General features: G+C 39.5%; 50 protein-coding genes and 1 tRNA gene (1 of these 51 running past the window's edge). 34 read left to right on the top strand and 17 right to left on the bottom strand.

What is annotated here, in order from left to right:
• The 4 genes from LLF28_08750 to LLF28_08735 all read right to left on the bottom strand — a co-directional run.
• A partial coding sequence (locus LLF28_08750; GenBank protein ID MCE5195517.1) for an acetyl-CoA decarbonylase/synthase complex subunit gamma occupies positions 1-1,034 on the bottom strand: 1,034 nt, incomplete at its 3' end.
• A 1-nt stretch (position 1,035) separates the two neighbouring features.
• Complete coding sequence (locus tag LLF28_08745; GenBank protein ID MCE5195516.1) at positions 1,036-1,980, bottom strand: acetyl-CoA decarbonylase/synthase complex subunit delta; 945 nt, start codon at positions 1,978-1,980, stop codon at positions 1,036-1,038.
• A 33-nt stretch (positions 1,981-2,013) separates the two neighbouring features.
• Positions 2,014-2,871 carry a dihydropteroate synthase gene (locus LLF28_08740; GenBank protein MCE5195515.1) on the bottom strand — a complete coding sequence of 286 codons (858 nt, stop codon included), beginning with the start codon at positions 2,869-2,871 and terminating at the stop codon, positions 2,014-2,016.
• A 160-nt stretch (positions 2,872-3,031) separates the two neighbouring features.
• Positions 3,032-4,132 carry a DUF4388 domain-containing protein gene (locus tag LLF28_08735; GenBank protein ID MCE5195514.1) on the bottom strand — a complete coding sequence of 367 codons (1,101 nt, stop codon included), beginning with the start codon at positions 4,130-4,132 and terminating at the stop codon, positions 3,032-3,034.
• An 80-nt stretch (positions 4,133-4,212) separates the two neighbouring features.
• On the opposite strand from LLF28_08735, the gene thiD reads away from it, so the two are divergent.
• The 6 genes from thiD (at position 4,213) to LLF28_08705 (ending at position 8,860) form a co-directional block, all read left to right on the top strand.
• Positions 4,213-4,977, top strand: coding sequence for a bifunctional hydroxymethylpyrimidine kinase/phosphomethylpyrimidine kinase (gene thiD / locus LLF28_08730; GenBank protein MCE5195513.1), 765 nt, complete (start codon positions 4,213-4,215; stop codon positions 4,975-4,977).
• Positions 4,978-5,018: 41 nt separating this feature from the next.
• Entirely contained in the window at positions 5,019-5,816 is a 798-nt protein-coding gene (gene mtgA, locus LLF28_08725) for a monofunctional biosynthetic peptidoglycan transglycosylase (GenBank protein ID MCE5195512.1), read from the top strand.
• Between the two features lie 331 nt (positions 5,817-6,147).
• A complete protein-coding gene (locus tag LLF28_08720; protein MCE5195511.1) occupies positions 6,148-6,432 on the top strand; it encodes a GYD domain-containing protein in 285 nt (94 codons plus the stop codon).
• Positions 6,433-6,520: 88 nt separating this feature from the next.
• A complete protein-coding gene (locus LLF28_08715) occupies positions 6,521-7,273 on the top strand; it encodes a zinc dependent phospholipase C family protein (GenBank protein MCE5195510.1) in 753 nt (250 codons plus the stop codon).
• Between the two features lie 60 nt (positions 7,274-7,333).
• Entirely contained in the window at positions 7,334-8,590 is a 1,257-nt protein-coding gene (locus LLF28_08710) for a molybdopterin molybdotransferase MoeA (protein ID MCE5195509.1), read from the top strand.
• Between the two features lie 195 nt (positions 8,591-8,785).
• Positions 8,786-8,860 (top strand) — tRNA-Val (locus LLF28_08705).
• Positions 8,861-8,879: 19 nt separating this feature from the next.
• On the opposite strand, the gene LLF28_08700 is transcribed toward LLF28_08705, so the two are convergent.
• Entirely contained in the window at positions 8,880-10,022 is a 1,143-nt protein-coding gene (locus tag LLF28_08700) for a metallophosphoesterase (protein ID MCE5195508.1), read from the bottom strand.
• A 213-nt stretch (positions 10,023-10,235) separates the two neighbouring features.
• Here LLF28_08700 and thrS point away from each other — a divergent pair, with 213 nt between their 5' ends.
• The 6 genes from thrS to LLF28_08670 all read left to right on the top strand — a co-directional run bounded on the left by thrS (position 10,236) and on the right by LLF28_08670 (position 14,597).
• Positions 10,236-11,939, top strand: a complete 1,704-nt coding sequence (gene thrS, locus LLF28_08695; protein ID MCE5195507.1) for a threonine--tRNA ligase — start codon at positions 10,236-10,238, stop codon at positions 11,937-11,939.
• A gap of 29 nt (positions 11,940-11,968) precedes the next feature.
• Complete coding sequence (gene infC, locus LLF28_08690; protein MCE5195506.1) at positions 11,969-12,463, top strand: translation initiation factor IF-3; 495 nt, start codon at positions 11,969-11,971, stop codon at positions 12,461-12,463.
• A 39-nt stretch (positions 12,464-12,502) separates the two neighbouring features.
• Positions 12,503-12,697 (top strand): 50S ribosomal protein L35, encoded by a 195-nt coding sequence (gene rpmI, locus LLF28_08685; GenBank protein MCE5195505.1) that lies wholly within the window; start codon positions 12,503-12,505, stop codon positions 12,695-12,697.
• 92 nt (positions 12,698-12,789) lie between these two features.
• Positions 12,790-13,149 (top strand): 50S ribosomal protein L20, encoded by a 360-nt coding sequence (rplT, locus tag LLF28_08680; protein ID MCE5195504.1) that lies wholly within the window; start codon positions 12,790-12,792, stop codon positions 13,147-13,149.
• Positions 13,150-13,163: 14 nt separating this feature from the next.
• A complete protein-coding gene (pheS, locus tag LLF28_08675; protein ID MCE5195503.1) occupies positions 13,164-14,177 on the top strand; it encodes a phenylalanine--tRNA ligase subunit alpha in 1,014 nt (337 codons plus the stop codon).
• Positions 14,178-14,234: 57 nt separating this feature from the next.
• Positions 14,235-14,597, top strand: coding sequence for a hypothetical protein (locus tag LLF28_08670; protein ID MCE5195502.1), 363 nt, complete (start codon positions 14,235-14,237; stop codon positions 14,595-14,597).
• A gap of 61 nt (positions 14,598-14,658) precedes the next feature.
• On the opposite strand, the gene LLF28_08665 is transcribed toward LLF28_08670, so the two are convergent.
• Together LLF28_08665 and LLF28_08660 are read right to left on the bottom strand one after the other, a co-directional pair.
• Positions 14,659-15,156 carry a YajQ family cyclic di-GMP-binding protein gene (locus LLF28_08665; protein MCE5195501.1) on the bottom strand — a complete coding sequence of 166 codons (498 nt, stop codon included), beginning with the start codon at positions 15,154-15,156 and terminating at the stop codon, positions 14,659-14,661.
• Positions 15,157-15,252: 96 nt separating this feature from the next.
• Positions 15,253-15,654: a DUF2914 domain-containing protein gene (locus tag LLF28_08660; protein MCE5195500.1), complete on the bottom strand. Its 402-nt coding sequence runs from the start codon at positions 15,652-15,654 to the stop codon at positions 15,253-15,255.
• 150 nt (positions 15,655-15,804) lie between these two features.
• Between LLF28_08660 and pheT the strand changes: the two genes are divergently transcribed.
• The 7 genes from pheT to LLF28_08625 all read left to right on the top strand — a co-directional run bounded on the left by pheT (position 15,805) and on the right by LLF28_08625 (position 26,916).
• Positions 15,805-17,862: a phenylalanine--tRNA ligase subunit beta gene (pheT, locus tag LLF28_08655; GenBank protein ID MCE5195499.1), complete on the top strand. Its 2,058-nt coding sequence runs from the start codon at positions 15,805-15,807 to the stop codon at positions 17,860-17,862.
• Between the two features lie 10 nt (positions 17,863-17,872).
• Positions 17,873-18,529, top strand: coding sequence for a gamma-glutamyl-gamma-aminobutyrate hydrolase family protein (locus tag LLF28_08650; protein ID MCE5195498.1), 657 nt, complete (start codon positions 17,873-17,875; stop codon positions 18,527-18,529).
• A gap of 40 nt (positions 18,530-18,569) precedes the next feature.
• A complete protein-coding gene (locus tag LLF28_08645) occupies positions 18,570-19,610 on the top strand; it encodes an AI-2E family transporter (protein MCE5195497.1) in 1,041 nt (346 codons plus the stop codon).
• A 182-nt stretch (positions 19,611-19,792) separates the two neighbouring features.
• Positions 19,793-22,402 carry a PAS domain S-box protein gene (locus LLF28_08640; protein ID MCE5195496.1) on the top strand — a complete coding sequence of 870 codons (2,610 nt, stop codon included), beginning with the start codon at positions 19,793-19,795 and terminating at the stop codon, positions 22,400-22,402.
• Positions 22,399-22,776 (top strand): response regulator, encoded by a 378-nt coding sequence (locus LLF28_08635; GenBank protein MCE5195495.1) that lies wholly within the window; start codon positions 22,399-22,401, stop codon positions 22,774-22,776. Before LLF28_08640 ends, LLF28_08635 begins: the two co-directional genes overlap by 4 nt.
• A 15-nt stretch (positions 22,777-22,791) precedes the next feature.
• Entirely contained in the window at positions 22,792-24,843 is a 2,052-nt protein-coding gene (locus LLF28_08630) for a response regulator (GenBank protein ID MCE5195494.1), read from the top strand.
• 138 nt (positions 24,844-24,981) lie between these two features.
• Positions 24,982-26,916: a molybdopterin biosynthesis protein gene (locus LLF28_08625; GenBank protein MCE5195493.1), complete on the top strand. Its 1,935-nt coding sequence runs from the start codon at positions 24,982-24,984 to the stop codon at positions 26,914-26,916.
• On the opposite strand, the gene LLF28_08620 is transcribed toward LLF28_08625, so the two are convergent.
• From LLF28_08620 to LLF28_08610, 3 genes are all read right to left on the bottom strand, one after another.
• Complete coding sequence (locus LLF28_08620) at positions 26,907-27,806, bottom strand: NlpC/P60 family protein (GenBank protein MCE5195492.1); 900 nt, start codon at positions 27,804-27,806, stop codon at positions 26,907-26,909. The genes LLF28_08625 and LLF28_08620 overlap by 10 nt on opposite strands.
• Positions 27,803-28,333 (bottom strand): SMC-Scp complex subunit ScpB, encoded by a 531-nt coding sequence (scpB, locus tag LLF28_08615; protein ID MCE5195491.1) that lies wholly within the window; start codon positions 28,331-28,333, stop codon positions 27,803-27,805. Before scpB ends, LLF28_08620 begins: the two co-directional genes overlap by 4 nt.
• Before the next feature lie 68 nt (positions 28,334-28,401).
• Entirely contained in the window at positions 28,402-29,244 is an 843-nt protein-coding gene (locus LLF28_08610; protein ID MCE5195490.1) for a DMT family transporter, read from the bottom strand.
• A gap of 155 nt (positions 29,245-29,399) precedes the next feature.
• Between LLF28_08610 and lipA the strand changes: the two genes are divergently transcribed.
• From lipA to fdhF, 6 genes are all read left to right on the top strand, one after another.
• Positions 29,400-30,260, top strand: a complete 861-nt coding sequence (gene lipA / locus LLF28_08605) for a lipoyl synthase (protein ID MCE5195489.1) — start codon at positions 29,400-29,402, stop codon at positions 30,258-30,260.
• Between the two features lie 20 nt (positions 30,261-30,280).
• Positions 30,281-31,453, top strand: coding sequence for an aminotransferase class I/II-fold pyridoxal phosphate-dependent enzyme (locus LLF28_08600; GenBank protein ID MCE5195488.1), 1,173 nt, complete (start codon positions 30,281-30,283; stop codon positions 31,451-31,453).
• Positions 31,450-32,745, top strand: a complete 1,296-nt coding sequence (locus tag LLF28_08595; protein MCE5195487.1) for a homoserine dehydrogenase — start codon at positions 31,450-31,452, stop codon at positions 32,743-32,745. The genes LLF28_08600 and LLF28_08595 overlap by 4 nt, the downstream gene beginning before the upstream one ends.
• Before the next feature lie 183 nt (positions 32,746-32,928).
• Complete coding sequence (locus LLF28_08590) at positions 32,929-33,129, top strand: cold-shock protein (protein MCE5195486.1); 201 nt, start codon at positions 32,929-32,931, stop codon at positions 33,127-33,129.
• A gap of 55 nt (positions 33,130-33,184) precedes the next feature.
• Positions 33,185-33,559, top strand: a complete 375-nt coding sequence (locus tag LLF28_08585) for a hypothetical protein (protein MCE5195485.1) — start codon at positions 33,185-33,187, stop codon at positions 33,557-33,559.
• A gap of 264 nt (positions 33,560-33,823) precedes the next feature.
• Positions 33,824-36,535, top strand: a complete 2,712-nt coding sequence (gene fdhF / locus LLF28_08580; GenBank protein MCE5195484.1) for a formate dehydrogenase subunit alpha — start codon at positions 33,824-33,826, stop codon at positions 36,533-36,535.
• Positions 36,536-36,555: 20 nt separating this feature from the next.
• Here fdhF and LLF28_08575 read toward each other — a convergent pair whose 3' ends face one another.
• The 4 genes from LLF28_08575 to LLF28_08560 all read right to left on the bottom strand — a co-directional run bounded on the left by LLF28_08575 (position 36,556) and on the right by LLF28_08560 (position 42,101).
• Positions 36,556-36,930 carry a hypothetical protein gene (locus LLF28_08575; protein ID MCE5195483.1) on the bottom strand — a complete coding sequence of 125 codons (375 nt, stop codon included), beginning with the start codon at positions 36,928-36,930 and terminating at the stop codon, positions 36,556-36,558.
• A 71-nt stretch (positions 36,931-37,001) separates the two neighbouring features.
• The gene (locus LLF28_08570; protein ID MCE5195482.1) at positions 37,002-39,356 is read right to left on the bottom strand and encodes an FAD-dependent oxidoreductase; all 2,355 of its coding nucleotides are present in this window, start codon (positions 39,354-39,356) and stop codon (positions 37,002-37,004) included.
• Positions 39,346-41,013: a 4Fe-4S binding protein gene (locus LLF28_08565; GenBank protein MCE5195481.1), complete on the bottom strand. Its 1,668-nt coding sequence runs from the start codon at positions 41,011-41,013 to the stop codon at positions 39,346-39,348. The genes LLF28_08570 and LLF28_08565 overlap by 11 nt, the downstream gene beginning before the upstream one ends.
• Entirely contained in the window at positions 40,992-42,101 is a 1,110-nt protein-coding gene (locus LLF28_08560; protein ID MCE5195480.1) for a hypothetical protein, read from the bottom strand. Before LLF28_08560 ends, LLF28_08565 begins: the two co-directional genes overlap by 22 nt.
• Positions 42,102-42,384: 283 nt before the next feature.
• Between LLF28_08560 and LLF28_08555 the strand changes: the two genes are divergently transcribed.
• The 5 genes from LLF28_08555 (at position 42,385) to LLF28_08535 (ending at position 48,286) form a co-directional block, all read left to right on the top strand.
• On the top strand, positions 42,385-43,650 hold the full coding sequence (locus LLF28_08555) for a helix-turn-helix domain-containing protein (protein MCE5195479.1): 1,266 nt from the start codon (positions 42,385-42,387) through the stop codon (positions 43,648-43,650).
• A gap of 195 nt (positions 43,651-43,845) precedes the next feature.
• Positions 43,846-45,441 (top strand): FMN-binding glutamate synthase family protein, encoded by a 1,596-nt coding sequence (locus LLF28_08550; GenBank protein ID MCE5195478.1) that lies wholly within the window; start codon positions 43,846-43,848, stop codon positions 45,439-45,441.
• A gap of 199 nt (positions 45,442-45,640) precedes the next feature.
• The gene (locus LLF28_08545) at positions 45,641-46,633 is read left to right on the top strand and encodes an NrpR regulatory domain-containing protein (protein ID MCE5195477.1); all 993 of its coding nucleotides are present in this window, start codon (positions 45,641-45,643) and stop codon (positions 46,631-46,633) included.
• On the top strand, positions 46,620-46,961 hold the full coding sequence (locus LLF28_08540; protein ID MCE5195476.1) for a P-II family nitrogen regulator: 342 nt from the start codon (positions 46,620-46,622) through the stop codon (positions 46,959-46,961). Before LLF28_08545 ends, LLF28_08540 begins: the two co-directional genes overlap by 14 nt.
• On the top strand, positions 46,961-48,286 hold the full coding sequence (locus LLF28_08535) for a glutamine synthetase family protein (GenBank protein MCE5195475.1): 1,326 nt from the start codon (positions 46,961-46,963) through the stop codon (positions 48,284-48,286). Before LLF28_08540 ends, LLF28_08535 begins: the two co-directional genes overlap by 1 nt.
• Before the next feature lie 43 nt (positions 48,287-48,329).
• On the opposite strand, the gene LLF28_08530 is transcribed toward LLF28_08535, so the two are convergent.
• The 3 genes from LLF28_08530 to LLF28_08520 are packed head-to-tail and all read right to left on the bottom strand — an operon-like array spanning position 48,330 to position 49,578.
• Entirely contained in the window at positions 48,330-48,497 is a 168-nt protein-coding gene (locus LLF28_08530; GenBank protein ID MCE5195474.1) for a hypothetical protein, read from the bottom strand.
• 21 nt (positions 48,498-48,518) lie between these two features.
• Positions 48,519-49,187 (bottom strand): 4Fe-4S binding protein, encoded by a 669-nt coding sequence (locus tag LLF28_08525; protein ID MCE5195473.1) that lies wholly within the window; start codon positions 49,185-49,187, stop codon positions 48,519-48,521.
• The gene (locus LLF28_08520; protein ID MCE5195472.1) at positions 49,171-49,578 is read right to left on the bottom strand and encodes a metalloregulator ArsR/SmtB family transcription factor; all 408 of its coding nucleotides are present in this window, start codon (positions 49,576-49,578) and stop codon (positions 49,171-49,173) included. Before LLF28_08520 ends, LLF28_08525 begins: the two co-directional genes overlap by 17 nt.
• 150 nt (positions 49,579-49,728) lie before the next feature.
• Here LLF28_08520 and LLF28_08515 point away from each other — a divergent pair, with 150 nt between their 5' ends.
• The 4 genes in view from LLF28_08515 to LLF28_08500 are tightly spaced (at most 28 nt apart) and all read left to right on the top strand, a layout consistent with a single transcriptional unit that may run on beyond the window.
• Positions 49,729-50,151: a hypothetical protein gene (locus LLF28_08515; protein MCE5195471.1), complete on the top strand. Its 423-nt coding sequence runs from the start codon at positions 49,729-49,731 to the stop codon at positions 50,149-50,151.
• A 9-nt stretch (positions 50,152-50,160) separates the two neighbouring features.
• The gene (locus LLF28_08510) at positions 50,161-50,445 is read left to right on the top strand and encodes a hypothetical protein (protein MCE5195470.1); all 285 of its coding nucleotides are present in this window, start codon (positions 50,161-50,163) and stop codon (positions 50,443-50,445) included.
• Between the two features lie 28 nt (positions 50,446-50,473).
• On the top strand, positions 50,474-51,277 hold the full coding sequence (moeB, locus tag LLF28_08505) for a molybdopterin-synthase adenylyltransferase MoeB (GenBank protein MCE5195469.1): 804 nt from the start codon (positions 50,474-50,476) through the stop codon (positions 51,275-51,277).
• A gap of 4 nt (positions 51,278-51,281) precedes the next feature.
• Positions 51,282-51,538, top strand: partial view of a heavy metal translocating P-type ATPase gene (locus LLF28_08500; protein ID MCE5195468.1) — the start only. It continues 2,206 nt past the right edge of the window; the window shows 257 of its 2,463 coding nt (coding positions 1-257); the start codon lies at positions 51,282-51,284; its stop codon lies off the right edge, out of view.

Raw genomic sequence — 51,538 nt, 5'->3', positions numbered from 1 at the left:
GAGAAATTTGTCGTGATCGCCAGAGGCGAATCTGTCGTAGGCTCTCCGATCTTATATATCTTTTGTTCAACCTGCATCGGCACCTGAGGATCTGTATATACGTTCTGTCTTAAAGTGAACAAGGCGATGTTTTTCCATTTCTCGATGCTGCTCAAAACGATGATAGACGCATATTTTGTTATGCCTATCGACGCAATGAGTGTTTCGTAGAGGCTGTCTTCTCTCTGGACAAAGTTAACAACAGGATAACCGAGCGGCTTGAAATTCTTTTTTATTGCTGCACGTCTTATTACGGTGTTATTCTCGATTATATCTTTTACTTTTTTTGCGCCTGAGTCTATAACCATATCTTCTACGCCTAGTGATTTTATCTTCTCAGTAAGCGTTGAGAGTTCATCAAGTCCAGTTTCAACAACACCGAGTATAGCTTTTTCTGTTTTTGCGATATTTGCCATGGCCTCGGCATTTGACGCATTCGCTCCATAGATTATTGGTTTTTTGCCTGCAAAATGTTTTACTGCTGCTTCAGCGGAAGCAGGATCGGTAGTTGACAGCATCACTGGTATCTCGCCGGCATTTTCTGCAATGATTTTTGCCGCTGTTTCAAATTTTATTTTTTCTGACGATTCATTTGTTAATGCTATTGCGTCTATTCTGAGTTTTTGTCCGACCCTGTCAATCTCCGATGTTTTTATTTCTTCGATCTTCTTTTTGATATCAGCTTCAGAAAGAGTGTCTTTTATCTCAACAGCTAGTGCGCATGGATTAACGAATTTTTTCTCATGTCTGAACAAAACAGTTTCTTCACCCATTTTTACAGCCTTATCACCTGTACCAAAGGTTATAGGTCTTACAGGGGGAGCTGATGCGTCTCCCAGCATTCTCTTCGATTCTTCCGAGACATCAGGACAAAGGTCAATAGTGACCTGACGCTGCGCGAGTTTCATAGCAAATGCAAGACATGTCGGATGTCCGCATTTTTTACAGTTGGTCTTTGGCAGTAATTTGAATATTTCAACGCCTGTTAGAGCCATATTATCCTCCGAACTCAGCAATGAGTTTTTCTACTGCTTCTATTGCTTTTGGATGCCTCATTATAAGAAGTTCAGCTCCTGCCACAAGCAGTCCTGCTGCAGTTACTGCTTCCCATGTTATTCCCCTTTTTTCAGCATCGCCCCACTGCGGGACGTCTGATTCGCTTGCCTGTGTCTCTTTGACCTTCCATACGTACATACCAACATCAGCAAGCATTGGAGGCTGCATTGTCATATCATTCTGTGTTAAAGCTGCAAGCCTTATTCTTTCCATAACCGAATAGGTGTATTCAAGTCCGTATCCCAGAGCAGAACACATCGGGTCTGTTATGATCTTCTCTTTGTCAAAACCCATCTGTGTTATGAGAATGTTAAGCTGTTTTGAGAGATTGATGTCAAGCTCTGACATTGCGACAAGTTTGTGATTGTTAGCCATTGCTGCGGCAGCTATTGTTTTGTAGTTTGCTTCCTGCGCTTTGCCGATTATGCAATTTTTATCTTTTGAAGCCTCGGCTGCAGCAATCAAAACCGATGAATCTTTTTCGCTGTGATTGCTCCCAAGGATTATGAGTGGAACATTGACTGCCGAGAGCACATCTTTTACTGTTTTTGCAGCTTCTTCAGCGCTTCTGTTTTCTCTGTCTGGATGTGTTCCTACAAGTCTTAGCGCGATGGCCTTTGCCTTGAGATCGTCTTGGCAGAACTTTGCCCATTTTACGGGATCGTCAGAACAACCGTTGTATGGTTTTTGAACGTTCTCCGGCCAGTCTGTTGGAGGAACATCTTGTATCTCATATGCGATCAGAGGATGATTTGGAGTCGTTCCTTCAAATGAATGAAATGGAAGCACATTTTCACCGCCAAAATTCACGGCATTAGGACCTGTGCCTATATTTACCTGATATACTTTTCCTGAATAGCTTTCTTTTGGAGCAACAAAAGCCATTTTACCTCCTCGTGAAAGTATTTTTATTTTTTTTTACATCTCTAAATATGAATGTGCGTAAAGGGTTCTTCCCATTATCACATCCACTGTTTTTTTTATCTCTGCCATCTTGTCAGCATCGTCGATTTTCTTTCCTGACATAACGTCGTCGATGATTTTTTTCTCCTTCACCGCTTCCTTCATCTCAACCGCATCAGCAATGGCTGCAGTCAAGCCAGCATTCGCCAGCATTATAAAATAGTGTTTATTTAAAATTGGTCTTATGTGTTTAGGACAGCCGTTAGAAATATTGCTCAGGCCTACTACGGTTTTCATCGGTGGATCGTTCATCTCTCTGAACATTTTCACAGCCTCGATAACCTTGCGTGCGTGATCCTGCGAAGTTGCTATCTGAAGCACAAGAGGATCAAGATATAAATCTTCAAGCGGCAATCCATATTCCATAGCCCTTGCCATAATCTCAGCTGCAATAGCAGCCCTCTCTTCAGCGTCGGCAGGAAGTCCGCCTTTCCCAACGGTCAGGCCTATTACCTGAGCATTATATCTGGCGCCGAGCTCTAATATAGGGAATCTCTCAGGATCGTTTGATGTTGAATTTATCAGAGGTCTTCCCCATTTATTGTTATGGATTTTAAGCCCGGCTTCGATAGCCTTTGCGTTTGTTGTGTCAAGACATACTGGAAGGGGTACTACCTCCTGAATAGTTGTCACCATCCACTGCATTAGATCTTCACCATTATCTTCTGCTGGACCTATGTTTGCGTCAATCATTCCTGAGCCGGCTTTCCATTGAGACACAGCAATCTCCTGTATCGGAGCCTTGTCTTTCTTCAGCATTGCTTCCCGGACTCTTTTTGCTATTATGCTGAGCTTCTCACCTATTATCAGCATCCTGTAAAACCTCCTAAGTTTTTAATTTGGGCTTTGCTAAAACGCCAGCAAATATGGAGGGAACTTATAAAAAATGTTAACACAAAGGAGAACAGCCAGTAAAGATTTTTGAGTCTTTTTTGCGATTTTAAATTTTTATGCAGCTATAAAAAACTTTATGTTATAGAGATTCTCTTGCTCTTTCATTATGAGGATTGATCCTGAGAGCAAACTCAAAAGTTTTTTTTGCTTTGTCGCACAGACCTTTTTTCTCATATAAAATCCCAAGCTCTGTATAGAAATCATCATTGAATGGTTCGATCTCGACTGCTTTGAGCAGCGCCCTTTCAGCTTCTTCGAACTTGGATGAATTAAGAAAAGAGAGTCCAAGATAGAAATGATACATTGCTTTCTGGGGATTTAAATCTACTGCCATATGAAAAATATCGGTTGACTGGTCAAATTTTCTGTTCATGAAAAGTTCGATCCCTTTTTTGTAAAGTATCTCAGGACTGTTTGTAGGCCTCGTAACATCATTCAGAAACTCTCTGCTTGTATCATGGCGATCTTCTTCGAAAGCTGCACCTATTGTCTTTAGAGTGTATAAAAATTTAAGTATCTCTAGATCGTTTCCTCTCAAGTATTTAAGAATGTCCAGAATACTTCGTTTGCCGTCCAGCAATGCTAAAACTTTTTCTTCATCAGATGTGATCTTTAATTTTTTTATTGTTTTGTCAGAGTCAGCAGAAGGATGCAGAACTGTGCTCAACGGAAGAGCATTTCTTATCTGTGGGAAGCTGTCTATGTTCTTTATGCCTTTATATATTAAAGGGGAGACTTCAGATTCGAGAATTATAGACTCATCGATGCTGAAAGGAGCTTCTTCAAAAAACAGATAGCCTCCTCCCCATCTGAATATCCCTAATATTATTTCCTCAATATGTTTTTTTACTGCGCTTGTTACTTCTTCTTTTGACAGATAGCCTTTTTCTATCAGTATTGTCCCATGCTGTTTGCCGGTTTTTTTCAATATCTGTATAGATTCATAATACTGGCTTACTGTGATCTTGCCTTTTGTAAGAAGGCTTATTCCCAGACAATCTTCTTCAATATTTGATGAAGCAAAAATGATCTTTCCGTTTTTGATATAAATATTCTTTTCAGCGGGCCAATTCTTAAGATGCAGAGTTCCTGTTTTTTTAGAATTACAGATGCCCAGAAACACTTCAGGGAATCCATATTCCTTTATGTTTTTATATCTGCTGTCTAATACATGTTCCATGGGATAAATGATATCACATATCATAGCTTGCGAAAAGACAATAACTTGTCATGAGGCTTCGGCCGATTGTATAATTCAGAATGAAAGCAGCTCTGACAATAGCAGGTTCTGATCCAACAGGCGGTGCAGGACTTCAGGCAGACATTAGAGTATTTAAGTCATTAGGTATTCATGGGCTTTCAATTCCAACAGCGCTTACAGCACAAAATACAATGAAAGTGAAATCTCTGTCATCCATCGATAAAGATTTTTTTGCAGGACAGATGGACGTGCTTCTGGAAGATATAAAACCTGATGCATTAAAAACAGGCATGCTTTTCAACAAATGGATCGTTGAGGCAGTTACTGAAAGAATAAAAAAATATTCGCTTAGCAATCTTGTGATAGATCCTGTTGCAGTGTCTTCTTCAGGAATGAGTCTTGCTGATGATAATTTAATTAGTACTGTCAAGGATATTCTGATTCCTATTGCTGCTGTGATCACTCCGAATATGTACGAGGCATCACTGCTGACAGGCATTGGCATAAAAAACGAAAATGACATGAAAAAGTCTGCAAGGATACTGAAAAACATGGGGACAAAAGCTGTTATAATAACAGGCGGACATTTAAAAGATTCAGCGGTTGATTTATTTTATGACGGTGAAGAATTTAAAAGATTTGAGTCTGAAAAAATAAGAGGAGAATTTCATGGCACTGGCTGCGCTTTTTCTGCAGCAATAACCGTTTATCTTGCAAAGGGATATGAGATTATTGAAGCAGTAAAGATGGCAAAGGATTATATTGACAATGCAATCAAAAATGCATATTTTCTAGGAAACGGCATGGGGATTTTAAACCTTTAACAAAAACTAATCAGTGCCTGCCTGATAGACCAAGAATCAAAATGAGAAAGATAAATTTTAAAAAAATAGCTGCTGCAATTTTTATTTTATTTATTATTCCTGTTGTATATTTTCTTGTACATCCCAATATCTCCAAGCTCAGAAAAGAGAATCCAAAGAAAACGTCATTTATGGAGTACAGAGAAGAAGAATGGGAGAAAAAAGGAAAACATTATAATATTCAGCAGGAATGGATCCCGCTTTCTCAAATATCACCATATCTTATAAAAGCTGTTTTAATCGCAGAGGACGACAAATTCTGGAGTCATGAAGGTTTTGATTACGAGGCGCTGGAAAAGGCTCTTGAGAAAGATTTTAAGACAGGAAAATTCAAGGCAGGCGGAAGCACTATCTCACAACAGCTGGTAAAAAATCTTTACCTTACACCGTCAAAAAATCCGATTCGAAAGATTAAAGAAGCTATACTCACATGGAGAATAGAAAAAAGCCTTTCGAAAAAAAGAATACTTGAACTCTATCTTAATGTTATAGAGTGGGGCGATAACGGAATATTCGGAATTCAGGCAGCATCAAAATATTACTACAACAAATCTGCTTCAGAACTTGCTCCGATGGAAGCAGCGAGGCTTGCTGTGGTTTTGCCAAATCCAAAGAGATACAATCCATTGAGTGATTCAAATTATGCAACATCGAGGGCTAATCTTATCTATGAAATAATGGTAAAAAGGGGAGTAGTTGCACCTGAATTTAATGGTGAATTAAATTCAGGCGGCAGAAAAGAAAATTCCGATGCAACTACTGAAACCCCTTCTTGGTTCACAAGCCCATTGGGCCTATAAAACAACTGACTGTTTAAAAATTACTTAACTTATTTCTTCTTTTTTGCTGTTTTCTTCTTTACTGCTTTTTTCTTTGCCACTTTCTTTTTTACTGCCTTTTTCTTTACAACCTTCTTTTTTGCACTGCATTTAGCTTTACCTTTGTGACCTGCTTTACATGCCATTTTAATCCTCCTAAAGTTTTTTAAAATATATCACTTTAATTATTATCTGTCAAACATAAATTCTGATATTTTTGTGTTTGACATAATCAATGAACAGGAGTATAAGTTTTTCAGGAAGGGGGTTCTCCTGATTTTCATACCATTAAATTGTTTGAAAGGAGGTATTCATGGCAAGTTATGTTATCCTCAGCACTCTCACTGACGAAGGAAGAAAAACAATAAAGGAAAAACCCGAAAGAATACTTGAAGTAAATAAAGAACTGGAGAAAATGGGAGTGAAAGTAAAACAACAGTTTGCGGTTCTGGGTCCTTACGATTTTGTGAATATTGTCGAGGCGCCTGATAACGATGCAGTTATGAAAATGTCGGTAGAACTTGGTTCGAGAGGTTCAGTTCAGCTTCTTACGCTTGCTGCTGTTCCAGTGGAGAATTTTATAAAAAACATAAAGTGATTTCTATTCCCCCTTCCAAAATAGAATAGAAATTTCTTTGTTCTATTTGTTACCATAATAGATAAGTTTATTATTTATCAAATAAGCAATGATTAAGCTCCTGACGATTTTTTTATTTATTATTGTTCCTTCAAATGCATTAGCATGGGGACCATTAACACACATATACCTGGGCAGCGAAGTGTATTATCTTGGTTCTTTGCTTCCTGCATGTGTATATGCACTTATCAGAAAATACAGAAATGATTTTCTCTACGGCAATCTTATGGCCGACATGATTGTCGGTAAGAAATATCTTCCTAATGAAAAAAGTTCTCACAGCTGGGAAGTTGCACTCAATCTGTTTGACTCTGCAAAGACCCATCAGCAAAAGGCATTTGCGTATGGCTATTTAACTCATCTTGCAGCTGATACCGTTGCCCACAAAAAACTTACTAATGGAAGAAAAAATGTCAGTCACACATTCCTTGAACTTAAAGCAGACAGCCTTGTTGATAAAAGCTACTGGTTTCAGGCAATAGCGATAGATAGAAAAGTTCAGCTGAGAAACGATTTGTTTCTCGAAAAATCGCTCGAAAGATTTGTTTTTTCTTTTAAAACAAACAAGCGGATTTTTAAGAGTGTAGTTTTGCTGTCAGGTCTGCATCAAAAAAAGTTCAGTAGTTTTATGGACAGAAAATTTTCTATTAATCCGAAATTTAAAAAAGAACAGATAAAAAAATTTCATGATGAATCCTTGTACATGATGGTTGACCTTCTTCAAAATGGTCGTAAGTCAACTGTTCTGAAAGAAAATCCGCTTGGCAGTCATACATATAAGAAGGTACATAAGCTTTCTTGAAGATATTACAAAAATATTGAGATGATTGACTAATCACTTCTCAAAATGCTATTAAAACACATGCGCGACATGTTAGGAAGAGAAGAGATTATCACTGCTGAAAAAGCGCTCGATATTATTTTTGAAAAATTATCTCCTCTTCTGCCTTCCGAATCAACTCTCAATATACAAGATGCCTTGTGCAGGATTCTTTCCAAAGATATTCACTCAACTGAAGACCTTCCGTCTTTTGCACGTTCGACTGTTGACGGGTATGCAGTTGTATCATCAGATACATTTGGAGCAACAGAAGGACTGCCTTCCTATCTGAATGTCGCAGGTGAAATATTAATGGGCACAATCCCATCAGCAGTTATTAATAAAAATGAAGCGGTGAAAATTGCAACAGGAGGAATGCTTCCTGTCAATGCTGATGCTGTTGTTATGGTAGAACATACGCAGAGTATTGATGAAAAAATGATCGAGGTTTTAAAACCTGCTGCGCCGGGCGAAAATGTTATACAAAAAGGCGAGGACATAAAAAAAGATGAACTCGTGCTCAAAAAAGGACATAGGCTTAGACCACAGGACATAGGAGCTTTAGCAGGACTTGGGATAACAAAAGTAAAGATATACGATAAACCTAAGGTTTCTATTATTTCCACCGGTGACGAGATTGTCTCAGCAGCAAGTGATGCTAATGAAGGACAGGTAAGAGACATAAATTCATTTAATCTCTCAGGCTTGATACTTGAGGCCGGATGTGAACCTGCAAAGCAAGGCATATTTCGCGATGAATATTCTGTTATTAAAAAAAGCGTTGAGGACTCCTTGAAAACAACTGACATGGTTCTTATTACAGGCGGAAGCTCTGTTGGAACGCGTGATATGACAGCAAAGATAATAAATGATATTGGAACCCCGGGTGTGCTTTTTCACGGCGTTTCAATAAAACCCGGTAAACCAATGATAGGCGGTCTTATAAATAACAAACCGGTTTTCGGACTTCCGGGGCATCCTGCAGCCATCACTGTGTGTTTCCAACAGTTTATAGAACCTGTTTTGAAAAAACTTACAGGTCATGAACAAAAAAAAATAATAGACAAAAAGCCTTTTGTGATTGCAAAGATGTCCAAGAATGTATCATCGAGCTCCGGCAGGGAAGATTATATACGAGTCAGTCTTGAGAAAAGAAACAATGAAATATGGGCAAATCCCATACTTGGAAAATCCGGATTGATAACAACTCTTGTTAAGGCTGATGGGATTGTGGTAATACCATTAATGAAACTTGGATTAGAGCAGGGTGAATCAGTAGAAGTAAGATTGTTTTTTTAGAAAAACCAGACAGACAAGGGTATTGCGCTTGAGCGGATTTGAATATGCCATAGGCAGATTCACCTCGGAGGGCGATCCGACCGAGAATGAGCGAAAACGTGATACCCTTATCTGTTTTATTCACTCTATAATTGAAAAAACAGTTAAACTTGACAAGATAATGCTGTTTTGGTTTTAATTAATTTCCAATATTTCAGGCTCGTAGCTCAGGGGGAGAGCGCTTCCTTGACACGGAAGAGGTCGGCGGTTCGAGACCGCCCGGGCCTACCATTTATCCAAGTAACTTCAACTAGTGATCAATCGAGACAAGCTCTATGACTGTAACTTCAGGCGATGCGAGAAATCTGATTGGCGGTCCCCATGTGCCTGTGCCCCTGCTCACATACAAGGAACTTATATCTGAGATATTTGAAAATCCCGCATGAACAGGATAATAAAGCCATGTCAGAATGCTGAATGGGAATATCTGTCCTTTATGCACGTGGCCTGAGATCTGTAAATCAAATAAGCCAATGGAATTTTTATCTACAGCAGGTCTGTGTTTGAGTAATAAAGTGAAGTTTTTATTATCTCCGGCTGAGAGCAACTCTCTTTCAGTAATAACTTTGGATATGTTAAAGAGTTTCCCTGCTGGATCGTCTATGCCGACAATATTAATTATTCCTGCAATGTTAACTGCCTCGTCTCTGAGCATTTTGAAGCCTGTCTTTTCTGTAAACTGTATTGCTTTTTTAAGTCCTGCATAGAATTCATGATTTCCTGTTATTGCAAATTTTCCGTATCTCGGATTAATTTCTGCAATCATGTTTTCAAGATTATTGGATTTTGGCATGTACCCATCCACAAGATCGCCTGTTGAGATGAAGATGTCAGGATCTGCATATTTAACCTTGTTCAGAATCAGCTTTAGTCGATCGTCTCTTATAATCAGTCCCAGATGTACATCTGATATCTGTACTATTCTCAAGGCTCCGATCTCTTTTGGAATCTTGGAGGTTCTTATTATTATTTTTTCGGTTCGTATATTTTTTGCCTCAAAATAGCCATAGAAAGTAATCATCAGTGACATTGCCGCAGAGATTATGAAATAAGACTTTGGTGCGAGGGTTATAAAAGAAAGATTTTTTTTTGAAATAAATTCTGCAATGCTTATTAACAATCGATAAAAATCCATGACAGATGAAATTGAACAGAAAAGAAATATGGCAGCAAGCCAGATATATCCTGTGTAAGCCATAATCAAGGCTAAAGACTGATGTCCGGCTCTTTCAAAAGCACGGACAATAAGAGGAGCTGTGATCATTAACAGCATTATGATTGAAAAAACAATGCTTGTTCTTAATCCAAAAGATAGGGCAGCCTTTGCTTTAAGGAAAAGATATAAGTGCATTAAAGAGTAGATTGAAAAGAAAGTTATTAAAAAAATGCTCATTAAGACTCCTTTCCCGTTTTAATCATTTTTAAATTATAAATGAAATCCTGCTTATTTTCGTTAACAATATCAGGTTTCATTTTGTTGACTGTAATGCAGAGTTTTTGTATAGTGTATAATATTCTTTTTTGAAATCAAAGAGGAGGATGTAAAATTAAACTGCAGACAGAAGAAGGACAACCCATTAATTTTGATACTGCTGAAGGAAGAGAGATTTACAGGCACAGCACCTCGCATATAATGGCGCATGCTGTTAAAGAGCTGTTTCCAAAAGCAAAACTTGCAATAGGTCCTGCTATCGATGAAGGTTTCTATTATGATTTTGATATAGACACTCCATTTTCTTCTGAAGACCTTGCGAAGATCGAAAAAAAGATGGCAGATATAATAAAGAACAACATTCCTTTTGCTAAAAAGATTGTTTCTAAAAAAGAAGCCATCAAGATATTCACCAATAACAAAGAAGACTACAAGATCGAACTTCTTAATGAAATAAAAGATGAAAATGTCACTATATATGAAGAAGGTGGTTTTGTAGACTTGTGCCGCGGGCCGCATGCTGCTTCAACAGGAATAATAAAGGCTTTTAAGCTGTTGAGTGTTGCCGGTGCATACTGGAGAGGCAATGAAAAGAATAAAATGCTTCAGAGGATTTACGGCACGTCTTATACAAACGAAAAGGAACTTAAAAAATATCTCGATTTTCTTGAAGAAGTAAAAAAGAGAGACCATAGAAAACTCGGTAAAGAGTTGGACTTGTTCAGCCTGAGCGAAGAGATTGGCCCCGGACTGGTTTTATGGCATCCTAACGGCTCGATAATAAGAAAGACGATAGAAGATTTTTGGAGGAATGAACATCTTAAAGCAGGCTACAAGATGCTCTATTCACCGCATATAGCAAAACTGAATCTCTGGAAGACAAGCGGACATGTCGATTTTTATAAAGACAACATGTATTCTCCGATGGAGATAGACGGAGTTGAATATGAGCTTAAGCCTATGAACTGTCCTTTCCATATTGAGGTCTATAAGAGTTCCTTAAGAAGTTACCGCGAACTCCCGATAAGATATGCTGAACTTGGCACTGTTTACAGATATGAGCGTTCAGGTGTTCTGCACGGTCTTATGAGGGTACGTGGTTTTACTCAGGACGATGCGCATGTCTTCTGCATGGAAGAACAGATAGAAGATGAGATACTTAAGATACTGAATTTTACGCTGTTTGTTTTAAATACTTTTGGATTTGATTCATACGATGTTTATCTTTCAACAAGACCTGAAAAGTATGTCGGTACTCTTGAAAGCTGGGACAGGGCGACAAATGCATTAAAACAGGCTCTGGATAAAAAAGGGCTGTCTTATCAAATAGACCCAGGAGAAGGCGTGTTCTACGGGCCAAAGATAGATATTAAGATAAAAGATTCATTGAACAGGGCATGGCAGTGCAGCACAATCCAGGTTGATTTTAATAATCCGGAAAGATTTAATATAAATTTCAGAGGCAGCGACGGAGGAGAGCATAGACCCATAATGATACACCGCGCTCTGATGGGCTCACTTGAGAGGTTCTTCGGTGTTCTCATAGAGCATTATGCAGGCGCATTTCCTCTATGGCTTGCGCCTGTTCAGGTGAAAATACTCACGATCGCAGAAAGACACACTGACTATGCACAAGAAATTGTTCATCTGCTAAATGAACGAGGGATCAGGTCTGAGATCGATTGTGATAATGAAAAAATCGGCTATAAAATCAGAGAAGCCACTATCAGAAAAGTTCCGTATTTGGTTATAATAGGCGACAAAGAATCGGCTGAGAAGAAGATAACAATAAGAAAACGTAATGGAGAAAACTCAGGGCCATTTACAATTGATGAATTTATTGGGATAATAAACGAACTGCTGAAAAGCAGGAAATAGACAGCACAATTAACATTGGAGGTGAAAGTATAAGTAAAAATATTAGAGTAAACGAGTATATCAGGGCAAAGGAAGTGCGGCTTATTGATGATGAAGGCAAACAGGTAGGAGTTGTTCCTACAAAAGAGGCATTAAAGATCGCAGAAGAAAAAGATCTTGACCTAGTAGAGGTTTCACCAGAGGCAAATCCTCCTGTATGCAAGATTCTTGATTTCGGAAAATATAAATACAGACTCGGGAAAAAACAGACCGCAGGCAAAAAGATTGATGTTAAGGAAGTAAAGGTAAGGCCTCAGATCGATATCCATGATCTGGAACTTAAAGTAAGAAATATCAGAAGGTTTTTAGATGACGGAAACAAGGCAAAGGTCACTATGTTCTTCAGAGGAAGAGAAATGGCAAGGCCTGAACTGGGCATGCTGGTTTTTGACAGAATAAAAGAACTGCTTCCAGGAGAATACAACATAGAGATGGTGCCTAAACTTGAAGGCAAGAATATTACTATGGTTTTAGGACCAAAGTAATTAAAAATAAAAATTAATGACACAAGGAGTTTAGTTAAAATGCCTAAGATGAAGACACACAGGGGAGCGGCCAAGAGATTTAAACTTACAGGCTCTGGAAAGATAAAAAGAAGCAAGGCTAATAAAAGCCATATTCTTACAGGGAAACCATCAAAGAGGATGAGAAAATTAAGAAAAGGATCATTCGTAGACAAGACTCAGGAAAAAAGCATAAAAAAACTATTAAACAAATAAAATCAGCGGTGCATACCTGGACTACAATGCAAGAACACCTTGAATCTTGCAATATTGAATGTGCATCTGGTGAATAAATAAGGAGGATTTAAATGCCGAGGGCTAAAGGTGGTTTTAAAACCAGAAGAAGAAGAAAGAAAGTACTTGAGAGGGCAAAAGGCTATTACAGCGCTAAAAGCCGCCTTTTCAGAATAGCAACAGAAGCAGTAGATAAGGCAATGCAGTATGCCTACAGAGACAGAAGGAACAAGAAGCGTGAATTCCGTGCGCTTTGGATAATAAGAATAAATGCTGCAGTCCGAGCTGCCGGCATGACCTATAGTGGTTTTATGACCGGGCTTAAGAAAATAAACAGCGGTCTTAACAGAAAAGTTCTTGCTGATATGGCATACAATGATCCGTCTGGATTCAGCAAACTTGCAGAAACTGTTAAAAAGAACATTGCTGCCTAACGCCATTAAGAAGCATGGCTGATATTGCTTCATTGAAAAAAATATTCCTTGGAGAACTGGAGACAGCTGCCTCAGTAGCTGAACTCCAGAATCTCAGGGTAAAATATCTCGGCAGAAAAGGCTTAATCACAGAAGAACTAAAAGCCCTTCCCAAGCTGTCTGTCGAAGAAAAAAAAATAATGGGCAAGTCCTTGAATGAACTCAAGGATTATATTGAATCAGAAATATCTTCAAAAGAAAAAATCCTCAGCAAAAAAGACCTTAACAAAAGGCTTGTCTCCGAGTCCATAGACATAACGCTCCCGGGTAAAAGTCATTCATTCGGCAGAGAACATCCCATTACAAAAGTATTAAATGAGATATCAGATATATTTGTGCAGATGGGATTCAGCGTTGAAGAAGGTCCTGAGGTTGAACTGGATTATTATAATTTCGAGGCTCTTAATTTTCCTAAAAACCATCCTGCAAGAGATATGCAGGATACATTTTTTGTCACGGATGATGTGATATTAAGAACACACACCTCGCCTGTTCAGGTCAGGGTAATGGAAAAAAAGAAACCGCCCTTGAGATTTATCGCTCCTGGCAAGGTTTACAGATGTGATGCAGATGTTTCCCATACTCCGATGTTTCATCAGGTAGAGGGGATGATGGTTGACACAGATGTATCATTCAGCGACTTAAAAGGAGTGCTTGAATTGTTCATACACAGGATGTTTGGACCTGAGGTGCCTTTGAGATTCAGACCCAGTTTTTTCCCTTTTACCGAGCCCTCTGCAGAGATAGATATGGGCTGCATCCTATGTAAAGGCAAAGGGTGCAGCGTGTGCAAAAATTCAGGATGGCTCGAGATCCTCGGCGCAGGCATGGTAAACCCCCGCGTATTTGAGATGGTGGGCTACGATTCCGAGATTTACACAGGATTTGCATTTGGCATGGGAGTCGAAAGAATAGCCATGCTCAAATACTCTATAGACGATATCAGGCTCTTTTTTGAAAACGATATCAGATTCCTTAGACAGTTTTAAATTTTCTATTCGCAAGTTTAATCCGTCTGAATATTAAAAGCAAAAAAGGAGGAAAGCATGAAAAGGTTTATCACAGCAATAGTGATTGTATTTTTATTTTCAAGTACTGCGCTTGCATTTAAAGCAGGCGAATGGAAGAATCTGCCTGAACAAAGCAAGTTTTTTTATGTTGTGGGAGTTCTTGAGGCGTGGACTAATCTGAAAGCAGCAGTTGATTTTACGCGTCAGCAGAATGAAAGAGCTATGACTCCTGCAGAAGGCATATTTGTCGATATGGTGGTATGTATGAATGGCCGCAACATGACAAACCAGCAGGTATACGATACAGTTGACAAGTATGTGTCAAACAGGCCTGACTCTCACGGATATCTTATGTCCGGTGTTGTCTGGAGCGCTCTCTCTGAAGTCTGCAAAAAATAGATTTGTACTGTTTGCGGAGATTAAAGAACATATCATTGTTCCAGATAATTTTTGAAGATATTTATCTGTAATTTACAAATTCCAGATGAATTCCGAAGTCCTTGGATTTTATAAGTCCCATAATTGTTTGGAGGTCATCTATTTTTTTAGCCTTCACTCTTAACTGGTCTTTTTGTATTTCTGCCTGCACTTTAATTTTTGAATCTTTTATCAGCTTAACAATCTCTTTTGCTTTTTCCTGCTGGATTCCCTGCTGTATTGTGATTAACTGCCTTACAGTTCCCCCGCTTGCTTGTTCGATTTTCCCATAACTTAAAGATTTGAGAGACACATTTCTTTTTACAAACTTTGTCTGGAGTATGTCTATAACGCTTTTTAGTTTATTCTCGTCATCAGAGAGAATTGTTATTTCAGTTTTTTCCTTGCTGAGTTCTATGCTGCTTTTGCTTCCTTTAAAGTCAAATCTCTGGCTTATCTCCTTTGTTGACTGCTGCACGGCATTCAGTACTTCCTGCATATCAACCCTGCTTACAATATCGAATGAATGCTCATCTGCCATTTTTTATCTCCTCTTTTATTAATGTAATATGGATTAATTTAATAAAAAACGGGTTTAAACAGCAAGCCCGTTCTTAGATATTTCAAAAGTTTTTTGTTATTCGACCTTAAAGTTTACTGCCTTTACAATATTCCCCTGACTGTCTTTAACCTCAACTTTCCAGTCGCCCTTTATCCCATGAATATTTTTATTTGCGAATGTTCTCCATTTAGAACCCTTTTTTAGCTGAAGTTCTGTCTTTAGTATTTCAGTGCCTGCATTAGACCAGACAACAGTTATTATCGAGTCTTCTGTAATATTGCGTGCTTCTATAAAACAGAAAACTTTCTCGACGTTTGCAGGAAAGGTGTCTTTTACATCTACAGGTTCTTTGTTTTCAACTCCAGCTGATGTTACCATGCGCTCTATTGTGAATTCTGAGCTTTCAGCAGTAATTGAGAAAAATACTAAAAAAGCCATTACTGCAAGGATAATTGTAAGTGCAATCTGTTTTTTCATTTTGCCTCCCTAATTTCGTTTTTTTAATTCTTCTAAGAGCGTATCGTAAAAAATATATCATGTCAATATACAATCAAAAGTTCAGCAGAAACCTGCAAAAATAATAATAAGACTTGTCATTTAATATCTACTGATAATATAATACCAATCATGCGTTTACCCTTAGGATGGTTAAAAGATTTTATTCATTTTACACTGAGCCCTGATGATCTTGCAGGCAAACTGACAATGATAGGTCTTGAAGTTGAGGCCAAAGAGCTTGTTGAAGGTGATACTGTTTTTGAAGTTAATGTTACTCCAAACAGGCCTGACTGCCTGAGCATATTTGGGATTGCAAGAGAACTTTCCGCAATCCTTAACATACCTTTAAAACTTCCCGAATATATGGTTAAGGAGGAAGTAGTAAGGCCTGATTTCAAGATTGAGATACTCGATCCGGATCTCTGTCAGAGATATGCAGGCAGAATAATAAAGAATGTTAAAGTCGGAGAATCTCCTGACTGGCTGAAGAGAAAGATTTTACAATGCGGTATGAGGTCAGTCAATAATATTGTTGATGTCACAAACTATGTGTTGATTGAGTTAGGCCATCCGCTGCATGCATTTGATCTCAAGACGCTGAAAGGCGGAACAATAAAGGTCGGGATCGCAGGAAAAGATAATAAAATTAAAACACTCGACGGGATCGAAAGAAAACTGCCTGACGAAGCGCTTCTTATATGGGACGCAGAAGATCCAATTGCTGTTGCAGGGATTATGGGCGGCTTAGATACAGAAGTTTCTGATTCTACAAAAGATATTTTTCTTGAAAGCGCATTTTTTAATCCTGCTTCAATACGAAAGACATCTAAAACACTTGGATTAAAGACTGAGGCTTCATATCGTTTCGAGAGAGAGGCGGATGTCGAATTTTTAAGCACTACTCTTGACAGAGCTGCTTTTTTAATACATCAGGCTGCCGGCGGCAAGGTCTATAAAAAAATTGATGTTTATTCAAAAAAGCATCCTCCCAGATCAATAATAGTAAAAATTGACAAGGTGAACAAAATTCTTGGCACAAAATTAAACATTGAAGATATGATCAGCATAGTCAAGAGATTAAATATCGAAGTGGTTAATAAGACAAAAGAATCATTCAGCATCACTCCGCCTTCTTTCAGACTTGATATAAAGAGAGATATTGATGTGATCGAAGAAATAGCGAGACTCTACGGATATCACAAAATAAAAACCACGATCCCAAGAGCTGTTATATCTGCCGGTGTGTCTGACAGGAGACATGATGTTCTTTTAGCGATACAAGATGTCATAAGAAAGGACGGATTCAACGAAGCTGTAAACTTCAGCTTTATGAACGAGGCCGAGCTCGATAAGCTTGAACTGCCTGAAAATGACAGAAGGCGCAAGTCTCTGCCTGTAAAAAATCCTTTGAGAAAAGAAGAATCTTTGCTCAGAACAACACTGATACCCTCTCTGATAAATAATTTCATGTATAATTTTGCGCGCGGCGTAAAAGATATAAGGCTTTTTGAAACAGCAAAGGTTTTTGAGAATATTGAAAGGCCGCTGCCTCTTGAGATATCAAGCCTTGCAGGAATCTACTATAGAGAAAAAAGTCATTCTCTCTGGAAAGATGAAAGCCACAGTTTTTACTCTGTAAAGGGGATGTTGGAATCATTAATAGATTTTCTTCATATAAAAGTCCGTACATTTTCAAAATCAAGAGAACCTTTCCTGCATCCCGGACAGTCATGCGATATCAATGCAGGCGGAACTAAGGTAGGTTTTGTCGGCTCGCTTTCGCCTGTTGTGGTCGATAAGCTTGATCTTAAGATAACAAAGCCTGAAATTATTATTTTTGAGATAGATGTCGACCGTCTAATATCTCTTGCGCCTCAGTCAATAAAATATTCCTCAATCCCGAAATTTCCTTATGTTGAGAGGGATCTGGCTATAGTTGTGGACGATGAAGTAAGTTCTTTTGATATAGAAAAGCTTATAAGGGCATATCCGTCAGAATTAATAGAGGATGTATCTGTTTTTGATCTGTATAAAGGCAAAAATATCCCTGACGGCAAAAAGAGCATGGCTTTTACAATCAGGCTGAGGTCAAAAAACAAAACTCTGGCTGAGACAGACATAGAAGAACTTCATAAAGGCATTATCAGCTACCTCAAAACTGAGGCTGGCGGAGAAGTAAGAGTCTGAGGAATAATTTATGCCGATCATAGGCATAACTTCAGACATTGCAGCATCTGGTCAGAAACAGCTTCTGAAACTCAATAAGGAATATGCAGATGCTGTTGAGAGAGCAGGCGGATGTCCTGTTATTCTTTCCCCTTCAAAAAATATCAAAACGCTTGCTGAATTAATAGATGCACTTCTTATTCCCGGTGGCGGTGATCTCGAACCTTCATATTACAAAGAAACTAATGATTTCCCGCTTAATATTGTCAGCAAGGAGAGGAGCGATTTTGAAATTTCTCTTTTTCATGAGATAATCAAATTAAGGAAGCCAATACTCGGGATATGCTATGGAATGCAGCTTATTAATGTTGCAACAGGAGGAAGCTTGTATCAGGATATAAATTCACAGGTCGATGATTCGCTGGAACACAAGGATCAAGGACATTCCGTGGAAATCTCGAAAAACAAATTTTTCAAAGAAGGTAAATATACTGTGAATTCCTTTCATCATCAGGCTGTCAAAATGCTTGGAGATAAGCTAAAGGCGATAGCTGTTTCTGACGATAATATTATCGAAGCAATATGCAGTGAAAAGTATCCATTCCTTCTTGGGGTGCAGTGGCATCCTGAAAGAATGAACGACATATTATCAGAAGCGATTTTTAAAACATTTGTGTCAAAGGCGTGATAAATGAGCTTAATATATGTAATCTTTAAGGAGACATAAAATGAGGTCTAATAGATTTTATGTATTAACATCTGTTTCCATACTGGTTGTTCTAGGTTATCTCACTTATATTATATTAAAGCCTTTTATCGGATCGCTTATATGGGCTGCAGTTTTCACAATTGTGTTTTATCCTTTGTATAAGCTTGTGCTTAAATTCGTGAAGTCAAAGATAGTTGCATCTTCAATAACTGTTCTTATTGCGATACTTGTGATTATCGGTCCTCTGCTGTCATTGTTCCTTCTGCTCATAGACGAACTAACGACTCTTGCCGAGAAGACTGACAAAGGAGTCATAGAATTCATAACTGATTTTTTTGCTTCAGAAAGGGTTTCTCATTTTGTTTCAAAAGTCAAATCGTATTTCGATTTGGAGAATGTCTCTCCTGCAGATATCATAACAGGCAATATAAAAGCATACGGACAAAGTGTAGTGGCTCATTTTTCAGACTGGATAAAAAACATTACAGGCTTGATTCTGGACTTTGTTTTCATGATTTTTGCGCTTTTCTTTTTTTTGAAAGACGGCCCGGATTTTCTGGAAACAATAAAATACTACCTGCCTTTTTCAGATGAGCAGAAACAAAGACTCGGGAGAGAAATAACAGATATGGTAATATCAACTCTGTACGGCGGTGTTATGGTCTCATTGATTCAGGGAGTTATGGGAGGGTTTGCCTTTTTCGCCCTTAACATAAGTTCGCCTGTATTATGGGGAGCTGTTATGGCTGTTGTATCATTTCTCCCTGTTCTTGGAACCTTTGTTGTCTGGGGTCCGGTTGGTATTTACCTCATTACAACAGGAAGCTATGCAAAAGGCATAGCCCTTCTTGTTTTCGGCACTCTTGTAATAGGAATAATAGACAATATGCTCAGGCCGATAATAGTGAGCGGCAGGACAAAGATCCCCACGCTTTTTGTGCTATTCAGTATTATTGGAGGCCTTAGCGCCTTTGGCATTATCGGGTTCATAATAGGTCCTCTTATTCTTGCTCTTTTCTTCTCGGTATTTGCGATATTCAGAAGCGCAGATGAGGACTGAACATATAATTTAAAAATGTTCTGATATGTTTTGACAATGATTTTTTGATTTGATAGGAGTATTGTAATGGGATAAATATATCAGCAAGTATAGTTTCTCCTAAGAATTTTCGGAATCCTTTCTGTTTTATTCGTATCCTGTTTGCTGTAAACATCTTCTTTGTATTGTTTTTCATTCCAAGTTTGCCGGATGCAAAAGATACAACTGAAAAAAAGCATGTCCTGATAATCAATTCTTATAATCCCGGTTATCTATGGTCAGACCTTGAGATGGAAGGCATTAAGTCAGTATTTAATGCGAGTCCTAATATTCAACTTCATTGCGAATATCTTGATACAAAACGAGTTTTTGACAAACAACATTTGCTGAATGTATATAAACTTTTCAAGCATAAGTTCTCCAGAGATAGATTTGACTTGATTCTTGTTTCTGACAATGATGCATTTGAGTTTATAAAAAAATACCGCAATAAGCTCTTTTTTGGCGTGCCTGTTGTATTCTGCGGAATAAATGATTATAAAGATTCAATGCTCAAAGGACAGAAGAAGATAACAGGTGTTATAGAGGTCATAGATTACAAAGCATCAATAGAGGTTGCACTAAAACTCAGACCTTCCGCAAAACAGGTTATTGTTGTCAGCGACCGAACAAAAACAGGTATTGCCCATGAAAATATAGTGCGTGGTCTTATTCCTGAATTTCAGAATAGGGCAAAATTTGTTTTTCTGTCTTTGGGTAATATGACAATGAAAGAAATGCAGGAAAAACTTGGCAGATTGGAAGACGACAGCCTTGTGCTTCTTCTGGCGCATTTTAAGGATAAGACAGGCCATGTATTTAGTGTGCAGGAAAGCGTAGAGCTGCTTACAAAATCAAGCAGTGTCCCTTGTTTTGTTGTTACCGGTGACAGGGTAGGTCTTGGTGTTGTCGGCGGAATGGTTGTGAGCGGCTTTTATCAGGGTGAGACAGCGGCAAAAATGGCACTGCGTATTTTAAACGGAGAGCCTATTGAAAAAATACAAGTTTTAAAACAAAGCCCCAACAAATATATGTTCGATTATGCTGGGATGAAGAGATGGGGAATTGATGAAGAATATCTTCCTAAGGGAAGCATCATCAAAAACAGGCCTTATTCGTTCTATCGTGCAAATGAGCTTCTGGTCTGGTCTGTTATTTGTGTTTTTTTGCTTTTTGCATTGATTATCATTGCTTTGCTTTCTAATATAATCCGCCGTAGAAGAATTGAAGCAACATTGCTTAAAAAGGAAGAAAGGTTGTCTAGTATCATTGAAACTATTCCAGAAGGAATTACCATTGTTGATTATAACGGGAAGATAACATTTGCCAATAAGACTGCTGAGGCAATTTTAAGGCTGGAAAAAAGCAAGCTTGCAGAACGAACTTATAATGATCCTGCATGGAATATAGCAGCAATTGACGGAAACTTTTTTCCAGAAGAAGAACTCCCGTTTGCCAAAGTAATGCGAACCAAACAGCCAGTTTTTAACATAGAGCATGCTATTGAGCATTTTGATAAGACAAAAACACTATTATCCATAAATGCTGCACCGCTTCATGATGTAAAAGGAAATATCTCAGGCATGATTGCCTCAATCACTGACATCACCGAACGGAAGAGAGCAGAAGAGGCGTTGCGGTCCATAACTCTAAGAACCGAGGCAATACTGGCTGCAATTCCAGATATTATTATGGAAGTTGACAACAACAAAATATATACATGGGCAAACAAAGCAGGTTATGAATTTTTTGGTGATGATGTCATTGGAAAAGAAGCAGATTTATATTTTGAGGGGGAACAAAAGACTTACAACATGGTCAGCCCTTTATTTGCTGGAAGCGAGGATATTATTTATGTTGAAAGCTGGCAGCGACGAAGGGATGGAGAAAGGCGTCTTTTGGCTTGGTGGTGCCGTGTTCTTAAAGATTTAAGTGGAACTGTTATAGGAGCTTTGTCTACAGCAAGAGATATCACCGAGCGTAGGCACACAGAAGAAGCGCTTCAAGAAGCATATACTGAGATGGAAGAAAAAATTAAAGAGCGCACAGCAGAACTTACAGAAGCCAATGCTAAACTTAAAGAACTTGACCGCCTCAAATCCATGTTCATTGCCAGCATGAGCCATGAACTCAGGACGCCTTTAAATTCGGTCATAGGGTTTTCGAGCATTATTCTTAATGAATGGATGGGACCTTTGAACAAAGAACAAAAGCAGAATCTTTCTTCTGTCTTGAGGTCAGGCAAGCATCTGCTTGCGCTTATTAACGACGTGATAGATGTTTCAAAGATTGAGGCGGGAATGATAGACATAAATATCGAAGACTTTGATCTTGATCCTGTAATTCAAGAGGCAGTAAATGTTCTAAAACATGAGATTCAAGATAAAAAGCTTAAGCTTAAGGTTGAATCAATTCATCAGATAATGCACACAGACAAGCGAAGACTCCTTCAGGCTGTAATGAATCTGATCAGCAATGCAGTTAAGTTTACAGAAAAAGGAAGCGTGAGCGTAAAATCTACATTCGTTACTCCAAGTTTTATCGAAATCTCAGTTGAAGATACAGGGATAGGAATTAAAGAAGAGGATATCCCGAGGCTTTTTTCAGCATTTACTCGTCTGGACTCGCATCTAAAGTCAACAGTTTCAGGAACAGGGCTTGGTTTATATTTAACAAAAAAACTGGTGCAGGATATCTTAAAAGGTGGGATAATGGTAGAAAGCAAGGAAGGCAAGGGGAGCAGGTTTACGATAAGGATTCCGGTAACCCTATGAAGACAGTATTAGTTATAGAGGACAATGAGGACAATCTCCGTCTGATAACCTATGCGCTTGAACGCGGCGGATATGATGTCACATCTGCAAAAACAGGCGAAGAAGGTTTTGAGCTGACAAGAAAAATAAAGCCTTATTTTATTATCATGGACATTAACCTCCCGGGCATTGACGGCATCGAGACAACAAAAAAAATAAGGCAGTCTGATTTTGACGGCAGTATTCCTATAATAGCTATTACATCCTATGCAATGACAGGAGACAGGGAAAAAGTCATGGAAGCAGGGTGCAACGGGTATCTGGAAAAACCGATTGATCCGTTGACGATAATAGATAAAATACATGAAATTATCAAAGGGTCAAGTAGTAAGTAGCATTGGAGGTGTGATATGAAGGTTTTAATTGTTGAAGACAATGCAGATGACAGAAAAATCCTGAAATATAACCTTGAAAAACATAAATGTGAAGTCATAGAGGCTGTGGACGGAGAAGATGGATTAAAAAAAGCAAGAACTGCAAAACCTGATGTAATAATCTCAGATGCCCTGATGCCTAAGATGGACGGATTTCATTTTTTAAGAGAAATTAAAAAAATCAAAACTCTGAGTTCTATCCCATTTGTTTTTTATTCAGCGGTATATACGGGTTTTAAAGAAGCAGAGCTTGCGATTTCTATAGGCGCTGAAGCATTTATGATAAAACCTAAAGACTCCGAAGAATTCTGGGATGAACTAAACGGCATACTGCAGGACATTAAGAAGCGCAAAGGGAAACAGAGGAAATCACTTACAGCGGAGCTTATAACTGAGGAGGAGGAATTTTTAAGAAAATACAGCCTTGTTGTTGCCTCGAAACTAGAGGAAGAAGTTAAGAATCTGAACGAGGAGATCACAAATAGAAAGAGAATGGAGGAACAGCTGATTCTGTTCCAGGATCTTTTAAACCAGTCGAGTGATTCTATTTTTGTAATAGAAGCCGAGACAGGCAGATTCCTGACTGTAAATGATAATGCCTGCAAAAGCCTCGGCTATACACAGGAAGAATTGCTTGGCAAAAAAGTAATGGATATAGATATAAGTGTTACTGACGATGAAAAATGGAAAACAATGCTAGAAAAAATCAAAAAGAACGGCAATAAGATAGTTTTCGAAGGCGGTAATAAGCGCAAGGACAACTCTATTTTTCCTGTAGAGATAAGTGCAAAGTATGTGCCCTATAATAAAAAGGATTATGTTGTTGCAGTGCTGCGAGATATTACAAAACGCAAATATGATGAAGATGAAAAGAAAAAGCTCGAAGAACAGTTAAGGCATTCCCAGAAAATGGAGGCGGTCGGACAGCTTGCAGGAGGGATTGCGCATGATTTCAATAACATACTCACAGCAATATTAGGTTATGCGAGTTTGATCCAGATAAAAATGGAAAAGGGCAATCCTCTGAGAAATTTCGTTGATAGCATACTTCTATCAACTCAGAGGGCAACAAATTTGACGCATGGACTGCTTTCGTTCAGCAGAAAACAGATAACCGATCTTCAACCTGTAAATCTCAATGACATAATAGGCAGGATAGGCAAACTTCTTGCGAGCATTCTTGGCGAGGATATTGAACTAAAAATAGCTCTTTACAAAACTGATCTGATAATTAATGCGGATTTCAGCCAGATAGAACAGATATTGATGAATCTTGCAACAAATGCCAGAGATGAGATGCCAAATGGAGGAAAGTTAATCATAAAGACAGAATTTGTAAAGATGGATGAACTTCTTGTAAAAACATTTGGATACGGAGAACCAGGGGAATATGCGCTCCTTTCAGTTGCAGATACTGGAGGAGGAATTGATCCTGAGATAAAAGACAAGATATTCGAACCTTTTTTTACAACAAAGGAAGTAGGCAAGGGCACAGGATTGGGGCTTTCAATTGTTTACGGGATTGTGAGAAAACATGGGGGTTATATAAATGCTTACAGTGAACATGGTGAGGGAACGATATTTAGGATATATTTGCCTCTTGTCAAATCAAAAGCAGAAGCAATAAAGCATGAGGAAGTCAATGCCCCGCAAAGAGGCACAGAGACACTGCTTCTGGCAGAAGATGATGCTGATGTAAGAGACCTTTCGAGATTTGTTCTTGAAGAATTCGGCTATCAGATCATAGAGGCTGTTGAAGGACAGGACGCTGTTGATAAATTTGAGAAGCACAAGGATGAGATTCAGCTTGTGATAGCAGATGTTATTATGCCTAAAAAGAGCGGGAAAGAAGTTTACGAAGAAATAATGAAAATTAAACCTGATACAAAGGTTCTTTTTGTAAGCGGATATTCTGCAGATTTAATTGAACAAAAAGGTATCCTTAAAGAAGGCATAAATTTTATATCAAAACCTCTTTCTCCCACAGAACTTTTAAAAAAGGTGAGAGATATGCTGGATAAACATTAAGGGAGTAAGGTTTAGGCTTTCAATAAATCAGCAATATCAAAAAGCTGGTGACGTTTTCCATATCGTTTTATTGCGTTAGTCTGCTTAATTAAGATATTATTTAATTCTTAAATCTTAACTTAAACAATGGGGGCTTGATTGAAGCGTGAGCTTTATCTGAACACTGTTTCTCTTGATGAGGCTGCTAAAAAATGGTTCGGCAGGCTGAAAACAGAAAGTCTTTTTAAACCTTTAGGAAAAGAAACAATTAAGGTCATTGATTCGCAGGGAAGAATAACAGCTTCTCCTGTTTATGCAAAGCTGTCAGCGCCTTTTTATCATGCCTCTGCAATGGACGGCTATGCAGTAAAATTTTCTGAAACATTCGGGGCTTCAGAAAGATCTCAAAAAAAGCTGAAGATTAAGGAGCAGGCTGTTTATGTTGATACAGGAGATCCAATCCCTGATGGTTTTAATTCAGTGATAATGATCGAGGATATAAATGTTTTTAAAGATGGCAAGGGAGAATACATTGAAATATCTGCGCCTGTAACCCCATGGCAGAATGTGAGAGTAATAGGTGAGGATATTGTCGCTACAGAGCTTATACTCCCTGAAAATCAGAAGATAAGGCCATTTGATATAGGCGCAATGCTTGCAGGAGGACACACCGAGGTCAGCGTAAGAAAAAAACCTGATGTTGCTGTTATCCCTACAGGGACAGAGATCGTCGAACCAGGAACGAATTTAAAAAAAGGCGATATCATAGAGTACAACTCAAGGATGCTTGGAGGATTTATCAATGAGTGGGGCGGAAATGCAATAAGATTTAACATCGTCCCTGACAATCTTGATGAATTAAAGAAGACAATTCTCGAGGCATGCAAAAAATCTGATATGGTTGTTGTTAATGCAGGCGCATCTGCCGGCAGCGAGGATTTTACCTCAAGGGCAATAAGCGAAATAGGAGAGGTTATCCTTCACGGTGTAAATATAAAACCTGGGAAGCCGTTAATGCTTGGATGGGTTAATAACAAACCTGTTTTAGGCATCCCGGGTTATTCTGTTTCTGCATTTTTAGCGCTCAATCTTTTTGGAAAACCTGTTATAAAGAAATGGCTAGGGTTAGATTCGGAGATATCAGAGACATTAAAGGCAAAACTGTCAAGACAGATAGCATCAAGTCTCGGACAGGAAGAATTTCTAAGAGTAAAGGTCGGCAAGGTTGGAGATAATTTTATAGCAACTCCTCTGGCAAGGGGCGCAGGGGTGATTATGTCGCTTGTGCGGGCAGACGGGATCATGAGAATACCATCAATGTCTGAAGGCTTGGGTTCAGGCTCTGAAGTGGATGTAGAACTCTTTAGAACAAAAAAGGAGATAGAGAATACTCTTGTCTGCATAGGAAGCCATGATATTACACTTGATCTGCTTGGCAATATTTTGAGAAAGAGATATTCGAATCTTTCGCTTTCTTCAGCGCATGTCGGCTCCATGGGAGGGTTGATGGCGTTAAAAAGAGGCGAATGCCATCTGGCAGGAACACATCTTCTCGATGAAGCAACTGGTGAGTATAATCTGCCTTTTATAAAGCGGCTGCTCTCCGGCAAAAAGATATTTCTTGTTAATCTGGTTCATAGAGATCAGGGGCTTGTTGTGCCAAAGGGCAACCCTAAAAAGATAAAAGGATTTAAAGATCTGCTCAGAAAAGATATTATTTTTATGAACAGGCAGGCAGGTTCAGGCACGAGACTTTTGACTGACAAAAATCTGAATGAACTGGGCATAAGGGCTGATGATGTAAATGGATATAAAGTAGAAGAATATACCCATATGGGAGTTGCATCTGCTGTGCTTACAAACATGGCTGATGCAGGACTTGCAATCTTTGCTGCTGCAAAGGCGCTGGATCTGGATTTTATTCCTATTGCAAAAGAAAGATATGACCTTGCAATACCAGCAGAGTTTTATGAAGGCGGGTTAATTCAATCAATTTTGAAGATAATTAGAGAAGATGACGAGTTCAGAAGTTCTGTGAGAAACCTTGGAGGTTATGATATAAGCGGCATGGGGGAAATTATTTATCAGGACTGAACTGCTGTATTGCCCGGAGTAGTTTCTTTAACCTCTTCTTTTAGCTCCTGCTTTTCTTCTTTTGTTGAAGTTTGGTCTGCTGTATCCTGAATGAATCTTTTAGCGCCGATAAATCTTTTCTGGTAATAAGGTTTGTTAAAATCGCTTATTTCAACTTTTCTGTCATAGGATGATGCATGGATGAAAAGGTCACTGCCGAGATATATCCCGACATGAGAGGGAAACTTCGCATATGTTCTGAAGAAAACAAGATCGCCTATTGACAAAGAATCCTTGTCAATTGATTCACCTTCTTTATACTGCAGTCTTGCCGAACGAGGGAGCTCTATGCCTACCAGTTCATAGACTTTTTTAACATAAGCTGAGCAGTCAATTCCCATTACGCTTGATCCGCCGAATCGATAAGGAATTTCAAGGAATTTTTTTGCAAAGAAGATGAGCCTATCCTTTGTGTTCATCTTTGCGATTTCTTCCGATTCTAGAAGTCTTGCGAGTTCTTCATCAAGATGAAGCCTGGATATTTCATCTTCTGTTGCCTGCTCAATAAACAATCTCTTGCCGGTCTTTACCTCATCTGTTTCAAGTCTGTTAAAGTCTTTTAGTTCTTCAATCTCGAGATTATATTTCTTTGCAATTTTTTCTAATGTATCGCCGCTTCTTACAGTGTAAATTCTTGGCGCAGTGTTTATTATGAGCACCTGTCTTATTTTTAGCCTTGATGATGGTTTGAGGTTGTTTAACTCTCTCAGCTCACGAATGCTGACCTTGAACTTTTTTGATATATGTGAAAGAGTGTCGCCTTTTTTCACTTTGTATGTCTCATATGCTGATGACTGTGATGCTGAAAGCAGAAAGATAAAAATGAATAATATGATAAATTTTTTAATCAAGCGGCTTCCTCTCTGTCAAGATCTTTTATTGTCGGGAGTTCAGAAAGGTCTTTTAGGCCGAAATACTGTAAAAATTCCTTGGTAGTGCCATATAACAGTGGCTTGCCCGGAGCTTCTTTCCTGCCCATGATCTTTATAAGTTTTCTGTCAAGGAGTGTTTTTATTACTCCGTCAGAATTTACACTTCTTAACTGTTCGACTTCAGCCTTTATCATTGGCTGTTTATAGGCTATTATCGCAAGTGTTTCAAGCGCTGCGAGCGACAGCTTTGTAGCTGCTTTTGTTGCCTTGAACTTTTTAAGAGATTCAGAATGTTCAGGGTTTGTTATCATCTGGTAGCCATTGGCTATTTCAACGATAAGTATCCCCCTGTTTCTCTCTTTGTATTCTGCCATGAGTTCATCCATAAACCTCTTTAAGTCTTGTTCTGGTATTTCTATTGTGTCTTTTAATGAGGATAAGATGATGGGCTCTCCTGAGAGAAACAGGATTGCCTCAAGCAGTGATTTTTTCTGAATGTCTTCCATCACTTCGAAGAATATAACAGAAAAACCTGAAAAAATTCAATCGGTAAATCGGAATTGAATCAGAATATTTAAAAGGCAGAATTTTTATTTTGTTTTTTTATCAACGTTATGCAGCCTGACAATATTATCAGCAGACCTCCGATAATAGTGTTAGCTCCCGGGTTTTCACTTAAGAATATTGCGCTTAGGATTATAGCCATAACCGGTTCCATGTAGCCTAATACTGCCGCCTTATTTGCACTCACTGTCTGAAGACCTTTGAAATACAGAACAGGCGCTATTGTTGAATGAACTATGCCCATTGTTATGAATATCCATAATGCCTTTATAGGAAACTCCCTGATAAAAGGCGACAGCAGCAATACAATGACAAGATTCGATAAAAAAGCCAGCGCTAGCGGATGAAAATTAGTTGACTTTGCTCTTAGGATGATTATTAGCATTGCGTACATAAATCCTGAAACGAGACCTGCAATTATTCCCAGCCCATGACCTTTTTCAGGCGAAAATCCGTTCAGCATAATCCACAACCCTGTCGAGGCAATTACTATAACTGTAAGAATTCTTAGAGTGATTTTTTCTTTAAGCAGGAACGGAGCTAGAAAGGCAACGATTACAGGCGCGGTGTAGTGAGTTAATATTGCATTTGCGATTGTTGTGTTCTTGTAAGCAAAGTAAAATGTGAATGTATTAATCAATGAAACTATGCCGAGCAGTATTGGGAATTTTAAATCTTTTACAGGAGGGAGATATTGCCTGTAGCTTTTATGTGTGAGCATTGCTGACTGGATTATAAGCGCTGCTAGAACCGAGTAGAACATTATTGTCTGCACAGGAACTTCAGCGATCCTGACAAAAACACCAAGAGAACTCCAGAGTATTATTGCTGTCAGTATATAAAATGCGTTCATTTGCAAATTTTTAAAAACCTCATGAGAAGTTTTTAAATTTTAACATATGCTGCCGGGCAATTCAGATATTGACTAGATTTAATTTTAGCTTTAATGTCCTGTCGATATAAGCTTTTGTTTGCAATTGACAAAGTTGTGCATTTCTTTTATGTTTAATGACTATGAGGCTTCCTGAGTGGGTAAAAACAAAAAATTTAATAAGTTCCCATGACACAAAAAAAATCCTGAGAGACCACAGAGTTGCTACTGTATGTGAAGAGGCTCGCTGTCCTAATTCAACAGAGTGTTTCAAAAAACCGGCGGCAGCTTTTATAATTCTGGGCTCCCGCTGCACAAGAAACTGCGGATTCTGTTCTGTTGAGTCAACATTGCCGGAACCTCCTGATAGTGATGAGCCTGAGAGAGTGGCGCTTGCAGCAAAGGCGATGGAACTTAAATATGTTGTTGTTACCTCTGTAACCAGAGACGACCTGCCGGATGGAGGCGCATCACATTTTGCAAAAACAGTTGATTCTATAAGAAATCATGTTAAAGGAATAAAAGTCGAAGTATTAACCCCTGACTTCAAGGGGAATAAAGATTCTTTGAAAACTGTTATTGATTCTAATCCTGATGTTTTTAATCATAATATTGAGACTGTGCCCAGGCTTTATCCGTATGTAAGACACAATGCAAACTATTTTACTTCGATTCATATCCTTAAAAATGCAAAGATTTTCAAGTCTGATATAACTACTAAATCTGGCATTATGGTTGGATTAGGAGAGACTTTTAACGAAGTCATTGATGTTTTAAAAGATGTAAGAAATGCTGGATGCGATGCGCTTACTATAGGTCAGTATTTGAGGCCTACAAAAAAAAATCTTCCTGTAAGAGAATATATAAGGCCGGAGATTTTCAAGACTTACAAAGATACGGCGCTTGATATGGGATTTAAGTTTGTGGCTTCTTCGCCGCTTGTCAGAAGCTCAATGAATGCTGAAGAGATGTATAATAGTATTGAAAATAATTTATAAATTTTCAGGAGGATGGGAATTTGGAATTTAACAGGATAAAGAGACTTCCGCCGTATGTGTTTGCAATAGTCAACAATCTCAAGATGGATGCGAGAAAAAGAGGCGAGGATATCATCGATCTCGGCATGGGCAATCCTGATATGCCTGCGCCTCAGCATGTTATCGACAAGCTTTGCGAGGCAGCAAAGAATCCAAAAAATCACAGATACTCAGCTTCAAGAGGGATAACTCAGCTCAGAGCAGCGATAACAGAATGGTACAAAAGAAGATACGATGTTGACCTTGATCCTGAGAGTGAAGCTGTTGTTACGATAGGTTCAAAAGAAGGGCTTTCTCATCTTGCGCTTGCAACTATCCAGCCGGGTGATGTTGTCATGACAGCAACGCCTGCATATCCTATACATCCATACAGCGTGATAATAGCAGGAGGCGAGGTTATAAATATCCCAATAGGGCATGGAATAAATTTTTTCGATGAAATGGAGAAGACATTCAAGAAAGCATGGCCAAGACCGAAAATGCTCATAATAAATTTTCCTCACAATCCGACAACACTTGTTCTTGACGGCCTGGATTTTTTCAAAAAGATTGTCGATTTCGCGAAAGAGAATAATATTTTTGTCATACACGACTTTGCATATTCGGATCTGGTCTTTGACGATTACAAAGCCCCAAGTTTTTTGCAGGTTCCAGGAGCAAAAGACGTAGGGGTAGAATTCTTTTCTCTTACAAAAAGTTATTCAATGGCAGGATGGAGAGTTGGATTCTGCATTGGGAATAAGGATATAGTTGGAGCGCTCACAAAGATAAAGAGTTATCTTGATTATGGGATGTTCCAGCCCATACAGATAGCAAGCATCGTTGCCTTACGCGGTCCTCAGGATTGTGTTGAGGAATTCAGGAAAACATATGAATCAAGACGTAACGAACTTATAAAGGGGATTAACAATGCCGGATGGAATGTGCCTGCACCAAAGGCCACGATGTTTGTCTGGGCAGAGATACCTGAGCAGTTTAAGAAACTGGGTTCTCTTGAATTCTCAAAACTCCTTATAAAAGAAGCAGGGGTTGCTGTTTCACCCGGAATCGGATTTGGTGAAGGCGGAGATTCATACGTAAGATTTGCACTGGTTGAGAATGAACTCAGGATTAAACAGGCTGTTAAAGGCATAAGAAAGGTGCTGCAGAAATGATAAATGTCGGGATAATAGGATTTGGAACTGTAGGAACAGGAACCGCAAAAATCCTTATAGAGAATAAGGGTATCTTTTCAAGAAAGACAGGCCTCGATATTAATCTAAAGAGGATTGCAGACATTGATACAAAGAAGGATAGGGGAGTAAAACTCCCTCAAGGTGTTCTTGTCGATGATGCAGATAAAATATTAAATGACCCTGATATTCAAATCGTTGTTGAATTAATAGGCGGGATCAAACCTGCAAAGGATTTTATTTTAAAGGCGATAAGAAATAAGAAACACGTTGTAACAGCCAACAAGGCGCTTCTTGCCAAGGAAGGGAAAGAGATATTTGCCGAAGCGGAAAAACATGGAATTGAAATAGGGTTTGAGGCGTCAGTTGCCGGAGGAATTCCTATAATCAAGGTCTTGAAAGAAGGGCTGATCGCAAACAGGATACTTGCAGTATATGGAATAATAAACGGCACATCAAATTATATTCTTACAAAAATGACTGATGATGGCATAGAATTTTCAGATGCCCTGAAAGAGTCACAGCGACTCGGTTATGCAGAATCGGATCCGACATTTGACATCGAAGGCATAGATTCAGCTCACAAACTTGCAATCCTTGCATCTATTGCATACGGCATTCCATTGTCTTTTGATGAGATACATGTAGAAGGAATTACAAAGATAACCGCTGAAGATATCATGTTTGCATCCGAGCTTGGATACAAGATAAAACTTCTGGCAATTGCAAAGGCTAATGACGGCAGCGTCGAATTGAGAGTGCATCCGACAATGATTCCAAAAGACTATCTGATATCAAAGGTTGATGGCGTATTCAATGCAATATATGTTCAGGGAGATGCAGTAGGAGATACGCTCTACTACGGCAGAGGAGCCGGGGATATGCCGACAGGAAGCGCTGTTGTAAGCGATATTATTGATATAGCAAGTAATATAAATAGGAATGCAGTTGGAAAAATTTCAGGCATCAGCACCAAAAAATCCGACTTAACAATCAAGAAAATGGATGATATCGAATCAATGTATTATTTCAGATTTACAGCATATGACAAGCCAGGAGTTCTTTCAAAAATATCCGGCGTGCTTGGGAACTGCAGCATAAGCATAAAATCAGTTATTCAAAAAGGAAGAAGCGAAGGAGATGCAGTCCCTCTTATTGTGCTTGCTCATAAAGCTAAAGAAAAAGATGTTGTGAAGGCAGTTGCTGAGATTGATAAGATGCCTGTTGTAGCGGACAGAACTCTGTATATCAGGGTTGAAGGAAAGGAAGAGTAATTAATATAAATTTCAAATCAAAGTTTTTTGTTGACTTTACTTTAGATAAATGTCATTATAACGCTGAAGTTTCGGAAGTTTTTGTAACATGGTAGACATGAAAGCCACAAAGACTTTTAGCTTTGTGGCTTTTTTATTGGACACTGGCTCTGAGACTTTAGTCTAAATAAGGAGGTAACTAACATGGCTAATGGAACAGTAAAGTGGTTCAATGAATCAAAAGGTTTTGGATTTATCACAAGCGAAGACGGAAGCGATCTTTTTGTCCACTATTCTTCTATCACAGGCAACGGATTCAAGTCTCTTGCAGAAGGCGATTCAGTAAGTTTTGACATTGAAAAAGGCCCAAAAGGCAACAAAGCAGTAAATGTAGCGAAACTATAATTGACTGCAATATCCCCCTGCACAGCAGGGGGATATTTTATTTACAGAGGAGAAGATGGCAAACAAACAAAATGTTTTAGCACGGATGGAACTGGATAAGAAGAACAAGATTGCTGCTGGTCTGGTTTCAGAAAAATTTCCTAAAGTTTCAGGTATGGTAATACATATGATCTATTACCAGAGAGTATCAGAGCTGGTGCTTATGAACCGCACCATAAATATTTTTCCTAATGATTATGCTTATTTTAATATGGACTGCATGACTAAGGAATGCCTTAACGGCGGTTTTGACTTAGGCCCTGTAATCAAACAGATGGTTAAAGACCGCAAAAAAACAATCAAAGGCAAGCTGGTCTGTAATGGAGAAAACGGCACTCTTTCCTCAGGACACTCAAGCGTTTCGTACGAAATCAACATCAAATATCACTAATTTAATTAGTGACCAGTCTTGTATTTTTCTTTTTTTATTTGAAGTTATATCCATGCAATCTTAAAAGTCTTTGATTAAACCCAATTCCTTTCAGCACCAGCAAACAATATGTAAATTATTAATCTCTGAGATTATATATAAGTATTTGTTATTAGAATTTTGATATTTTTAATATGGTTAGAAATAACTTTAAAGAAGAGAAGAGTTTATAATATACACATAAGAAGCTGAAACACTATTTTAAAAACAGGATGGTTTTGTTTAATGGATAATAATGCAGACAATCCCAAAGATCAGATAACGCTTATCATTAATGATAAAAAAATAATATCTGAGCCGAGCAGAACCATACTTGAGGTCTGCCGCGAAGCCGGTATACGCATTCCCACTCTCTGCCATGATGAGCGTCTCGAACCCTACGGAGGATGCAGGCTATGCCTGGTCGAGATAAAGGGTATGGCAAGGCCTCTTGCATCATGCACCACTCCTGTTCAGGACGGTATGGAGGTAACAACAGAAAGTCCTCTTCTGCGCCAGTTGCGCAGGACAAATCTTTCACTTATACTCTCGAATCATCCCAATGACTGCATGAAGTGCGAGCAGACCGGCAGCTGCACTCTCCAGGATCTTGCGTACGAATATGATGCTGACGGTGATCTGTACAAAGGCGAAAAGTGGGATCTGCCAAAGAGAGAGGACAATCCATTCATCACCTATGAACCCAACAAATGCATACTCTGCGGCAGATGCACAAGGATATGCAATGAGGTTGTGATGGCCGGAACAATTGATCTGGCAGGCAGGGGATTCAGGACAATGCCGGACACAGCCTTCAGCAAACCCCGCACGCTAGACAACTGCGAGTTCTGCGGCCAGTGTGTATCAACCTGCCCGACAGGCGCTTTAACTGATAAAAAGGGCCGCGGCTTTGGCCGTGATTTTGAGATGAAGAAGGTGAAGACCACCTGTTCATACTGCGGCACCGGCTGCAACTTTTATCTGAATGTGAGAAACAATAGAGTGGTCAAGGTGACATCAGCATTTGATGCGCCTGTAAACAGGGGCAACCTCTGCATAAAGGGCAGGTATGGATATGAGTTCATACACAGTCCTGATCGTATAAAGACTCCTCTCATAAAAAAGAATGGCGTATTCCATGAGGCTTCATGGGATGAGGCGCTTGACCTTGTCTCAACAAGATTCAAAAGTCTAATTGAAAAATACGGGGCTGAAAAGGTCGGAGCTTTTTCATCAGCTCGATGCACAAACGAAGAAAACTATCTACTCGCCAAATGGGTGCGATGCGCGGTTGGGTCCAATAATGTGGACAACTGCGCGCGGGTCTGACACGCTCCAACTGTGGCCGGTCTGGCCACCAGTCTCGGTGCAGGAGCAGCAACCAATTCTCTCGATCAGATGCCGGATATGGACACACTGTTCCTGTTTGGCTCAAATCCTACTGAAGGACATCCGATTGTTTCTCTCTGGCTCAAAAAGGCGCTCAGAAACGGCGCAAAGCTGATAGTAGGCGATCCTAGAAAGACATGGATGGCAAAACGCGCTGACGTATGGCTTAATCTCAAACCCGGCAGCAACATCGCGCTTCTAAACGGCATGCTCAATGCTATATTCCAGAACGGATGGGAAGATGAAGCCTTTATCTCAAAAAGGACAGAGGGGATAGAGGAGCTCAAGGCAAAAGTCTCTGAATACGGGCCGGATGTTGTAGAGGAGATAACAGGTGTGTCGTGGGACAAGGTTGTTGAGGCAGCCAGGCTCTATGCTCAAGCTGACAAGGCGATGATTGTTTATGGCCTTGGAGTGACGGAGCACAAGACAGGTACGGAGAACGCTATGGCGATAGCCAACCTTGCACTCGCTTGCGGACAGATAGGCAGGCCATCAACAGGAATTATGGCCTTGAGAGGGCAGAATAATGTGCAGGGCGCATCAGACCTTGGGCCGTATCCATCATCACTGCCTGGCTACCAGTCTGTGCTCGATCCCAAGGCGCGCGCCAAATTCGAGAAGGCCTGGGGAGTGCAGATCAAGGACAAGCCAGGACTGAAATCAGTAGAAATGCTGGATGAATGCACAAAAGGGAATTTCAAGGGTTTGTATGTGCTCGGTTATGACATAGCGCAGACAGATCCGAACCTCAATCATATATGGAAAGCTCTGGAGTCAGTGGAGTTTCTTGTTGCGCAGGATATATTCCATACAGAGACCACACGCTTTGCTGATGTGGTGCTTCCTGGCGCGAGCTTTGCAGAGAAGGACGGTACATTTACAAACGGAGAGCGCAGGGTGCAGCGCGTGCGCAAGGCTATAGAACCTTTGTGCGGTATGGCAGACTGGCAGGTTATATGTGAACTCTCAACGAGGATGGGCTATAAAATGAGCTATACCCATCCGTCAGAGATAATGGATGAGATAGCATCACTTGTTCCCAACTACGGAGGCATAGACTATAAAAGGATTGATGAAAAGGGTCTGCAATGGCCATGTCCTGAAAAAGAGCATCCTGGCACATCAACACTGTATACAGATATATTCTCAAGGCCTGGAGGATTAGCACAGTTCATGCCGCTTGATCATACAGGTTCCGGCGAAAAACCTGATGATGAATATCCTTATGTGCTCATAACAGGCAGAGTAAGGGAGCACTACAACAACGGTTCGATGACAAGAAGGTGCAGCGGCATACTGGAGCTTGTGCCTGAAGAGCTGCTCGAGATAAGCCATGAGGATGCAGCAGATATTGGTCTGCTCAACGGAGATTGGGTGAATGTTTCATCAAGAAGAGGCCAGATTAAGGTGAAGGCAAAAGTGACTGACCGTTCCCAGGCAGGCAGCGTATTTCTCACGTTCCATCATCCAGAAGCGCTTACAAACATGCTTACATCAGGGGTCAGGGATCCAATAACAGGCACTCCTGAGTACAAGGCATGTTCTGTCAAAATAGAGAAGACATAATGTTTTTTTCTAAGTAGAGACTATTCTAGATATCTCACATCAGTCACAAAGTATTCTGTTTCTCCAAAACACTTCGAGGGAACTCCTATATGTTGTTCATAGCTTATCACAACTTTTTTACCAGCGGTCTGGTTTATGCGGCTGATAACTTTATCATCACGTACACTGAATAAAAATTTTTCAGACATGGTGCCAGGCATCGAAACCATTGCCAGCTCGCCTTCCCATGTCTTGCAAAGCCAGCCTTTTTGCGAGAATTTCTGGACATAGCCAGCGCGTTCGCCTTTTGAAAAACTCCAGTGTAAAACTATCCATGTATAGAGAACAAAACCTCCGATAATCAACAAGAGCAGTCCTGCAAGTATGATCTTGATGCGTGACATTATTGAGACCAATTTATCATCTCCTTTTAAAAAATAAATTCAGAAATATTATAGCAGGTTGCCGGAACAATGAGAATCGAGTATTAAATATTCTCGACCATCTCCCAGACTCCGCATGGGCAGGTGCCGGCGCAGAATCCGCAGCCGATGCATTTTTCTTCGTCGACAACATATTCGTATGAACCGTCTTTGTGTTCGACTCTGCTGATTGCGTCCCAATAGCAGGTTGTCTCGCACATGTGGCAGTCGCGGCAGGTTGCACACGACATGCACTTGTCTGCTTCCTTCTCTGGAGTAAAATCTCCTTTGCAGAGATCATAGTATTCTGTCTTGATTCTTTCGTACGGTATAACCTGTTTTATCTCAGGTTGACGAGGAGCATGGCTTATAAGATAATGTACATTCTCAGCAGTGAGCCTTCCATGACCGATAGCATGTGTTATAAGGCCGAGTCCTGTAACATCGCCTATAGCAAAGACTTTAACATCAGAGGTCTGATAGTTTTCACCTGTCTTTATCCACCCTTTTTCTGTATGAATTCTTTGAGGGAGGAAATCAACCTCAGGCACGTCCCCGACAGATATTACTACAAAATCAGCATCAAGCGTTGAACCGTCTTTAAAATATATTTTATTTTCATTTTTGTCATAGCGCTCTGTGAATTTAGGCCATAAAATCTTTGTCCCCTTTGCCTTAGCGATATCGATTTCAACACCAAACGCAGCCGGCTTCTGTATATCTACAGCAACCACAGACTCTGCTCCGTTGTTGTATGCCTCTGAAGCTGCGTCCATTCCGACATTTCCTGCGCCGATTATTACAACCTTTTTATTTTTTAGATCAGGATGCCTGCCGGAGTTTATGTCTCTAAGAAAATCATATGCTGATACTGCATTATCAGAACCTGGGAATGAAATTTTCCTCGGCTGATGCGCACCGCACGCCACTATTACGACTTCATGGTCTTTATATATTTTCTCGAATCTCTGTTTATCCACTTTTGTATTCAGATGAACATTGACCCCGAGCTCTTTGAATCTCGATATTTCTTTCTCAAGAATCTGGTGAGGAAGACGCTCTCTTGGAATGCATAGTTCTATCTTTCCTCCAAGTTTATCGGAAGCCTCATATATATCAACAGCATGTCCTTTTAATACAAGCTGCCATGCAGCGGACATCCCGGCAGGACCGCCGCCTATCACAGCTATTTTGTGATTTGTAGGCTCTGCTTTTTTAGGAGCAGGAAGTTCTAGGGCAAGGCTTCCTAATTTATCGATCTGAAGGGGCTTATCTAAAAATCCTCTGGTACAGCTGTTCATGCAAAGGTTAGGGCATATCTCTCCGCAGACTGTTGCAGGCAGAGGGCTGTACTGCAATACAAGCTCTAATGCTTCCTGCAGTTTCCCCTGTCTTATAAGCGCTGCTCTTTGATGAGAAGGAATATGTGTAGGACATGCATATGCACAAGGAGGCGCATATTTTTGATTTGCCCATACAGGTCTATTTCTTCTTTCTTTGCCTGTTGTTATATAAGGAAGAATTGTGAGTTCATGATCGAGATATTCTGCGAATATTCCTCCTGCGCCAACATACTTATCCCAGACATTTTTTCTGAAATCAGAGGTTGTCATCTTGAAAAATCTTCTGGCTCTTTTTTCCTGCGGAGTATATGCAGTTAATTTTTTCCATTCATCAGCAGAACGGGTAAGTTCTTCATGATAGGATGTTCTCTCAACAGCTTCAAGGAATGGTGTTATATTTTCTTTAAGCCATTCCCAGTCCTGCGAAGTTATTTCTGATAACTTAACGTCTCTTGCGCTGTATCCCTGAATCTGCCCTCTGAAATAAATTGTTCCTCCGACCATTCCTACGCATGGACGATAACCGAGTATGTTTTTTGGATTTGCTGGATTTACTCCGCATACAACAGCTATGCCTCCTGCTTTAAACTCAGCAAAAGAATCGCCAACCTCTCTGAAATACCAAGACTGTGGAGGTTCAAATCTGGGATTTTGCTTTGTCATTGTATCGCAGCGCGCACCTCCTCTGCCCTGAACATAAAGAACACCCTGTGCTGCTGCATTAAATGCGCCGTTAGTTACATCACCTAAAACAGTTATCTTAGCACCGCAATTGAGCCAGCCAACATCGTCAGATGCGCTTCCATGAACAACAATTTCTGTTCCTTCCATTCCCATGCTGCCGAGTCTCTGTCCAACAGGGCCTTCGACTGTTATTATTATGGCCTCTTTGCGCGGCCATATTCTCCCGCCTATGCTGTGCTGTCCGTCGGCGATCACATGTATCTTTCTAGCACCTTTCTTAACAGCTTCTTGTATCTGCTCTTCAAGAATGCGGGTAGCCAGTCTTTTCCCTTCAACAGCACCGTTAATGACTGTTGCATTGTCTGAAGATTTTTTTATTTTTTCAGCACGCATAGCTTATTCCCAGTCTTTCAGCCGCAGCTTTATCATCTATGCTGAGACCGTCCGACATGCCGATTGGAAGTTCTGTGCTTCTTCCCATTGGAGCGAATATTTTTTTGAGTTCAACATCAGCCGCCTTAAAGACCTCAACAACTCTTTCTGCAACTTTATCAGAATCAAGCCTTCTGTATAATTTAGGGTCTTGTGTTGTAATTCCTCTCGGGCATCTGCCAGTATTGCACAGATTGCATCTGTTGTATTCATCTCCAAAGCAGTCTGCTGCTGACTGCATGATGTATTTGCCTATTGCAACCGCTGATGCACCAAGCATTATCAATGCTGCAGTATTTGCAGCAAGATTCCCTTTTTTACCGACTCCGCCTGCTGCGATCAACGGAAGTTCATTTTGTTTTCCCTGCTTTACAAGGTCAAGATAGCATTCTCTTAAATTCGATGCTATTGGATGTCCCATATGGTCAAGAGAAACATTATAAGCTGCACCTGTTCCCCCGTCTTCTCCGTCAATGTACAATCCTGCTGCATATGGATTTCGTGCAAGATTGTTTAAAACTGCTCTTGCTGTTTTTGTCCCTGAGATTTTTGGATAAACAGGCACCCTGAATCCCCATGCCATTGACATTGACTGGATCATCTTTGCAACGGCCTCTTCAATGGAGTATTTTGTCTGATGGGTCGGAGGCGATGAAAGGTCAACGAACTGTGGCACACCTCGTATCTCGGCTATAAGTTTTAAAACCTTTTGTGCCATAAGCAGTCCGCCGTCGCCGGGCTTTGCGCCCTGACCATATTTAATTTCAATTGCAGCAGGGTCTTCTGTCATGTGAGGAAGGGCGTGTATTATCTCGTCCCATCCAAAATATCCTGATGCGATCTGGATAATGAAATATTTCAGATATTTTGATTTAAGCAGTCTCGGCGGCATTCCGCCTTCGCCTGAACACATAACAACAGGCATATTCTCAATTTCGTTAAGATATGCTACTGCCATTGCGAGACCTTCCCACATTGGAGGGGAAAGTGCTCCGATAGACATGCTCCCGATCATTATCGGGAATATTTCTCTTACAGGAGGAATAAATTTATCAATCTCTTTATCAACCAGAATCTTATTGTTAATTACTTTCAGGGGCAGTTCCTCTGGAGGCAGTATCCTTCCCAAGAGTGTTCTTACATGAAATTCGTGACGTCCTGCATCCAGCGCAGGGTCTGTGAGCATGGATATCCTCGTGAATTTCAGTCTGTCAAGCGTTGAAGGTGAAGGATCATTTCTCCTTCCGCCTCTTCTGTAAGGCTCACCGCCCTTATTTTTGTAATGATTAAATTTGTTTTGTGGATTATATTCAGGCTCGATTGCTTCGTTAGGACATACAAGCGTGCATGTTCCGCAGCCTGTGCAGTACCTTTCCATATCAGCAACCTGCTTTACAATATGGGTTATGTTTCTGACAGCAGTTGGTGTTGGAACATGTCCTTCGGATTTAACAATCCTCTGCAGTTGAACTGATGGTTCAATTGCTTTTACAGGACACACAGCTGTGCATGAACCGCAGCGCTTGCACCTATCGTCCCTCCAGCGGATTATATATGGGAATTCTCTTAATGTCAGTTGATGATTTTTATCCAATCTTAACCCTGCAGTTGGTTCCATACCTGCACCTCCTCTGCATCAGGCTGGATAATGACCATATCGTATTTCATCGGGAATATATCAGTTGACTTGTCTCTATTCGGTATTGCCTTGTCAACACCGCACTCTTCTGACATCAATGCGTATTTACCCTTTATGCCGCCTACAACACCCGGCCTTAATTTTTTAGAATCCTGAACCATAAAGCATGTGCCATCAGGGGTAAATCCAATAACCATGTTCGGCCCGTCGATGCACAATGGCCTTAGAGAATGCTTTATAAGTCTCAATGCCTCTCCATCTTGCCTGAATTCCATCTCGTTTGGTTTTAGCGGAGTAATAACATCTTTGTAATATTTAAGAGGGAAGCCAAGCTGTCTTACAGTGTAATGAAGTATGTGAGTAAACACTTCGCTGTCGCTGTTATACCCTATGTAGCCAGGAAAACCTCTGCTCATAAGAAATTCTCTTATTGGAACGAATGCTGTATTTTCACCATTTGTCATTGAGCAGTATCCCTGTATAAAGAAAGGATGACATGCATAAAGATATATTGCGTAGTTGGTGTTCTGCCTTCCTTGTGCAAATATGATCTTTGCTTTAACAATATCCTTGTCGAGGCTGAAAAATTCTCCAACCTGCAGAGGATCTCCCACCTCTTTAAGTGTGATTACGTCAGGATAGAAAGAGAAAGCGAATATGGATTCATCCTTTTCTCCGAGCTTTCTTACGGCGAGACGAGTATTCATTAGAAGAGTCTCTTTTTCAGCCTGGCTCCTGTTCCTGAAGTGAGCTGGATATTCGTACACTCTTGCAAAATAGTGGCCGCGTGCATTTATCAAGGTTGTTTTTCGTATTGTGGGAGTCCATACATGTTTGAGCTTGAATCCCTGTGCTTCCATGAATTCATCCAACATGCTTACGCCATTGCCTGAGCATATGCCTGAGAGTATAGGGCAGTCTTTGAGTTCCTCAAACTCTCCGCCGAGGTTTTTGAGGACAAGACCGAGGCCTGAACCGTCATGCCCTTCCTTCATTGTCTCAAGTGCAAGGATGTTCTCTATTGGCGAAAAATATTCTTTAGATGTTATGGCTGCCAGTCTGCACATTATGCTTCTATTTTACCTCATGCCCATAATATCGCCTAATTTGAAAAAACAGGCAAAAAAGCGTCTCTGCCACTTCATTACAGATTTTAGTGGTCATAGACGCCATTGGACGGTAACCGTTTGCCGTCTATTAATATAATAGACTTTATTTATGATTTTTGTCAACTTTGTTATTAAACCCATAATATTTTTATGATTTTTATGATAAAGATTCTTAATTTAAATTCCTTGACAAAGAAAAATCGGATTGTATAAAGTGAATGACGAAAGGTAACCGATTACCATGCACAAGATTTCATCCGGCATAAAAAGTCTCGACGAGCTTGTGGATTCATTTTACATCGGAGACAATGTTGTATGGGAAGTTGATGCAGGCACCTCTTATGAAAAATTCATTCATAACTTTGTCAAACAGTCATTCAACGATTCACAAAAAATAATTTACATAAGTTTCAACAGATCCCCTCACAGTATTATCAATGAAATAAACAGTTTTGCGGATTCCGATCTTTTTGTGCTTGTAGACTGTTTCACATCAGGCAAAGGGCAAAATGACAATACCTTTCTCAGATTCTATGCACAAAACAAAAACAAGATTAATATTGTAAGAATAGAAAATCCCAAGAATATAAATGAATTTACCCAAGTGCTTAATTCGATTGAAGACAGCCTTCCTTCAGGGGTGAGGTATGTTTTCGACAGTCTTACCGGCATGCAGGATTTATGGGGCGATGAAAATAACACATATAAATTTTTTACTTATATGTGCCCGCGGTTATACGATCTTGAAACAGTTGCATACTGGATATTGGAAAAGGAGGCGCACAGCAAGATATTTAAGGCTAACCTTCGGCATATTACTCAGGTTGTTTTTGATCTTTATAAGAGAAGAGACAGCCTTTTTATCAAGGCCTTAAAGCTTGCTGAACGAAAGAATAGAGAAGCTTTTAAAACTCATAATTTTGAGATTAACAATGATGAAATTTTGATTACTGAATCTAAAAAAGAGACTTCAATTGATATTGGTTCCAGAATAAAAGGCATGAGAGCAAGGCTGGGGATGTCTCAGAAGGAACTAGCTGCTAAAATCGGACTCACAACGAGTTTTATTTCACAGGTCGAGAATAACCAGGTAAGTCCTTCTTTAAATTCATTCCTGCAGATTTCATCTGCTCTAGGCAGAAGTCCAATAGAGATGTTTCAGGATACCAGAGAAAAAAGTGAAGCAGAATGGTTTCTCAGCAGAGGATTTGTAAGGGAAAATCTCGAGGAAAATGAATCAGGATATTCCATCTTTAAAATTATGTCGGGCGAAAATACTTCGGCATATATTACTGTAATAAAGCCTGGCGCCAGTTTTGAAAAACATTTTCTTAATTTCAAGAAAGATGAACTGATTCATATACTAAGCGGGAATGTTTCAGTAAAAGTCGGTTCTGTTGAAAAAGAGCTCAGACAGGGTGATTCGATTCATCTGAAGGATTTTCTGCCTGAGCAATGGACTAACATTAATGATAAAGAAGCCGAATTGCTGGTAGTGTGTTTTTGATATGGAGATAGTTATCAATTTTGGATTTTCATAAGAGAAAATCCAAAATTTTTTTGTCCATAGGCTTAATCAATACTTAATTATTTTAAAAGTATTGTTATTAATACTAAAATAGGGAGGTGAAATTGAGAGAAATTAATTTAAGCTTTTGATTTTAGGAGATGTTGCAAAGAAAAACAATAAAGGAGAAAGAGGATGAATTTACAACGGCCTAATAGTAATGACGCAACAAGAACAAGCAACCGCTCAAGAAACGTAGCGCCAATGAGCGGAATATGCACACGCTGTATTGACGGATGCCGCGGAAATTGTGAAGTTTTCAAGGCGACATTCAGAGGCAGAGAGGTTATCTATCCCGGTCCATTTGGCGAAGTGACAGCAGGCGGAGACAAAGATTATCCTGTTGATTATTCTCATCTGAACATACATGGTTATGCCCTTGGCGCAAAAGGCCTTCCTAAAGGGACTAAAGGCGATTCTGATACAGCCAGATTTCCTGATGTTAATACAGAGACGGAATACGGCTGGACAAAAAAAGTAAAAATGAAGATGCCAATATTTACGGGTGCGCTCGGTTCAACAGAAATAGCCAGAAAGAACTGGGAACACTTTGCTGTAGGCGCAGCAATCTCAGGCGTAACCATTGTATGCGGCGAGAATGTATGCGGTATAGATCCAAAGCTTGAACTTAACAGCAAGAACAAGATAGTAAAATCTCCTGACATGGATAGAAGGATAGAGGAATACCGACGCTATCATCAGGGGTACGGCGAGATACTCGTCCAGATGAATGTTGAAGACACAAGGCTCGGCGTCGCCGAATACATAATCGACAAGCACGGCATAGAGACAATCGAACTCAAATGGGGTCAGGGAGCAAAATGCATCGGGGGAGAGATAAAAGTTCCTACGATTGAACGTGCTTTGGAACTGCAGAGGCGCGGATATATCGTAACTCCTGATCCATCCGATCCTGTTGTGCAGGCAGCTTTCAGGGACGGGGCGATCAAGGAATTCGAACGCCACAGCAGACTCGGATTTATCGATGAGAAAGGCTTTTACGCAGAAGTTAACAGACTTAGAAAGCTTGGTTTCAAAAGAGTAACTCTAAAAACAGGAGCATATGGACTGCGCGAGTTAGCTATGGCGATCAAATGGAGTTCAAATGCGAAGATTGATCTGCTCACAATTGACGGAGCTCCGGGCGGCACAGGAATGAGCCCATGGAGAATGATGGAAGAGTGGGGAATGCCTTCTCTTTATCTGCATTCAGCAGCAGCGGAATTCTGCAGCATACTTCAGAAGAAGAAACAGCGCGTGCCTGACATAGCATTCGCAGGAGGATTCAGCAGCGAAGACGGCGTATTCAAGGCCTTGTCATTGGGATCTCCGTTTACCAAGGCTGTCTGCATGGGCCGTGCATTGATGATTCCTGGCATGGTCGGCAAAAACATCGATAAATGGATAAAAGAAAATGATCTGCCAAAAACAGTGAGCGAATTTGGTTCAACTATTGAAGAGATATTCGTTAATTATGAAGATGTTAAAAATATTGTCGGAAATTCCGAGATCAAGAAAATACCATTAGGCGCTGTAGGCATATACAGCTACTCCCAGAAAATTAAAGTCGGCCTCCAGCAGATTATGGCAGGAACCAGATGCTTCAACATTGAATCTATCACAAGAAACGATCTTATGTCTCTCACAGAAGAATGTGAAAAAATAACAGGGATACCGTATATTATGGATTCGTACAGAAAAGAGGCGCTAAAAATACTAGGCTCGAAATAATTTTTGCGCTATAGTTTATGTAAATATATTTGAGGGGTATGATTTTTAGCAGAATCGTCCCCCTTAAATGTATATTCGACTGAGGATGATTTTGACCACAAAAATATTGTTAGTTTAGGAGAAATTTTGGGACAAACAGCAAGCATAATCTATGATTTTATTGTCTTGTCTGCGGCATCCCTGATTTGAAATTGAACTTATGAATAAGACACTTATATCAATTCTCAGAGTTCTTGATAAGCATCCAGATATTGTCGGCTCGCGGGAAATATCTCGTGAACTAAAATTCTACGGGATTAATCTCACCGAGAGAACAGTTCGCTATCATCTTAAATTTTTAGATGAAAAAGGCCACACAGAAGTATTCGGAAAAGAAGGCAGGAAAATAACTCCTAAAGGCAGGGAAGAGCTTGGCAACGCACATGTATCAGATAAAGTAGGTTTTGTTATAAGTAAGATCGAAACCCTTTCATATTTAACTACACTTGATATTAAAACTTTTAAAGGGGATGTCATTCTTAACATATCCACTTTTCAAGAGGAAAAACTCAAAGATGCCCTTGAGATTTTAAAGCCTATATTTAAATCGCCTTATGTCATGAGCGATAAGATCATTCTTGCGCATGGCGGCGAATGGATAGGCGATGTGCTTATACCTGAAGGCAGCGTTGGGTTAGGCACTGTATGCAGTGTTACTACCAATGGTATATTTCTCAAGGCTGGGATCCCCGTCACATCAAAATTTGGCGGTGTGATAGAAATAATCGACGGCAGACCTACAAGGTTTATTTCACTGATAAGCTATGAAGGATCATCACTTGATCCACTGGAGATATTTATAAGAAGTAAAATGACTGATGTGCTTGGAGCTGTTCAGGATAAAACAGGGAGAATTCTTGCAAGTTTTAGGGAGATACCTGTTGTGTGTATTGAGCAGGCAAAGGCGATGGCTAAAAAAATGTTTGATAACGGCATAGGAGGGATTCTTATTATAGGGGAACCTAACACTCCTCTTCTTGAAGTTCCCGTTGGTATTGATAAGGTTGGCATTGTGATAGTCGGAGGACTTAATCCTATTGCTGCAATTGAAGAATCAGGAATACCTACAACCAATACAGCCATGTCAACGCTTTATTCATATACAAAACTTAGCAGTTTCAATGATTTAAGGGGGATGCATGAAAAAGATTGAGACAATAATCAAACCTTTTAAGTTAGATGAAGTAAAAGATGCGCTCAATAAAGTGGGTGTTCAGGGAATGACTATAACCGAAGTAAAAGGATTTGGAAGACAGAAAGGCCATACAGAGCTTTATAGAGGGACAGAATATATCGTAGATTTTATCCCCAAAATAAAAATAGAAATAGTTGCGCAAGATAATGCTGTTGATGAGATAATCAGGGCAATAGAGACTACAGCAAAAACAGGCAAGATAGGCGATGGGAAAATTTTTGTAAACAGTATTGAGGATGCAGTAAGAATAAGAACAGGACAAAGAGGAGAGGAGGCAATAAATTGATGGAAACAAAACGAGTTGTAGAAAAGGCAAAGGCTGATAATGTAACCTTTATCAATCTCCAGTTTACGGATATACTCGGCTGTCTCAAGGAAATTACTGCTCCTGTTCAGAGCCTTCCTGACATAATGAAATATGGCGCATGGTTTGACGGTTCATCCATAGAAGGATTTGCCAGAATTCATGAGAGTGATCTTTATCTCAAGCCAGACCCATCGACATATTCAATAATCCCATGGCTAGATTCAAAAGACGGAAATACAGCAAGGTTGATATGTGATATCTATAGCCCTGATGGAAGTCCTTTTGAAGGAGACCCTAGATTTATTTTAAAAAAAGCGCTGAAGAAAGCAGCGGATATGGGATTTGAATATAATGTTGGTCCTGAGCTTGAGTTTTTTCTTTTTAGAAACATTGCTGATAAACTTTCTCCAATTGATAACAGCGGATATTTCGATCTTGGAACCGATGAAGCGCACACAATAAGAAGAGAGATAACAACAACTCTTGAGAAATTCGGAATAGATGTTGAAGCATCGCACCATGAAGTGGCGCCTGGCCAGCATGAAGTTGATTTTAAATACGGGGAGGCTCTTACAACAGCTGACAGACTGCTTACGCTCAGAGTAACAGTAAAAGCCATAGCGCAAAAACATGGATTAAGAGCGTCATTCATGCCAAAGCCTGTGATGGGTATTGCTGGGTCAGGAATGCATGTTCACCAGAGTCTTTTTAATATAAAGACAAAACAAAATTCATTTTATGATAAAAGCGACAAATACGGATTATCAAAAGCCGCATATAATTTTATTGCAGGCCAACTTCAAAACGTAAAAGGCATGGTTGGAATACTTTGTTCAACTATCAATTCGTATAAAAGGCTTGTTACGGGTTTTGAAGCTCCGGTTTATATTTCATGGGCAAGGATCAACAGGTCTGCGCTTATGAGAGTTCCTCACTGGTTTGAAGATAAACCAAACTCAGCCCGCATCGAACTGAGGTGTCCTGATCCTGCTTGTAATCCTTATCTGGCGTTTGCTGTAATGCTGGCGGCAGGACTTGATGGTATAGAAAAAAATCTTTCGTTGCAGGAACCTATTGAAGAAGATCTATACCAGTTTGACGAGGATAAGCTTGCGTCAAAAAATATCGAGACGCTTCCGTCTTCGCTTTACGAGGCTATTACTGAACTCGAGAAAAATAAATTAATGCAGACAGTTCTTGGAGAGCATCTTTATCGGAGATATATCCACACAAAGAAAGAGGAATGGAATGAATTTAAAATGCAGGTTACGGAATGGGAAGTCGAAAAATATCTTGATATATAGCCTTTTCATAAAGACCTGACCGGCCTTTTTAGACAAAAGGTGTTCATCCACCGCTGCAATTAAAAGGATTTTGAATCTCCATCTTCAGTATTTTTGAACTCTGGCATGAGGGGCAGAGCTTTTCTTTTTGCCCTTCATTTGTGTTGATTTCTGTGTCACTATCTAGTTCAAGCTGATAGCCGCATTCCAGACAGACATAGTTTTTTCGCATTGTTATCTCCTTGTATTAAACTTATGCTGCTTTCTTGATCTCGTCTCTAAACTCAAGAGATCTCTTTGGGCATGCAGCAACACAAGTAGAACATTTTATGCAGTCGTTATTTTCCATGATGCCTTGGTTTTTATATTTATATGGTTTGATCTGCATAGGACATACTTTTGAGCAGATCTTGCAGTCGATGCACGATGATTTCACGTTCAGCAGGTTTTTCCCATCAGAGACGCTGTTGCTTATTGTTCCTACGGGGCATATATAGCACCATGCGCGCTGATGGTAAAATATTCCGATGGTAATCCCTATTATCGTTGTTATTGACAATACCTTTACCATAGCAAGTCCCATCTCTTTTATGTCAGGATATGCAGAGTATATTTGCGCTCCAAGAACTGTTATTAATGTAACAAGAACAGCTATTCTTAGACGCATGTCTTTTAAAAATTTCGGGATTTTAGTCCCTCTGCTCGTTTTTTTTATCAAAAGATCATAGAAGCTTCCTCTTGGACACATCCAGTCGCACCAAGCTCTGCCTTTGTAAAAGGCTATTCCAATTCCACCTATCATGCATCCTATAAGGAAATATCCCAATATGGGATAAAACCATCCTCCGATTACAATAAGAGGCAGTCCTACCCATGTGAGCGACTGTAATTTTGTTCTTTTTTTGCTATGTTTTTCGAGCATTTTTTCTCCGCTTCTTCTTCATGTATTCAAGAAATTCTTTCATACTGCATTTGCCTGTTTTTTTATTATACTCAGTGCATTCTCTGAGTAATCCCAAGTCATTTATAAAAGTTCTGTTTTTATTAAGGTGTTTTTTTGTTATCTTTAATATCTCAAAAATTATTTCAGAAGGTTTTTTCTTCATAGAATAAATAATCATTTTGCCTTCTCTGCGTTCGTCTAAAAACCCTGCATTTCTTAGAAGCGATAGGTTTCTGGATATTAAAGGCTGCGATGTGCCGAGAACTCCCACTAGTTGGCATACGCAGAGTTCTTTTCTAGTAAGGAGCGTCAAAACTCTCAGCCTTGTTTCATCCCCCAAAAGCTTATATAATGTTACAGTTTTTTTCATATAACTATATTGTTATATGATTTTAGATTTTTTGTCAAGAATATTTTTACAAGTTTAAGGTTAATAGCGTAATTATTTTTAATATAAAAGCTTTGACAATAAATCTGATTAATGATAACTTTTAAAAATGGCGAGCCATAAAGGAGTTTAATGCCTAAATTTGTAGTTCATGAACATCATGCAAGTCATCTGCATTTTGATTTCAGGCTCGAAATGGACGGAGTCCTTAAATCATGGGCAATACCCAAAGGTCCTTCGATGAATCCTTCAGAAAAAAGGCTTGCAATAATGGTTGAAGACCATGCGCTCGACTACGGCACTTTCGAGGGCAGTATCCCTGAAGGCATGTATGGAGCTGGAACTGTGCTGATATGGGACAAGGGAGCATATCAAATTTTCAGCGGCGATATGAAAAGTGGTAAACTTGAGATATATCTTAAAGGCAGTAAGTTAAACGGTGTTTTTGTACTGACAAGATTTAAAGATAAAATTAAGGAATGGCTTTTGATAAAAAAGAAAGATAAATATGCTGATGAAAAATTCAAGCTTAAGACAGTGATTAAAGAAACTTAGATTAATTATATGGACAAAAAGAACATTACAAAAAAAATTGCAGTAATTGCCAGAGACAGACAGACGGTTGCTATTAAGACTGCTATCGGTCTTACTTTAGCTGAAGATTCGGTCACAGTTTTTATTGTTGACCGGCAACTTGCGATAACAGAAGAGACCAAGATTGGAATCGAAACACTAAAGATGATGAATGTGGATATTATCTCGAATAATCCTTCTAATAAATTTAAACAGATGTCGACAGAGGAAATTGCTAATAAGTTAACAAACTTTGATATTATGATCCCAATCTAGCATATAAATTCAAAAAGCAAAAATTATCATGTACAAGGATAAAATGATCGAGCTTACCGAAGAACAACTGCAAAGATACGACAAACATATAAAGCTTGCTGAAGTTGGAATTGAAGGCCAGAAAAAACTTTTAAGCGCAAAAGTTTTTGTTGTTGGTGCCGGCGGCTTGGGTTCTCCATTGGGTTTTTATCTGACAGCAGCCGGAATAGGAACAATAGGGATGGCTGACAATGATAATGTTGAATTAAGCAATCTACAAAGGCAGATTGCCCATAGTGTGAATACGCTTGGAACCTCGAAAACAGAATCTGCAAAAAAAACATTCAATGCACTGAATCCCGATGTGAATTTCATAACATATGGAGAAAGAGTCACTCAAAAAAATATCATGACATTAATCAGGGATTATGACGTTATTGTTGATTGCAGTGACAATTTCCCTTCCCGATATCTTATCAATGATGCGTGTGTTATTTTAAATAAACCGCTTGTGAGCGGCGCAGTATTGAAATTCGAAGGGCATGTTACAACGATCATTCCGAAAAAAGGACATTGCTACAGATGTCTTTTTGAAGACATTCCTGCCGAGGGAGTTGTTCCGTCAAGCCCGGATACGGGTTTGCTGGGTGTGTTACCTGGTGTTATCGGCTCGCTTCAGGCAGCAGAGGTTTTAAAACTTATATTGAATATCGGCAGTGTTTTAAAAAACGAGCTTTTAATTTATGATGCGCTAAAAACAAATTTCAGAAAGATTCATATTCCGAAAAATCCAGACTGCCATGTATGCAGTGATAATCCGAGAATAAAAAAATTAGCTGAGACACCTGAATAAAATCATGAATAAAGAAGATAAAGAGATAAAAAGGATCGATCTACCAATTACAGGGATGTCCTGTACAGCTTGTGCAGCAAGCATAGAAGCGAATCTATCCAGTATGAAAGGTGTGAACAAAGCCAGCGTTAATTTTACCGCTGAAAAGGCAACTGTTTTATATAATCCGCTTAGTGTATCTATTAGCGATTTTGTAAAAAAAATAAAAGACCTTGGCTACAGCGTTGTTATCGCGAAACAGACGATTCCTATAAAAGGAAT

The organism is Nitrospiraceae bacterium, assembly GCA_021373015.1.
In the GTDB taxonomy this organism is placed as follows: domain Bacteria; phylum Nitrospirota; class Thermodesulfovibrionia; order Thermodesulfovibrionales; family UBA1546; genus JAJFTJ01.
Note: the sequence above shows the minus strand (reverse complement) of the source record. Positions and strands in the feature narration are given on the sequence as shown.

What these genes read in the sequence shown, in the direction of transcription:
- LLF28_08635 (MCE5195495.1), top strand. Translation starts at nt 22,399, where the DNA reads ATGAAGACAGTATTAGTTATAGAGGACAATGAGGACAATCTCCGTCTG.
- mtgA (MCE5195512.1), top strand. Translation starts at nt 5,019, where the DNA reads ATGAGAAAGATAAATTTTAAAAAAATAGCTGCTGCAATTTTTATTTTA.
- LLF28_08735 (MCE5195514.1), bottom strand. Translation starts at nt 4,132, where the DNA reads ATGGAACATGTATTAGACAGCAGATATAAAAACATAAAGGAATATGGA.
- LLF28_08520 (MCE5195472.1), bottom strand. Translation starts at nt 49,578, where the DNA reads ATGAAAAAAACTGTAACATTATATAAGCTTTTGGGGGATGAAACAAGG.
- lipA (MCE5195489.1), top strand. Translation starts at nt 29,400, where the DNA reads ATGACTATGAGGCTTCCTGAGTGGGTAAAAACAAAAAATTTAATAAGT.
- LLF28_08660 (MCE5195500.1), bottom strand. Translation starts at nt 15,654, where the DNA reads ATGAAAAAACAGATTGCACTTACAATTATCCTTGCAGTAATGGCTTTT.
- LLF28_08670 (MCE5195502.1), top strand. Translation starts at nt 14,235, where the DNA reads ATGAAAAGGTTTATCACAGCAATAGTGATTGTATTTTTATTTTCAAGT.
- scpB (MCE5195491.1), bottom strand. Translation starts at nt 28,333, where the DNA reads ATGGAAGACATTCAGAAAAAATCACTGCTTGAGGCAATCCTGTTTCTC.
- LLF28_08590 (MCE5195486.1), top strand. Translation starts at nt 32,929, where the DNA reads ATGGCTAATGGAACAGTAAAGTGGTTCAATGAATCAAAAGGTTTTGGA.
- LLF28_08745 (MCE5195516.1), bottom strand. Translation starts at nt 1,980, where the DNA reads ATGGCTTTTGTTGCTCCAAAAGAAAGCTATTCAGGAAAAGTATATCAG.
- LLF28_08535 (MCE5195475.1), top strand. Translation starts at nt 46,961, where the DNA reads ATGGAAACAAAACGAGTTGTAGAAAAGGCAAAGGCTGATAATGTAACC.
- LLF28_08630 (MCE5195494.1), top strand. Translation starts at nt 22,792, where the DNA reads ATGAAGGTTTTAATTGTTGAAGACAATGCAGATGACAGAAAAATCCTG.
- moeB (MCE5195469.1), top strand. Translation starts at nt 50,474, where the DNA reads ATGTACAAGGATAAAATGATCGAGCTTACCGAAGAACAACTGCAAAGA.
- rplT (MCE5195504.1), top strand. Translation starts at nt 12,790, where the DNA reads ATGCCGAGGGCTAAAGGTGGTTTTAAAACCAGAAGAAGAAGAAAGAAA.
- LLF28_08515 (MCE5195471.1), top strand. Translation starts at nt 49,729, where the DNA reads ATGCCTAAATTTGTAGTTCATGAACATCATGCAAGTCATCTGCATTTT.
- LLF28_08720 (MCE5195511.1), top strand. Translation starts at nt 6,148, where the DNA reads ATGGCAAGTTATGTTATCCTCAGCACTCTCACTGACGAAGGAAGAAAA.
- LLF28_08650 (MCE5195498.1), top strand. Translation starts at nt 17,873, where the DNA reads ATGCCGATCATAGGCATAACTTCAGACATTGCAGCATCTGGTCAGAAA.
- LLF28_08710 (MCE5195509.1), top strand. Translation starts at nt 7,334, where the DNA reads ATGCGCGACATGTTAGGAAGAGAAGAGATTATCACTGCTGAAAAAGCG.
- LLF28_08550 (MCE5195478.1), top strand. Translation starts at nt 43,846, where the DNA reads ATGAATTTACAACGGCCTAATAGTAATGACGCAACAAGAACAAGCAAC.
- pheS (MCE5195503.1), top strand. Translation starts at nt 13,164, where the DNA reads ATGGCTGATATTGCTTCATTGAAAAAAATATTCCTTGGAGAACTGGAG.
- LLF28_08570 (MCE5195482.1), bottom strand. Translation starts at nt 39,356, where the DNA reads ATGCGTGCTGAAAAAATAAAAAAATCTTCAGACAATGCAACAGTCATT.
- LLF28_08700 (MCE5195508.1), bottom strand. Translation starts at nt 10,022, where the DNA reads ATGAGCATTTTTTTAATAACTTTCTTTTCAATCTACTCTTTAATGCAC.
- LLF28_08525 (MCE5195473.1), bottom strand. Translation starts at nt 49,187, where the DNA reads ATGCTCGAAAAACATAGCAAAAAAAGAACAAAATTACAGTCGCTCACA.
- LLF28_08545 (MCE5195477.1), top strand. Translation starts at nt 45,641, where the DNA reads ATGAATAAGACACTTATATCAATTCTCAGAGTTCTTGATAAGCATCCA.
- LLF28_08560 (MCE5195480.1), bottom strand. Translation starts at nt 42,101, where the DNA reads ATGTGCAGACTGGCAGCCATAACATCTAAAGAATATTTTTCGCCAATA.
- LLF28_08610 (MCE5195490.1), bottom strand. Translation starts at nt 29,244, where the DNA reads ATGAACGCATTTTATATACTGACAGCAATAATACTCTGGAGTTCTCTT.
- LLF28_08740 (MCE5195515.1), bottom strand. Translation starts at nt 2,871, where the DNA reads ATGCTGATAATAGGTGAGAAGCTCAGCATAATAGCAAAAAGAGTCCGG.
- LLF28_08530 (MCE5195474.1), bottom strand. Translation starts at nt 48,497, where the DNA reads ATGCGAAAAAACTATGTCTGTCTGGAATGCGGCTATCAGCTTGAACTA.
- LLF28_08540 (MCE5195476.1), top strand. Translation starts at nt 46,620, where the DNA reads ATGAAAAAGATTGAGACAATAATCAAACCTTTTAAGTTAGATGAAGTA.
- LLF28_08665 (MCE5195501.1), bottom strand. Translation starts at nt 15,156, where the DNA reads ATGGCAGATGAGCATTCATTCGATATTGTAAGCAGGGTTGATATGCAG.
- LLF28_08595 (MCE5195487.1), top strand. Translation starts at nt 31,450, where the DNA reads ATGATAAATGTCGGGATAATAGGATTTGGAACTGTAGGAACAGGAACC.
- rpmI (MCE5195505.1), top strand. Translation starts at nt 12,503, where the DNA reads ATGCCTAAGATGAAGACACACAGGGGAGCGGCCAAGAGATTTAAACTT.
- LLF28_08585 (MCE5195485.1), top strand. Translation starts at nt 33,185, where the DNA reads ATGGCAAACAAACAAAATGTTTTAGCACGGATGGAACTGGATAAGAAG.
- LLF28_08715 (MCE5195510.1), top strand. Translation starts at nt 6,521, where the DNA reads ATGATTAAGCTCCTGACGATTTTTTTATTTATTATTGTTCCTTCAAAT.
- LLF28_08510 (MCE5195470.1), top strand. Translation starts at nt 50,161, where the DNA reads ATGGACAAAAAGAACATTACAAAAAAAATTGCAGTAATTGCCAGAGAC.
- thiD (MCE5195513.1), top strand. Translation starts at nt 4,213, where the DNA reads ATGAAAGCAGCTCTGACAATAGCAGGTTCTGATCCAACAGGCGGTGCA.
- LLF28_08555 (MCE5195479.1), top strand. Translation starts at nt 42,385, where the DNA reads ATGCACAAGATTTCATCCGGCATAAAAAGTCTCGACGAGCTTGTGGAT.
- LLF28_08565 (MCE5195481.1), bottom strand. Translation starts at nt 41,013, where the DNA reads ATGGAACCAACTGCAGGGTTAAGATTGGATAAAAATCATCAACTGACA.
- pheT (MCE5195499.1), top strand. Translation starts at nt 15,805, where the DNA reads ATGCGTTTACCCTTAGGATGGTTAAAAGATTTTATTCATTTTACACTG.
- LLF28_08645 (MCE5195497.1), top strand. Translation starts at nt 18,570, where the DNA reads ATGAGGTCTAATAGATTTTATGTATTAACATCTGTTTCCATACTGGTT.